Annotated in this window: 54 protein-coding genes; 31 read left to right on the forward strand and 23 right to left on the reverse strand. The window is 66.0% G+C overall.

Annotation, left to right across the window (positions count from 1 at the left end; genetic code table 11):
* The first annotated feature begins 50 nt into the window (after positions 1-50).
* On the forward strand, positions 51-296 hold the full coding sequence (locus KY49_RS25305; RefSeq protein WP_042587200.1) for a DUF3717 domain-containing protein: 246 nt from the start codon (positions 51-53) through the stop codon (positions 294-296).
* A 26-nt stretch (positions 297-322) separates the two neighbouring features.
* Here the strand turns inward: KY49_RS25305 and KY49_RS25310 are convergent, their stop codons facing one another.
* The 5 genes from KY49_RS25310 to catA form a co-directional block, all read right to left on the reverse strand.
* Positions 323-1,114 (reverse strand): 1,6-dihydroxycyclohexa-2,4-diene-1-carboxylate dehydrogenase, encoded by a 792-nt coding sequence (locus KY49_RS25310; protein WP_042587201.1) that lies wholly within the window; start codon positions 1,112-1,114, stop codon positions 323-325.
* Positions 1,111-2,145 (reverse strand): benzoate 1,2-dioxygenase electron transfer component BenC, encoded by a 1,035-nt coding sequence (benC, locus tag KY49_RS25315; RefSeq protein ID WP_042587202.1) that lies wholly within the window; start codon positions 2,143-2,145, stop codon positions 1,111-1,113. Before benC ends, KY49_RS25310 begins: the two co-directional genes overlap by 4 nt.
* Positions 2,146-2,171: 26 nt before the next feature.
* On the reverse strand, positions 2,172-2,663 hold the full coding sequence (benB, locus tag KY49_RS25320; RefSeq protein ID WP_042587203.1) for a benzoate 1,2-dioxygenase small subunit: 492 nt from the start codon (positions 2,661-2,663) through the stop codon (positions 2,172-2,174).
* Entirely contained in the window at positions 2,660-4,027 is a 1,368-nt protein-coding gene (benA, locus tag KY49_RS25325) for a benzoate 1,2-dioxygenase large subunit (RefSeq protein WP_042587204.1), read from the reverse strand. Before benA ends, benB begins: the two co-directional genes overlap by 4 nt.
* Before the next feature lie 101 nt (positions 4,028-4,128).
* Complete coding sequence (gene catA / locus KY49_RS25330; protein ID WP_042588722.1) at positions 4,129-5,049, reverse strand: catechol 1,2-dioxygenase; 921 nt, start codon at positions 5,047-5,049, stop codon at positions 4,129-4,131.
* A gap of 202 nt (positions 5,050-5,251) precedes the next feature.
* Between catA and KY49_RS25335 the strand changes: the two genes are divergently transcribed.
* From KY49_RS25335 to KY49_RS25345, 3 genes are all read left to right on the forward strand, one after another.
* Positions 5,252-6,169, forward strand: a complete 918-nt coding sequence (locus KY49_RS25335; RefSeq protein ID WP_042587205.1) for a LysR family transcriptional regulator — start codon at positions 5,252-5,254, stop codon at positions 6,167-6,169.
* A gap of 104 nt (positions 6,170-6,273) precedes the next feature.
* The gene (locus KY49_RS25340) at positions 6,274-7,074 is read left to right on the forward strand and encodes an alpha/beta fold hydrolase (protein WP_042588723.1); all 801 of its coding nucleotides are present in this window, start codon (positions 6,274-6,276) and stop codon (positions 7,072-7,074) included.
* A 19-nt stretch (positions 7,075-7,093) separates the two neighbouring features.
* Positions 7,094-7,996 (forward strand): hypothetical protein, encoded by a 903-nt coding sequence (locus tag KY49_RS25345; RefSeq protein ID WP_156162610.1) that lies wholly within the window; start codon positions 7,094-7,096, stop codon positions 7,994-7,996.
* Between the two features lie 108 nt (positions 7,997-8,104).
* Here KY49_RS25345 and KY49_RS25350 read toward each other — a convergent pair whose 3' ends face one another.
* Both KY49_RS25350 and KY49_RS25355 read right to left on the reverse strand, forming a co-directional pair.
* Entirely contained in the window at positions 8,105-8,452 is a 348-nt protein-coding gene (locus KY49_RS25350; protein ID WP_042587207.1) for a hypothetical protein, read from the reverse strand.
* Between the two features lie 195 nt (positions 8,453-8,647).
* Complete coding sequence (locus tag KY49_RS25355; protein WP_042587208.1) at positions 8,648-9,250, reverse strand: TetR/AcrR family transcriptional regulator; 603 nt, start codon at positions 9,248-9,250, stop codon at positions 8,648-8,650.
* A 96-nt stretch (positions 9,251-9,346) separates the two neighbouring features.
* Here KY49_RS25355 and KY49_RS25360 point away from each other — a divergent pair, with 96 nt between their 5' ends.
* Positions 9,347-10,612, forward strand: coding sequence for a glycosyltransferase (locus KY49_RS25360; RefSeq protein ID WP_042587209.1), 1,266 nt, complete (start codon positions 9,347-9,349; stop codon positions 10,610-10,612).
* On the opposite strand, the gene hutC is transcribed toward KY49_RS25360, so the two are convergent.
* From hutC to KY49_RS38770, 4 genes are all read right to left on the reverse strand, one after another.
* Entirely contained in the window at positions 10,596-11,291 is a 696-nt protein-coding gene (gene hutC / locus KY49_RS25365; protein WP_042588724.1) for a histidine utilization repressor, read from the reverse strand. The two genes, KY49_RS25360 and hutC, sit on opposite strands and share 17 nt — an antisense overlap.
* A 172-nt stretch (positions 11,292-11,463) precedes the next feature.
* Positions 11,464-12,588: a porin gene (locus KY49_RS25370; RefSeq protein WP_042587210.1), complete on the reverse strand. Its 1,125-nt coding sequence runs from the start codon at positions 12,586-12,588 to the stop codon at positions 11,464-11,466.
* Positions 12,589-12,701: 113 nt separating this feature from the next.
* The gene (locus KY49_RS25375) at positions 12,702-13,052 is read right to left on the reverse strand and encodes a hypothetical protein (protein ID WP_231636484.1); all 351 of its coding nucleotides are present in this window, start codon (positions 13,050-13,052) and stop codon (positions 12,702-12,704) included.
* Positions 13,053-13,285: 233 nt separating this feature from the next.
* Complete coding sequence (locus KY49_RS38770; RefSeq protein ID WP_231636485.1) at positions 13,286-13,645, reverse strand: hypothetical protein; 360 nt, start codon at positions 13,643-13,645, stop codon at positions 13,286-13,288.
* Here KY49_RS38770 and kdpA point away from each other — a divergent pair.
* The 9 genes from kdpA to KY49_RS25420 all read left to right on the forward strand — a co-directional run bounded on the left by kdpA (position 13,644) and on the right by KY49_RS25420 (position 23,954).
* Positions 13,644-15,347 carry a potassium-transporting ATPase subunit KdpA gene (kdpA, locus tag KY49_RS25380; RefSeq protein ID WP_042587212.1) on the forward strand — a complete coding sequence of 568 codons (1,704 nt, stop codon included), beginning with the start codon at positions 13,644-13,646 and terminating at the stop codon, positions 15,345-15,347. The genes KY49_RS38770 and kdpA overlap by 2 nt on opposite strands.
* A gap of 10 nt (positions 15,348-15,357) precedes the next feature.
* On the forward strand, positions 15,358-16,056 hold the full coding sequence (gene kdpC / locus KY49_RS25385; protein WP_082062442.1) for a potassium-transporting ATPase subunit KdpC: 699 nt from the start codon (positions 15,358-15,360) through the stop codon (positions 16,054-16,056).
* Positions 16,057-16,078: 22 nt separating this feature from the next.
* The gene (gene kdpB, locus KY49_RS25390; protein WP_442854647.1) at positions 16,079-18,163 is read left to right on the forward strand and encodes a potassium-transporting ATPase subunit KdpB; all 2,085 of its coding nucleotides are present in this window, start codon (positions 16,079-16,081) and stop codon (positions 18,161-18,163) included.
* Between the two features lie 42 nt (positions 18,164-18,205).
* A complete protein-coding gene (locus KY49_RS25395) occupies positions 18,206-19,909 on the forward strand; it encodes a DUF4118 domain-containing protein (RefSeq protein ID WP_042587213.1) in 1,704 nt (567 codons plus the stop codon).
* A complete protein-coding gene (locus tag KY49_RS25400) occupies positions 19,906-20,631 on the forward strand; it encodes a response regulator (RefSeq protein ID WP_042587214.1) in 726 nt (241 codons plus the stop codon). Before KY49_RS25395 ends, KY49_RS25400 begins: the two co-directional genes overlap by 4 nt.
* Before the next feature lie 293 nt (positions 20,632-20,924).
* Positions 20,925-21,698 (forward strand): ABC transporter substrate-binding protein, encoded by a 774-nt coding sequence (locus KY49_RS25405; protein ID WP_042587215.1) that lies wholly within the window; start codon positions 20,925-20,927, stop codon positions 21,696-21,698.
* A 57-nt stretch (positions 21,699-21,755) separates the two neighbouring features.
* On the forward strand, positions 21,756-22,445 hold the full coding sequence (locus tag KY49_RS25410; RefSeq protein WP_042587216.1) for an ABC transporter permease: 690 nt from the start codon (positions 21,756-21,758) through the stop codon (positions 22,443-22,445).
* Positions 22,442-23,155, forward strand: a complete 714-nt coding sequence (locus KY49_RS25415) for an ABC transporter permease (protein ID WP_042587217.1) — start codon at positions 22,442-22,444, stop codon at positions 23,153-23,155. Before KY49_RS25410 ends, KY49_RS25415 begins: the two co-directional genes overlap by 4 nt.
* A 31-nt stretch (positions 23,156-23,186) precedes the next feature.
* On the forward strand, positions 23,187-23,954 hold the full coding sequence (locus tag KY49_RS25420; RefSeq protein WP_042587218.1) for an ABC transporter ATP-binding protein: 768 nt from the start codon (positions 23,187-23,189) through the stop codon (positions 23,952-23,954).
* A gap of 70 nt (positions 23,955-24,024) precedes the next feature.
* Here the strand turns inward: KY49_RS25420 and KY49_RS25425 are convergent, their stop codons facing one another.
* The 3 genes from KY49_RS25425 to KY49_RS25435 form a co-directional block, all read right to left on the reverse strand.
* On the reverse strand, positions 24,025-25,284 hold the full coding sequence (locus KY49_RS25425; RefSeq protein WP_042587219.1) for a type II toxin-antitoxin system HipA family toxin: 1,260 nt from the start codon (positions 25,282-25,284) through the stop codon (positions 24,025-24,027).
* Positions 25,277-25,594 (reverse strand): helix-turn-helix domain-containing protein, encoded by a 318-nt coding sequence (locus KY49_RS25430; protein ID WP_042587220.1) that lies wholly within the window; start codon positions 25,592-25,594, stop codon positions 25,277-25,279. The genes KY49_RS25425 and KY49_RS25430 overlap by 8 nt, the downstream gene beginning before the upstream one ends.
* A gap of 384 nt (positions 25,595-25,978) precedes the next feature.
* Positions 25,979-27,328: a polyhydroxyalkanoate depolymerase gene (locus tag KY49_RS25435; RefSeq protein WP_042587221.1), complete on the reverse strand. Its 1,350-nt coding sequence runs from the start codon at positions 27,326-27,328 to the stop codon at positions 25,979-25,981.
* Between the two features lie 289 nt (positions 27,329-27,617).
* Here KY49_RS25435 and KY49_RS25440 point away from each other — a divergent pair, with 289 nt between their 5' ends.
* The 7 genes from KY49_RS25440 to KY49_RS25470 all read left to right on the forward strand — a co-directional run bounded on the left by KY49_RS25440 (position 27,618) and on the right by KY49_RS25470 (position 32,726).
* A complete protein-coding gene (locus KY49_RS25440) occupies positions 27,618-28,280 on the forward strand; it encodes a glutathione S-transferase family protein (RefSeq protein ID WP_042587222.1) in 663 nt (220 codons plus the stop codon).
* A gap of 177 nt (positions 28,281-28,457) precedes the next feature.
* A complete protein-coding gene (locus KY49_RS25445) occupies positions 28,458-28,844 on the forward strand; it encodes a hypothetical protein (protein WP_042587223.1) in 387 nt (128 codons plus the stop codon).
* 14 nt (positions 28,845-28,858) lie between these two features.
* Complete coding sequence (locus KY49_RS25450; RefSeq protein ID WP_042587224.1) at positions 28,859-29,242, forward strand: hypothetical protein; 384 nt, start codon at positions 28,859-28,861, stop codon at positions 29,240-29,242.
* 47 nt (positions 29,243-29,289) lie between these two features.
* Positions 29,290-29,718 carry a lytic transglycosylase domain-containing protein gene (locus tag KY49_RS25455; protein WP_231636648.1) on the forward strand — a complete coding sequence of 143 codons (429 nt, stop codon included), beginning with the start codon at positions 29,290-29,292 and terminating at the stop codon, positions 29,716-29,718.
* Positions 29,719-30,006: 288 nt separating this feature from the next.
* Positions 30,007-31,251 carry a cyclic nucleotide-binding domain-containing protein gene (locus KY49_RS25460; protein WP_042587226.1) on the forward strand — a complete coding sequence of 415 codons (1,245 nt, stop codon included), beginning with the start codon at positions 30,007-30,009 and terminating at the stop codon, positions 31,249-31,251.
* Positions 31,252-31,270: 19 nt separating this feature from the next.
* Entirely contained in the window at positions 31,271-32,035 is a 765-nt protein-coding gene (locus KY49_RS25465) for a flagellar motor protein (protein ID WP_042587227.1), read from the forward strand.
* Between the two features lie 19 nt (positions 32,036-32,054).
* Complete coding sequence (locus tag KY49_RS25470) at positions 32,055-32,726, forward strand: OmpA/MotB family protein (protein ID WP_042587228.1); 672 nt, start codon at positions 32,055-32,057, stop codon at positions 32,724-32,726.
* A gap of 52 nt (positions 32,727-32,778) precedes the next feature.
* Here KY49_RS25470 and KY49_RS25475 read toward each other — a convergent pair whose 3' ends face one another.
* The gene (locus KY49_RS25475) at positions 32,779-33,147 is read right to left on the reverse strand and encodes a DUF2784 domain-containing protein (RefSeq protein WP_042587229.1); all 369 of its coding nucleotides are present in this window, start codon (positions 33,145-33,147) and stop codon (positions 32,779-32,781) included.
* Positions 33,148-33,326: 179 nt separating this feature from the next.
* Between KY49_RS25475 and KY49_RS25480 the strand changes: the two genes are divergently transcribed.
* From KY49_RS25480 to KY49_RS25490, 3 genes are read left to right on the forward strand one after another with little or no spacing between them, the layout of a single operon-like run.
* A complete protein-coding gene (locus KY49_RS25480; RefSeq protein WP_042587230.1) occupies positions 33,327-34,124 on the forward strand; it encodes an alpha/beta hydrolase in 798 nt (265 codons plus the stop codon).
* A gap of 3 nt (positions 34,125-34,127) precedes the next feature.
* The gene (locus KY49_RS25485; RefSeq protein WP_042587231.1) at positions 34,128-34,472 is read left to right on the forward strand and encodes a hypothetical protein; all 345 of its coding nucleotides are present in this window, start codon (positions 34,128-34,130) and stop codon (positions 34,470-34,472) included.
* A gap of 56 nt (positions 34,473-34,528) precedes the next feature.
* Complete coding sequence (locus KY49_RS25490; protein ID WP_042587232.1) at positions 34,529-34,843, forward strand: hypothetical protein; 315 nt, start codon at positions 34,529-34,531, stop codon at positions 34,841-34,843.
* Positions 34,844-34,985: 142 nt separating this feature from the next.
* Here KY49_RS25490 and KY49_RS25495 read toward each other — a convergent pair whose 3' ends face one another.
* Together KY49_RS25495 and KY49_RS25500 are read right to left on the reverse strand one after the other, a co-directional pair.
* On the reverse strand, positions 34,986-36,029 hold the full coding sequence (locus tag KY49_RS25495; RefSeq protein ID WP_042588727.1) for a Vgb family protein: 1,044 nt from the start codon (positions 36,027-36,029) through the stop codon (positions 34,986-34,988).
* Positions 36,030-36,131: 102 nt separating this feature from the next.
* Positions 36,132-36,908: a crotonase/enoyl-CoA hydratase family protein gene (locus KY49_RS25500; protein ID WP_042587233.1), complete on the reverse strand. Its 777-nt coding sequence runs from the start codon at positions 36,906-36,908 to the stop codon at positions 36,132-36,134.
* Between the two features lie 333 nt (positions 36,909-37,241).
* Between KY49_RS25500 and KY49_RS25505 the strand changes: the two genes are divergently transcribed.
* Positions 37,242-38,390: a branched-chain amino acid ABC transporter substrate-binding protein gene (locus KY49_RS25505; protein ID WP_042587234.1), complete on the forward strand. Its 1,149-nt coding sequence runs from the start codon at positions 37,242-37,244 to the stop codon at positions 38,388-38,390.
* Positions 38,391-38,465: 75 nt separating this feature from the next.
* Positions 38,466-41,942 carry an adenylate/guanylate cyclase domain-containing protein gene (locus KY49_RS25510; RefSeq protein ID WP_042587235.1) on the forward strand — a complete coding sequence of 1,159 codons (3,477 nt, stop codon included), beginning with the start codon at positions 38,466-38,468 and terminating at the stop codon, positions 41,940-41,942.
* Between the two features lie 34 nt (positions 41,943-41,976).
* Here the strand turns inward: KY49_RS25510 and fusA are convergent, their stop codons facing one another.
* On the reverse strand, positions 41,977-44,028 hold the full coding sequence (gene fusA, locus KY49_RS25515; RefSeq protein WP_042587236.1) for an elongation factor G: 2,052 nt from the start codon (positions 44,026-44,028) through the stop codon (positions 41,977-41,979).
* Between the two features lie 291 nt (positions 44,029-44,319).
* Between fusA and KY49_RS25520 the strand changes: the two genes are divergently transcribed.
* Positions 44,320-44,568 (forward strand): hypothetical protein, encoded by a 249-nt coding sequence (locus tag KY49_RS25520; RefSeq protein WP_042587237.1) that lies wholly within the window; start codon positions 44,320-44,322, stop codon positions 44,566-44,568.
* Between the two features lie 161 nt (positions 44,569-44,729).
* Here KY49_RS25520 and KY49_RS36270 read toward each other — a convergent pair whose 3' ends face one another.
* Genes KY49_RS36270 through tssC form a run of 5 tightly spaced genes read right to left on the reverse strand, consistent with a single transcriptional unit; the run spans position 44,730 to position 48,938 of the window.
* Positions 44,730-44,999, reverse strand: a complete 270-nt coding sequence (locus tag KY49_RS36270; protein ID WP_331456565.1) for a PAAR domain-containing protein — start codon at positions 44,997-44,999, stop codon at positions 44,730-44,732.
* Positions 45,000-45,042: 43 nt separating this feature from the next.
* Positions 45,043-45,474, reverse strand: a complete 432-nt coding sequence (tssE, locus tag KY49_RS25525) for a type VI secretion system baseplate subunit TssE (protein ID WP_042587238.1) — start codon at positions 45,472-45,474, stop codon at positions 45,043-45,045.
* 12 nt (positions 45,475-45,486) lie between these two features.
* A complete protein-coding gene (locus KY49_RS25530; RefSeq protein WP_042587239.1) occupies positions 45,487-46,149 on the reverse strand; it encodes a DotU/TssL family secretion system protein in 663 nt (220 codons plus the stop codon).
* The gene (gene tssK / locus KY49_RS25535; protein WP_042587240.1) at positions 46,146-47,492 is read right to left on the reverse strand and encodes a type VI secretion system baseplate subunit TssK; all 1,347 of its coding nucleotides are present in this window, start codon (positions 47,490-47,492) and stop codon (positions 46,146-46,148) included. The genes KY49_RS25530 and tssK overlap by 4 nt, the downstream gene beginning before the upstream one ends.
* 57 nt (positions 47,493-47,549) lie before the next feature.
* On the reverse strand, positions 47,550-48,938 hold the full coding sequence (gene tssC / locus KY49_RS25540) for a type VI secretion system contractile sheath large subunit (RefSeq protein ID WP_042587241.1): 1,389 nt from the start codon (positions 48,936-48,938) through the stop codon (positions 47,550-47,552).
* Between the two features lie 261 nt (positions 48,939-49,199).
* Between tssC and KY49_RS25545 the strand changes: the two genes are divergently transcribed.
* From KY49_RS25545 to KY49_RS38775, 4 genes are read left to right on the forward strand one after another with little or no spacing between them, the layout of a single operon-like run.
* Entirely contained in the window at positions 49,200-51,551 is a 2,352-nt protein-coding gene (locus KY49_RS25545) for a type VI secretion system Vgr family protein (protein ID WP_042587242.1), read from the forward strand.
* Positions 51,552-51,555: 4 nt separating this feature from the next.
* The gene (locus KY49_RS25550; protein WP_157644880.1) at positions 51,556-52,401 is read left to right on the forward strand and encodes a DUF4123 domain-containing protein; all 846 of its coding nucleotides are present in this window, start codon (positions 51,556-51,558) and stop codon (positions 52,399-52,401) included.
* A gap of 23 nt (positions 52,402-52,424) precedes the next feature.
* A complete protein-coding gene (locus KY49_RS25555; RefSeq protein WP_331456568.1) occupies positions 52,425-55,118 on the forward strand; it encodes a T6SS effector BTH_I2691 family protein in 2,694 nt (897 codons plus the stop codon).
* Between the two features lie 8 nt (positions 55,119-55,126).
* Entirely contained in the window at positions 55,127-56,167 is a 1,041-nt protein-coding gene (locus tag KY49_RS38775; RefSeq protein ID WP_231636486.1) for a DUF6708 domain-containing protein, read from the forward strand.
* Positions 56,168-56,202 lie beyond the last annotated feature (35 nt).

The raw sequence follows: 56,202 nt of genomic DNA on the forward strand, positions 1-56,202 counted from the left end.
ATATTTCCCGACCCATCACGGCGCGCGGGGCGCGCAACCAAGAGGAATTCATGAGCGCATCACCTGCCGGGCAGACGGCCGACGCCGTGTCCATCGTGCGAATCGAAGCCGCGATCAATGCGTGGCGCGCAGTGTACCCGCCGGCCCCGGACGGCGAGGACGGCTACGCGCTCGATGCCGGCAGCGACTGTCTCGCGGAAGTCTACGGCGCGATGATCTGCCATCAGCAGACGAGCGTGCCGCTCGATGCGCTGAATGCAGAGCAGCGCGATGCGCTGTTCGCGACGGAAGTCTAGCCCGCCGACGATGCCGCCAGCCGGCATCACCCCTGATCCCCACCCCCCACCGGCAGCACCGACCCGGTGATGTACGACGCCTCGTCGGATGCGAGGAACAGGATCGCGCCGACCTGCTCGTCGATCGTGCCGTAGCGATGCATCGGGCTCGACGCGACCGTCTGGTCGACGATCGCCTGATACCAGCGCGTTTCCTGTTCGCTCTGCGGCTCGGTGTTGCGCGGCACGATGCGCGGCGGCGCTTCGGTGCCGCCGGTCGCGACCGCGTTCACGCGGATGCCGTTGTGCGCCTGCTCGAACGCGAGGCTCGCGGTCAGCGCATTGACGCCGCCTTTCGCGGCCGCGTACGGAATCCGGTGGATGCTGCGCGTTGCGATCGACGACACGTTGACGATCGTGCCGCGCTTGCGCGCGATCATCGCCGGCAGCACCGCGTGGCAGCACCACAGCGTCGGGAACAGCGAGCGGCGGATCTCCGCGTCGATCTGGCGCGGCTCGTACGCGTCGAACGGCTTCGCCCAGATCGTGCCGCCGACGTTGTTGACCAGCGCGTCGATCCGGCCGAACGCGTCGAGCGCAGCCTGCGCCATCTGCGCGGCGCCTTCGGCCGTTTCCAGGTCGGCGAGCACGGCGATCGCGCGGCCGCCTTCCCGTTCGATGTCGGCGGCGACGTCGCGCACGGTCGGCGCGCGGTCGACGAGCACGAGCGTCGCGCCTTCCCGGGCGGCACGCAGCGCGACGCCGCGGCCGATTCCCTGGCCGGCGCCGGTGACGACGACGACCTTGTCCGCGAAGCGGTTCGGATGGGGCGTGTTCATGCGGCGTTGCTCGACGAGAATTTTTCGAAATACAGGTTGGCCGGCGTCACGCCGCATTCGCGCAGCCACGCCTGCACCGCGTCGACCATCGGCACCGGGCCGCACAGGTAGATGTCGACGTCGCCGTCGTTGAGCCACGCGGGATCGACGTGCGCGGTCACGTAGCCCTTGCGCGGATGCGCGCTGCCGGCGTCGGCGACGCAGGTGCGGTATTCGAAGCCGGGCAGGCGGCGCGTGACGTCGTCGAGCTGGTCGAGCGCGACGAGGTCGGCGTCGTGCGTCACGCCGTACACCATGCGCACCGGTGGTGCGCCATCGCGATCGCCGTTCGTGCGCGCCGCGCACACGTCGAGCATCGACAGGAACGGCGCGATGCCGGTGCCGCCCGCGAGGAACAGCGCGGGCCGCGCCGCGTCGCGCAGGTAGAAGCTGCCGTGCGGGCCCGAGAATGCGATCCGCTGGCCGGGCGCGGCGTCCTGCGCGAGGTAGCCGCTCATCCGGCCGCCCGGCACGTTGCGCACGATGAACGACACGCGCGACGCGCCCGGCTGCGAGCTGAACGAATACGAGCGCGACGACGTCGTGCCGGGAATCTCGACGTTCACGTATTGTCCGGCGAGGAAGCCGAGCTGGTCGGGCGCGTCGAGGTCGATCGCGAAATGGATCGTCGAGTCCGACAGCCGGTCGACGGCCGCGAGCGTGCCTTCATGGCGCGCGGCGCCCGTCTTGCAGGCGGTCGACGACGCCGGCACGCGAATCACGCAGTCGCCGCGCGGGCGCGTCTGGCATGCGAGCACGTAGCGTTGCGACGCTTCGTCGGCAGTCAGCGCGTCTTCGATGTAGCTCGATTCGGGCAGCTCGTAGTTGCCCGATTCGCAATGGCAGCGGCAGGTGCCGCATGCGCCGTCGCGGCAGTCGAGCGGGATGTTGATCTGCTGGCGGTACGCGGCGTCGGACAGCTTTTCGCCGTCGCGGCACGCGATGAAGCGGGTCACGCCGTCTTCGAATTGAAGCGCGATGGTGTGTTCCATGATCGTCTCCCCGATCTCCGGATGGACTAGATGTGATAGACGTCGATCACCTGATTGATGTAGTCGTTCTTCAGCACGACGTACTTGTTCAGGATCTGCGGCGCATTGCCGTTGAAATCGATCACGTAGCGCGACATGCCGAAATAGGTCGACACGGTCTTGTAGCGAAAGCTCAGCGTGTGCCAGTTGAAGCGCACCGTGCAGACGCCGTCTTCGTGCTTTTCCAGCTCGACGTTCGCGATGTTGTGGCTCGTGCGCGTGTCGGGCATCGTCGCGCTCGAGCGCTCGGTCTTGATGCGGAACACGCGATCCTCGAGGCCTTGCCGGTTCGGGTAGAAGATCAGCGAGATCTCGCGCTGCGGATCGGTGACGAGCGCGTCGTCGTCGTCCCACGACGGCATCCAGAACTGCGCGTCCGGGTGGTAGCACGCGAGCCAGTCGTCCCACTGCTCGTCGTCGAGCAGGCGGCTTTCGCGGTACAGGAACGCCTGGACGTCGGCGATCGAGATCGGGTTCATGCGTGGCTCCTTTCGGCTTCGATAGCCTTCCTCATCGTGTCGGCCCAGTAGCGGTGCTGCACCGTATAAAGCCCTTCGTCCTCCGTCTTCACGCCGCTCATCACCGGGTTCAGGCCGATCCTGCGCGCGGCGTCGTCCGGGCCGTCGATCCAGTGCGTCGAGCCGCGGCACATGTCGTTCCACGCGACCGCGATGCCCGCATAGCCTTGCTGGCATGCGCGGAATTCCTCGAGGTCGTCGGGCGTCGCCATGCCGCTGACGTTGAAGAAGTCCTCGTACTGGCGGATGCGGCGCGCGCGCGCGTCGGCGTCCTCGCCCTTCGGCGCGATGCAGTAGATCGTCACTTCGGTGCGGTTCACCGACAGCGGGCGCAGCACGCGGATCTGCGAGCCGAACTGGTCCATCAGGTACACGTTCGGGTACAGGCACAGGTTGCGCGAGTGCTGGATCATCCAGTCGGCGCGCTCGCTGCCGCAGCGCGCGGCGAATTCGTCGCGGCGGTTGAAGTTCGGGCGGTCCTCGGGATTCGACCAGCGCGTCCACAGCAGCATGTGGCCGCGTTCGAACGCATAGAAGCCGCCGCCCTGGCGCCCCCAGCTGCCGGCATCCATCGCGCGGATCTTGTCCTCGCGCGCGTTCTGCTCCTTGCGATGGTTCGTCGTCGCCGCGTAGTTCCAGTGCACGGCCGACACGTGGTAGCCGTCCGCGCCGTTCTCGGCGGTCAGCTTCCAGTTGCCTTCGTACGTGTAGGTCGACGCGCCGCGCAGCACTTCGAGTCCTTCGGATGACTGATCGACGATCATGTCGATGATCCGCGCCGCTTCGCCGAGGTGGTCCTGCAACGGCGGCACGTCGGGGTTCAGGCTGCCGAACAGGAAGCCGCGATAGCTCTCGAAGCGCGCGACCTTCTTCAGGTCGTGCGAGCCTTCCTTGTTGAAGCACTCGGGATAGCCGGCGTCTTCCGGGTCCTTCACCTTCAGCAGCTTGCCGCTGTTGTTGAAGGTCCAGCCGTGGAACGGGCACGTATAGGTCGCCTTGTTGCCGCGCTTGTGGCGGCACAGCATCGCGCCGCGGTGCGTGCAGGCGTTGACGAACGCGTTCAGCTCGCCCTGGCGGTTGCGCGCGATGAAGATCGGCTGGCGGCCGATGTGCGTCGTGTAGTAATCGTTGACGCTCGGAATCTGGCTCTCGTGCGCGAGGTAGATCCAGTTGCCTTCGAAGATGTGCTTCATTTCCAGCTCGAACAGCGCTTCGTCGGTGAAGGCGCTGCGATGCAGGCGATAGTCGCCGCGCGCCTTGTCCTCGATGAGGAAGTCGTCGAGCGTGCGCACGGCGGGTGCGCGTTTCAGGTAGATCGGGATCATCGGGTGTCTCCAGTTTCGTCGGCCGGGGCGCGTGTCGGGTCCGGTCCCACGTAAGGCGCTCACGGGCGGCGCGCGCTCCCGGCGCGCACCGCCGAAGCGGTTCAGGCGGCGGCGCGGATGCGCGTCACTTCCGCGTCCGGCGCCGCGGCGTGCTCGCCGTGCAGCCGGAAATCGAAATCGATCGACGCGAACGGCCGGTCGACGCCGTGGCCGTCGAGCACCGCGGGCGCGCTCACGCGCTGGATCGCGGGCACGAGGCCCTCGCGGCTCGCGAACGCGAAGTCGTCCCACAGGTACGCGTCGCCGTCGATGTTGATCTGCGTGGTCAGCTTGCGGTGGCCCGGCGCGGACACGAAGAAATGGATGTGCGCGGGGCGGCGGCCATGGCGGCCGAGCTTGTCGAGCAGGCGCTGCGTGGTGCCGTCCGGCGGGCAGCCGTAGCCGACCGGCACGATGCTGCGAAACTGGTAGCGGCCACGCGCGTCGGTGACGATCGTGCGGCGCAGGTTGAACGCGCTTTGCGTCTTGTCGAAGAACGAGTAGTTGCCCTGCAGGTTCGCGTGCCAGACCTCGACCTTCGCGCCCGCGAGCGGCGCGCCGTCGTCGCCGTACACGGTGCCCTGCATGAACAGGACGTCGCCGTGCGCATCGTCCGCGCCGTCGTCGAGGCGCGCGAAGCCGATGCTCGCCGGCGCGCCGGCCACGTACAGCGGGCCTTCGATCGTGCGCGGCGTGCCGCCCGTCAGGCCGGCCTGCGCTTCGGCCTCGTCCATGCGGATGTCGAGGAAGCGCTCGAGGCCGAGGCCCGCGGCGAGCAGGCCGAGCTCCTGCGTCGCGCCGGCTTCGGACAGGTATTCGATGCCTTTCCACACCTCGGACGGGGTCAGGTCGAGATCCTCGATCGCCTTGAACAGGTCGGCCGTCAGGCGGACCACGACCTGCCGGATGCGGGGATCGGCTTCGCCGTGCGCGGCGCCGACGATGAACCCTTCGACGAGGGCTTCGATGTCACTGTGGGTCACTGTCTTCTCCTGACTCTGATGGGCCGCGATCCGGCGGGATGCGCGCATTTCCTCTGATCTTCGCCGGCACGGACCGATTGGAGCGTTGATGCCCTGGGGGTATAGTTGTGGGGTTCCGAGCAGGCAGTTGAAGGATAGTTGCGCGCGAAATGCGTCGTCCAACACTGATTTAGTATCAGTTTCATATCCAAGAGGTATTGAAATGGAGTTGCGACACCTTCGTTATTTCGTCGCGGTGGCCGAGGAGCGGAATTTCACGCGCGCGGCGGAGCGGCTGCACATCGCGCAGCCGCCGCTGAGCCGCCAGATCCAGCAGCTCGAGGAACTGCTCGGCGTGCCGCTGTTCGAGCGCAACGCGCGGCCGCTGAAGCTGACCGACGCGGGGCGCTTCTTCCATTCGCATGCGGTGCAGCTGCTTGCGCAGACGGCCGAGCTGGAATCGATGACCAAGCGCGTCGGCAAGATCGAGCGCAGCCTGTCGATCGGCTTCGTCGGCTCGACGCTGTACGGGATGCTGCCGAAGATCATCCGGCGCTATCGCGACGAATTCCCGGCGGTCGAGCTGAGCCTGCAGGAGCTGTCGACGATGGACCAGATCAAGGCGCTGAAGGAAGGGCGCATCGACGTCGGGTTCGGGCGCATCCGCCACGAGGACCCGAGCGTGCGGCGCGTCGTGCTGCGCGAGGAGCGGATGATCGTCGCGCTGCCGGTCGGCCATGCGCTCGACGGCGCGAAGGAGGTGCTGTCGCTGCACGACCTCGTCAACGACACGCTGATCATTTTTCCGAAGGCGCCGCGGCCGAGCTACGCCGACCAGGTGCTCGCCGCGTTCCACGACCGCGCGCTGAAGCCGCGCAGGATCTACGAGACCCGCGAGCTGCAGATCGCGCTCGGGCTCGTCGCGGCGGGCGAGGGCGTGTCGGTCGTGCCGCACAGCGTGTACGGGCTGAAGCGCGACGACATCAGCTACAAGCCGCTCGACGATCCGAACCTCGTGTCGCCGATCATCATGAGCATGCGGATGCTCGACGAATCGGAGGACATCCGCGCGATGCAGGCGCTGATCTACCGGCTGTACGACGAGGCGAAGATGGCGTACCTGCCGCCGCAGCAGGCGTGAGCGCCGGCGCGCAGGCTTGACGCGATGCGCAGCGCCGCGCCAACATGGCCGGCGTTCGGCGCGGCCGGAAGGTGCCGGCCGCTTTCACGCAAACGACAATCGACATGACGCATACCGCACACGACGAGACCTGGATCGAGACGCCTCAAGGGCGCCTCTTCGCGAAACGCTGGCGCGGCGCGCCGGTGGCCGATGCGGCCGCCGGCCCGATCGTGCTGCTGCACGATTCGCTCGGCAGCGTCGGGTTGTGGCGGGACTTTCCGGAGCGGCTTGCGCAGGCGACGCAGCGCGACGTGATCGCGTACGACCGGCTCGGCTTCGGCCGCTCCGATCCGCATCCGGCGCGTTTGACCGCGACGTTCGTGCGCGACGAGGCGGACCACGCATTTCGCGCGCTGCGCGAGCAGCTCGGCTTCGCGTCGTTCGTCGCGTTCGGCCACAGCGTCGGCGGCGGGATGGCGGTGGGATGCGCGGCGGCTTATCCCGATCGATGCCGCGCGCTCGTGACCGTCGCGGCGCAGGCGTTCGTCGAGGAGCGCACGCTGGCGGGCATTCGCGAGAGCGAACGCCAGTTCGCCGAGCCCGGCCAGCTCGACCGTCTCGCGCGCCATCACGGCGACAAGGCTGAATGGGTGTTGCGCGCGTGGGTCGATACGTGGCTGTCGGCGGCGTTTCGCGACTGGAGCCTGGACGACGTGCTGCCGCAGGTGCGCTGCCCGACGCTGGCGATCCATGGTTCGCAGGACGAATACGGCTCGTCCGCGCACCCGAACCGCATCGCGTCGCGCGTGGCCGGACCGTCGTCCGTCATGATGCTGAAGGAATGCGGGCACGTGCCGCACCGCGAGCGCACGGCCGACGTGCTCGACGCGGTGAAGGATTTCCTGACGCGGCATGGGGTGTGAGCGCTGGATGGCGTGCCAAATGATGAAGAACGCGAAACGAACGCTCATCGGGGCGGTTGCGATGATGGCGGCCGCTTGTGCACATGCATTCGAGTTTGAGGATGCGGTGCCGCTGACGATCGGCGCGATGCAACGCAATGCCCGGCCATCCGATATCGATGTGTCGCTGGACGGAAAAACGGTCACGGTTGCCGCACGCTTGCGCAATGAAACGCATGCCTGGGTGAAGAGCGGGTACTACGCGTACACGCCTTTGTTTCACCGCCTCGGCGCCGGCGAGGAGCATGACGACAAGCGCTTTTCCGGTCTGACGGTGGCCTTTGGCGGAACGGCGATTCCGCTTGTCGCCGAGCGGCGCGCGTTCTTTCTCGGCAAGGACGTGACTGGCGAGGTCAGGGCGGCTGGCCTGGATACGCTGCCGAGCGAAGAGCGCGATTCCGCGCAGGTTGCCCGAATCAAGCCGCAACTCGGCATGAAGCTGGAGGATGGCCGCGATTGGGAAGGGTTCGTGTCGTACTCCTGGGTCGTTCCGGCGTCGCCTGATTCGACGGGCGTAATGACGATCCGCTATCAGGCGCTGCCGCAGTTCAGCCTGGAAGAGGTGACGAGTGCGCGCTTTGCCCGTCTGGTCGAACAGCACTGCGGCGACGCAGCGCGCGTGAAGCAAAGGCTGCGCGCGATGGAGACGGGTTCCGGACAGATCCTGGTGCAGCGATACGTCGTGCCGGTTTCCTTCATGAACCGATCGCCGGTCAAGGTGAGCCTGTCGCAGCCGAGCCCCGACTGGATGGGCGGACAACCGTTGCTGTCGCTGGTGTGCGGCCTGACCTCGCGTGACGGTGCGGCGCTTCCCGCAACCGGCACGATCGACGATGCGGATGCAGTGCTGTCGATCCTGGTGATTTCGCGCCCGGCCCGTTAGCGACGACCCGTGGCCCAACCGTCAACCATCACGACGCTGAAGGAACGCGGGCGCGTGCCGCACCGCTCGGGCGCTTGAACGCCCGAGCCGGCGGCGGGCAGCGGACGTTCAGAATGCGAGCTGAATCGCGAGGTCGATCGCGAGCAGCGCGATCGAACAGCCGATGCCGAGGACCACGTTCGGCAGCCGGTGCTCGAAATCCCGGTCCTTGCGCATCGCCGCGCCGAGCAGGTACAGCGCTTCGATGACGATCTGCAGGCCGACGAACAGCAGCATCAGCAGGTATTCGTAGCCCATCCCCTTGAAGCCGGCGAAGTGCATCCCGTGATCGCGGATCCACTGGCCGACGCGCAGCAGCTCGTAGACGAACAGCAGCGCGGGGAACAGGTAGCTGACGAAATAGGTCGGCACGCTGGCGTGCCGCAGTTCGAGGTGGAAATGATGCGTGGCGGCCATCACGAATTCCTCCTTGCAAACAGGTTTGCGATCGCGACGGCGACGCGCAACACGCGCATGCAGGGTTTGCCCGGGGCACCTTGCGCAGCCGTACGTCATCAGCATACTGCTGCGCGGTGAATTTGGCATGGCCGGTGTGTCGCAACGGCTACGCGGGCTTACGGTTGGCATACATCGGCGGCGATGCCGCGCCGCTTACGCCTTCGCCCCTTCGACGAACAGCCGGGCGACCGCCTGGAACTCGCGCTTCAGCGACAGCCCCGGCACATTCAGCCAGCGCAGCATCGCCGCGAGATACAGGTGGTGGAACCACGTCGCGAGCTGATCGGCGCAGAGCGCGCCGTTCAGTTCGCCGGCTTGCTGGCCGGCGACGATCAGCTGTTTCCAGACGAGCGCGATGTCGCTGCCGCTTTCCGCTTCCGCTACGCCGATGCTCAGGAAGCGATGCCGCAGGTACGCGAGCAGATAGACCGGATGCTGCTCGCACCATGCGGCCGACGCGTCGAGCACGCACGCGATTCGGGATGCGAAGGTCTTGCGTCGCGCGACGTCGCGTTGCAGATGCGCGAGATCGCGTTCCAGTTCGCGTTCGAGCCAGTGCGCGAGCACGGCTTCCTTCGTCGGAAAGTGGTTGTACAGCGTGCGCTTCGCGACGTCGGCCTCCGCAGCGATCTGCTCCATCGTGACCGCTTCGTAGCCGTGTGCGTCGAACAGGCGCGCGGCGGTCTCCGCGAGATGCGCGAGCATCTGGATGCGCTTGCGCGCGCGGCGGCCCGGATCGTCGGCGATGGAGGTCATGGCGAAGGTCTTCACGGAAAGTGTACGAATTGCATTAGTATACGACGTGTATTTTTATGGCGCCATTCCGGCGCGTCGCGCACAAGGGGTTCTCGCATGAAGCTCGTCATCGTCACCTACGGCACCGAAGGCGATACGCGCCCGCTCGCGGCGCTCGGCCGTGCGCTGCTCGACGCCGGCCACGAGGTGCGGCTGCTGGCCGATGCCGCGACGCTCGGCTCGGCCGCCGCGCTCGGCGTGCCGTCGGCCGCGCTGTCGGGCGACATCCGCCGCGCGCTCGCACCGGGCGAAGCGCTGTCGGACGCGGTGAGCGGGCGGGGCGGCTTCAACGACACGTCGAAGGCGCTCGCGGCGATCGCGAATGCGAACACCGCCGCGTGGATGCGCGAAGTCGCCGATGCGTCGGCGGGCTGCGACGCGATCGTCGTGTCGGGGCTCGCGGCGTTCGTCGGCCTGTCGGTCGCCGAGTATCGTGGCGTTCCCGCGATCGGCGCGGGGCTGATCCCGATCACGCCCACCGCCGGCTTTCCGTCGCCGTTCCTGCCGCCGGACAAGCTGCCGCGCTGGCTCAACCGCGCGAGCCACCGGCTCGTGAATGCGCTGCTGTGGCAGGCGTTCCGGCGCGCGACCAACGCGGCGCGCGCGAGCGTCTGCGGGTTGCCGCCGCGCAAGCGCGTCTGGACCGGGCATCCGATGCTGTACGGCGTGTCGCCGGCGCTGCTGTCAGGCCCCGCCGACTGGCCGGACAACGCGTGCGCGTGCGGGCAATGGAGCGTCGACGATCCGGCGTGGACGCCGCCGGCGGCGCTCGACGCGTTTCTCGCCGCGGGCGAGCCGCCGGTCTATGTCGGCTTCGGCAGCATGGCGGGTTTCGATCGCGCGTCGCTGACGGATGCGCTGGTGACGGCGCTCGACGGCCGCCGCGCGCTGTTCTATCCGGGATGGAGCGGGATCGACACGTCCGCGCTGCCGAAGCACGTGTTCGTCGTCGGCGACACGCCGCATCGCTGGCTGTTTCCGCGCACGTCGATGGTGATTCATCACGGCGGATCGGGCACCACGCACTCGGCGGCGCGCGCGGGCGTGCCGTCGGTGGTGGCGCCGTTCGCGGGCGACCAGTTCTTCTGGGCGAACCGGCTTCAGCGGCTCGGCGTGGCCGGCGCGCCGGTGGCGGGCAGGCGGCTGCGGGCCGCCGAGCTTGCGCGCGGCATCGCGTTTGCGCAGCGCGGCGACGTGCAGGCGCGCGCCGCCGAACTGGGGCGGCGCATCGCGCAAGAGCACGGGTTGCGGCGGGCGGTCGCCGCGATCGAGCGATGGGGCGCGAGCGGGCGGGCGCAGGCCCGCGTCAGAAATGCCCGGTGAAGCGGTACCGGCTGCCCGGATGCCACAGATTGACCGTCGACGCGACGACGCCTTGCGACCACGTGCGCCGGTGCAGCATCAGGCACGGCTCGCGCTCGTCCATCGTCAGCAGGCGGCGCGTTTCCGCATCGGGCATCGCGGCCTCGATCCGGTATTCGACGCGCTGCAGCGGCGCGACGCGCGTCAGGTACTGGTTCGGCGTCGTCGTCGTGAAGTCCTGCAGCGCGTAGTCGGGCGCGCAGGCCGGATTGACCCAGCGCTCCTCGAGCTGCACGGGCGTGTCGTTCTCGAAGTGCAGCACGCGCGAATGGAAGATCGGCTTGCCGGCGTCGAGCTGCATCTCGTCGGCGAGCTTCGCGTCGGCGACCGTCGCGCCGACCTGCAGCACCTGCGCGCGATAGCCGTGGCCGCGCGCGCCGACTTCGTCCGAGATGCTGCGGATCGCGACGAGCGTCGACTCGTACTTCGGCGTCGCGACGAACGTGCCGGAGCCGCGGGTGCGCGTCAGCACCTGCTCGGCCGTCAGCTCGCGCAGCGCGCGGTTGACGGTCATCCGCGCGACGTTGAATTCGCGCGCGAGTTCGTTCTCCGACGGCACCTGGTCGCCTTCCGCCCATTCGCCGGCGTGGATCCGCGCCAGGATGAAATCCTTGATTTCCTGATAGATCGGTGTGGTCATGGGATCGCAGTTCAAGAAGCGGTGGCCGCCCGCCGCCGAATGCCGGCCCGGCGCGCGCCCGGCGCCGAGTGTACCGGTTTCGCGGACGCACCGGTCCGATTTCCTTGGATGATCCCCGTTTGTGCGACGCGCGTCCATGCGGGATTGCACAGAGCCGCGCGTCGGTGGCCCGTCAGAACCGGTGCCGGATGCCGACGGTCGCCGCGACCTGCGTGTTCGTCGACGACGCGCCCAGTCCGTTGATGCTCGCGAAGCCGAGCGTCGTGCCCGATGCCACGCCGGACTGGTGCTGGTACACGGTTTCCGCATACACGTCGGTGCGCTTGCTCAGCGCGTAGTCGGCCATCAGCGTGACCTGATGCCATTTCGGGCGCCGGCTGCCGGCGGCGTCGTCGAAGCGGCCGTCGGTAAACGTATAGGCGCCGGCGAACGACACCGCAGAGTTCAGCGCATACCGGGCGTTGACTTCGTAGTTGTCGAAGCGCAGCGAATTCGGCGCGCCCGGCAGCGACGAGGCGGCCGTCCGGTCGAACATCGAATGCGTCCACAGCGCGCCGACCGTCAGCCGCTCGAACGTGTAGCTGCCGCCCGCGCCCATCACGCGCTGGCGGGCCGACGGAAAGCTCGCGTTGTCGTTGGTCGACAGCGCGCCGCCCGTGGTCAGGCCGCCGCGATTGAGCTGCAGGTACGCGGCGCCGAAGTTGACCGGACCGTTCGCATACGACACGCCGGCGCTGTAAGCGCGGTTGTTCGCGAAGCCGGGCTGGTTGCTGAAGCCGTACAGGCCGGCGAACTGAAACCCGGCGATCGTCGGGCTCGCGTACTTGACCGCATTGTCGATGTAGAACGAATCGTCGACGTTGTCGTTGTCGAACGGGTGCGCGGCAAGGTTGTTGCCGTCGCCGTTGTTCGACATCGCGATCGGGCCGAGATAATCGACGACGGCGTCGTATTGCCGGCCGAGGGTCAGCGTGCCGTAGCGGTCGTCCTGCAGGCCGACGTACGCGCGACGGCCGAACATCGAATCCTTGTAGGACTGCGTGCCGTTGTTCAGGTTGAATCCGCTCTCGAGCCGGAAGATCGCGTGCAGGCCGCCGCCGAGATCTTCCGCGCCGTTCAGGCCGAACACCGTGTTCGACAGCAGCCCGCTGCCTTGCTGCCAGACGCTCTTGCCCGACTGGTTGTTCACGTACGCGATGCCGGCATCCAGCATCCCGTAGAGGGTGACGCTGCTTTGTGCGTGTGCGGTGACGCTGAGCACGGCGACCGCGAGGGCGCCGACGATTTCTTTTTTCATCGTTTGACTTCCTGGAAAGACCCGTTTCGACGGGCGTGCTGCGAATGACGCGCGCGATCGGCGTCGATGGCGCGCGTCTGAACCGGTAAAAGAGGGGAGGCGGCGCGTGCCGTTCAGCGCCGCGACGGGCGGATCGCGCCCAGCTCGGCCTCGGGCAGCAGCCGGATGATCGACGACATCACCTGCGACACGAGCGACTTCGCAAGCTCGATTTGCAGGCACGCGCGGCCGGTCTGGCGATTGATCTCCGCCGTGTAGATGTTCAGCGCGGGGTCGAGCGCATCGTGCAGCATGCGGCGCGCGGCGGCCAGGTTGCCGGTATCGACCCGGATCGACAGCAGCACCGGATAGTCCGAGATGTGCCTGCGCGGCCGTGGCGTGATGCGCGGGCCGGATACGGCCGGCCGCGCTGGGAGACCGTGCGCAAACGTGATCGAAACGGCTTCGGATCTGGGCGATTTCATGCATGTATCCCCGCGCCGCATCACTGCCTGCGTTACGGAGATCCCGTCTGGAACATGGTGCTCATTTTAGGAATGGCGCTGAAGATACGGTGTATAGACTGACGGCGCGCTCGAAAAAATCACATAAAAGCGCCGCGCATTGCCCCGTTACGCATATGAAATGCACGCTTCGCGTCTTTACAGGTTTTTTACTTCACGAAAGGAAATTGAACACCGCTTTGATACGCGGATTCCTACACTGTCGCATCCCATTCTCCCGTCGAGCGTGGGGTGGCCGTCGTCCGGCCTGATGCGCCGCCGCAGCGGCGCGGGCCGGCGATATCGACAAGTGCCGCGGGTTTTCCGGGCAAGCAAAACAAAAGGGGAAAGCGATGTTGTGGATTTCGGGGGGCATTTCGGTCGCGCTCTTCATCTATCTGTTCCATGCGTTGATCAAGCCGGAACGGTATTGATTCGTGCATTGCAACGGAAATAGGAAAAATATCGGTGAACCTTATGAGCGATCTGCTTTTCGTGCTGTTCACGCTCGTGTTCTTCGTGTTGACGGCCGGTTTCATCAACGGCCTGGACAGGATTTGAGCGAGCGTCGACATGTTCAATAACCTCATTCAATTCGTGATCGTGCTGGCGATCATGCTGGCGCTCGCGCCCGTCGTCGGGAAATGGCTGGCGCACGCGTTCACCAGCCCGCGCCACGCGTGGGCCGAGCAGCGCACTTACGCGCTGCTGGGCGTCGACCCGGCCGAGACGATGTCGTGGAAGCGTTACGGGATGGTGCTGCTGCTCAGCAACGCGGGCATGATGCTGCTCGGGTATCTGCTGCTGCGCGTGCAGGACATGCTGCCGTTCGATTCGCTGCAGCGTGCGTCGCAGAGCCCCGATCTCGCATTCAACACGGCCGCGTCGTTCATCACGAACACCAACTGGCAGGCCTACGCCGGCGAAAGCAGCCTGTCGAACTTCTCGCAGATGGCGGTCATCACGTTCCTGATGACGGTCAGCGCGGCGACCGGCGTCGCCGCCGCGGGCGGCTTCATCCGCGGCCTGAGCCGCAGGAACGCGGCGGACATCGGCAACTACTGGGTGGACTTCACGCGTGTGATCTATCGCGTGCTGCTGCCGCTGTGCTTCGTGATGGCGCTGGTGTACGTGTGGCAGGGCATGCCGCAGACGCTCGCGTCGGACGCGTGGGCGACCACGCTCGAAGGGGCGCGCCAGCAGATCGTGACGGGCCCGGTCGCGAGCCTCGAGTCGATCAAGCACATCGGCACCAACGGCGGCGGCTTCTTCAGCATGAACGCCGCGCATCCGTTCGAGAACCCGACGCCGCTCACCAACACGCTGCACATGCTCAGCATGCTGCTGATTCCGTCGGCGCTGACCTATGCGCTCGGCAGCATGATCGGCCGGCGCCGCCAGGGCTGGGTGATCCTCGGCGCGTTCGTCGTGATGTTCGTGGGCTTCCTGGCGGTGATCTACCAGGCCGAGCAGCACGGCAATCCGCTGCTCGCCGGGCTGGGCGTCGATCAGGCCATGAGCGCCGAGCAGCCGGGCGGCAACATGGAAGGCAAGGAGATGCGCTTCGGCATCGCGCAGACGAGCCTGTTCGCGACCGTCACGACGGCCGCGACCACGGGTTCGGTCGATGCGATGCACGACTCGCTGACGCCGCTCGGCGCTCTCGTGCCGCTCGCGCAGATGATGCTGAACAACGTGTTCGGCGGCGACGGCGTCGGGCTGATCAACCTGTTCACGTTCGCAATCCTGACGGTGTTCCTCGTCGGCATGATGATCGGGCGCACGCCGGAATTTCTCGGCAAGAAGATCGAGGCCCGCGAAATGAAGCTCGTGATGCTCGCGGTGCTCGCGCATCCGTTCAGCATCCTCGGCTTCACCGCTGTCGCCGCGACGATGCACGCGACGATGGCCAGTCTCGCCAACCTCGGGCCGCACGGCTTCAGCGAGGTGCTGTACGCGTACACGTCGGGCACCGCCAACAACGGCTCCGCGTTCGCGGGCCTGAACGCGAACACGCCGTTCTTCAACACGACGATCGGCTTCGCGATGCTGATCGGCCGCTATCTGACGCTGCTGCCGATGCTGGCCGTCGCCGGCTGCCTCGCCGCCAAGAAAAGCATTCCGGAAAGCGCCGGCACGCTGTCCACGTCGACGGGCCTGTTCGCCGGCCTGCTGGTCTTCGTGATCCTCGTCGTCGGCGGCCTCACGTTCCTGCCGGCGCTCGCGCTGGGCCCGATCGTCGAGCATCTGCTGATGACGAGCGGCCAACTGTTCTGAGGAAATCATCATGTCTCGAAGCAATCGCCACGCGGCGCCGGCCGCCGCGCCGGTCTCCGGATCGTCGTTCATGGCCGCCGCCGGCGGCCTCGTCAGGCCGGTGATCGCATCGTCGGTGCTGTTCATGCTCGTCACGGGCCTCGCTTACCCGCTGGTCACGACCGGCGTCGCGAACGTGCTGTTTCCGTCGCAGGCGTGCGGCAGCCTGGTCGTGCGCGACGGCGTCACCGTCGGCTCGGCGGTGATCGGGCAGTCGTTCGCGCGCCCGGAGTACTTCCATCCGCGCCCGAGCGCCACGGTCGGCACGGACCCCGCCGATCCGGCGAAGACCGTCGACCAGCCGTACAACGCGGCCGGCAGCGGCGCGAGCAACCAGGGCGCGGCCAGCAAGAAGCTGCTCGCGGACATCGCGGCGCGCGTGCGCGCGTACCGGCAGGAGAACGGGCTCGCGCCCGACGCGCCGGTGCCGGTCGATGCGGTGACGGCGTCCGCGTCCGGGCTCGATCCGGAAATCTCGATCGCGAATGCGCGGCTGCAGGCGGCGCGGGTCGCGAAAGCGCGCGGCGTCGCGCCCGACCAGGTGACGGCGCTCGTCGAGCGGGTCGCCGCGCCGCGCCAGCTCGCGGTGCTCGGCGAGCCGCGCGTCCGCGTGCTCGAGCTGAACATGGCGCTCGACCGCGCGCTCGGCAAAGCGGCCGGCGCGCGCTAAGGGAAGGCAAAGGAGTCAACTCATGTCTCATATCGAAACCTCGATCAACCAGGCGGCCGCCCCGATCGGCGGCATTGCGCCGATGCGCTGGACCTTGGTGCTGCGCGAGGCGTTCAGGAAGCTCGCGCCGCAGGTGCAGTGGAAGAACCCCGTGATGTTCGTCGTCTACCTGGGCAGCATCGTCACGACGCTGCTGTGGCTGCAGGCGCTGACGGGTTCCGGCGACGCGCCGGCCGGCTTCATTTTCGGCGTCGCGTGCTGGCTGTGGTTCACGGTGCTGTTCGCGAACGCGGCCGAGGCGCTGGCCGAAGGGCGCGGCAAGGCGCAGGCCGAGGCGCTGCGCGCGGCGCGCAAGCGCGTCCATGCGAAGGTGCTCGACGAGCCGAAGCGCTACGGCGCAACGACTCATCGCGTGCCGAGCGATGAGCTGGCCGCGGGCAGCATCGTGCTCGTCGAGGCCGGCGACACGATTCCGGCCGACGGCGAAGTGATCGACGGCGTCGCGTCGGTCGACGAATCGGCGATCACCGGCGAATCGGCGCCGGTGATCCGCGAGTCGGGCGGCGATTTCTCGTCGGTGACGGGCGGCACCCGCGTGCTGTCCGACTGGATCGTCGTGAAGATCACCGCGAATCCGGGCGAGGCGTTCCTCGACCGCATGATCGCGATGGTCGAGGGCGCGAAGCGCGGCAAGACGCCGAACGAGATCGCGCTGTCGATCCTGCTGGTCGCGCTGACGATCATCTTCCTGCTCGCGTGCGTGACGCTGCTGCCGTTCTCGCAGTTCAGCGTGCTGCTCAATGCGTCCGGCTCGGCCGTGAGCCTGACCGTGCTGATCGCGCTGCTGGTCTGCCTGATTCCGACGACGATCGGCGCGCTGCTGTCGGCGATCGGCATCGCGGGGATGAGCCGCATGATGCGCGCGAACGTGCTCGCCACGTCGGGCCGCGCGATCGAGGCGGCGGGCGACGTCGACGTGCTGCTGCTCGACAAGACCGGCACGATCACGCTCGGCAACCGCGAGGCGGTGCAGTTCCGCCCGGCGTCCGGCGTGGACGAGCGCACGCTCGCGCAAGCCGCGCAGTTGTCGTCGCTCGCGGACGAGACGCCGGAAGGGCGCTCGATCGTCGCGCTCGCGAAGCAGCGGTTCGGCCTGCACGTGCGCGGGGTCGACGGCGGCATCACGGTGCCGTTCAGCGCGCGCACCCGGATGAGCGGGCTCGACATCGGCGAGCGCCAGGTGCGCAAGGGCGCGGCGTCCGCGATCCGCGCGCACGTCGCCGCGCTCGGCGGCGTGTTTCCGGGCGAGGTCGAGGCGTCGGTCAGCGACATCGCGCGCCGCGGCGGCACGCCGCTCGTGGTCGCCGACGGCAGCCGGGTGCTGGGCACGATCGAGCTGAAGGACATCGTCAAGCACGGCATCAAGGCGCGCTTCGCGGAGCTGCGCAAGGTCGGCGTGAAGACCGTGATGATCACCGGCGACAACCGGCTGACGGCGGCGGCGATCGCGGCGGAGGCGGGCGTCGACGACTATCTCGCGGAAGCGACGCCGGAGGACAAGCTGCGCCTCATTCGCGAGCATCAGGCGAAGGGCCACCTGGTCGCGATGACGGGCGACGGCACCAACGACGCGCCGGCGCTGGCCCAGGCCGACGTGGCGGTGGCGATGCACAGCGGCACGCAGGCGGCCAAGGAAGCGGCCAACATGGTCGACCTGGACAGCAGCCCGACGAAGCTGATGCAGGTGGTCGAGGTCGGCAAGCAGATGATCATGACGCGCGGCGCGCTGACGACGTTCAGCGTCGCGAACGATCTCGCGAAGTACTTCGCGATCATTCCGGCGGCGTTCGTCGCCACCTATCCGGCGCTCGGCGCGCTGAACGTGATGCGGCTGCACAGCCCGACGTCGGCGATCCTGTCGGCGGTGATCTTCAATGCGCTGATCATCGTCGCGCTGATCCCGCTCGCGCTGAAGGGCGTGAAGTACCGCGCCGAGCCGGCGGAGAAGCTGCTGTGGCGCAACCTGATGATCTATGGCGTGGGGGGCGTCGTCGCACCCTTCATCGGCATCAAGCTCATCGACATGCTGCTGACGCCGTTCGTCTGACCGGCGCGGGGCCGGACGGCATTCGACTTGTGGGGACTGCGCATGAACGTGAACGAAACGCAACGACACACGAACCGCCTGCGTGAGATCGCCGCCCGGGAGCCGGCGCGACAGGGCCCCGGCCGATGGCGGACCATCCTCGACGCCTGCGCGGGCGGCGCGGCCCGGCTCGCGTGGGCCGACCCGGGCGGCGGGCCGGCCCGGCCCGACAGCGGCACGCGTGCGCACGTGCGAACGCGCCTGCACGATCGCGCGTCGCCTTATTACGCGCCACTCGCGTGGGCCACCGTCATCTGCGGGTCGGCGACCGTCGCGGCGAGCGCGCTGCTGCGCGTGTTCGACCTGTCGAACGTCGTGATGCTGTTCCTGATGACGGTCGTGTTCGTCTCGCTGCGGCTGGGCCGCGTGGCGGGCGCGTGGGCGGCGTTCCTGTGCGTCGGCTGCTTCGACTTCTTCTTCGTCGAGCCGAGATGGTCGTTCGCGGTGTCCGATACGCAATACGTGTTCACGTTCGCGCTGATGCTCGCGGTGGCGCTGGCGATCGGCCAGCTCGCGGCGCGCCTGCGCGCGCAGGCGCGCGCCGCGCGGGCGAACGAGAAGCGCTCGGCGACGCTCGCGCGCGTGGCGCGCGACCTTTCCGCGGCGATCGAGACCGAGCAGATCGTGTCGGTGTGCACCGGCACGATCGCGCCGCTGCTCGGCGTGCACGTCGCGCTCGTGCTGCCCGACGCGGACGACAGGCTGCGGATCGCGCGCGACGCGTGGTTCGTCGATCCGTCGGCGGCCCGCTGGACCTATGACCGCGCGCAGGCCGCCGGACGCGGCACGCCGACGTTCGACGGCGCGGTGGCGCTCTACCTGCCGCTGAAGGCGCCGATGCGGGTGCGCGGCGTGCTCGCGCTGCTCGCCGATACGCAGCCGATACCGACGTCCCCGGACGACCGGCGCCTGCTCGATGCGCTGTGCTCGTCGATCGCGATGGCGCTGGAGCGCGTGCATTACGTCGGCGTCGCGCAGCACACGATGGTCAGGATGGAGGGCGAGCGGCTGCGCAACGCGCTGCTGGCCGCCGTATCGCACGACCTGAAGACGCCGCTGACCGCGATCCGCGGGCTGGCCGAGACGCTCGAGCAGCCGGAGCGGCTCGCGCCGGGGCAGCCGGCCGGGCTCGCGCGGGCCATCCGCGATCAGGCCGAGGCGTTGCGCGGCCTCGTCGTGAACCTGCTCGATCTCGCGCGCATGCAGAGCGAAGGCGTGCGGCTGAACCGCGAATGGCACATGCTCGACGAGATCGTCGGCAGCGCGCTCGCGCATTCGGCCTGCGTGCTCGCCGGCCGCGACGTGAAGGCGGACCTGCCGGCCGACCTGCCGCTGATCGACGTCGATGCGCTGCTGGTCGAGCGCGTGCTGATGAACCTGCTCGACAACGCCGCGAAGCACGCGGGCGCCGACGCGTCGGTGGCGGTGCGCGCGCGCGTGTCCGGCGATGCGATGGTCGTGTGCGTCGACGACGACGGCCACGGCTTCGCCGCACGCGACGCCGAGCGGCTGTTCGAGCCGTTCGAGCGCGGCCGCGCGGCGTCGCCGGTCGCCGGCGTGGGCCTCGGGCTCGCGCTGTGCCGGAGCATCGTCAATGCGCACGGCGGGTCGATCCGCGCGGTGCCGCTCGAACCGCACGGCGCGCGGTTCGAGATTCGCCTGCCGTTGGGCGTGCCGCCCGATATCGAACACGAGAGTCGAACATGATCCGATCACGCGTGCTCGTCGTCGAGGACGAAGCCGATATCCGCCGCTTCGTCAGGATGGCGCTGGAACAGGAGGGCATGGACGCCTGCGAGGCGTCGACGGCCAGGGAGGCGCGCATGTATGCGGCGAGCAGCAAGCCCGACCTCGTGATCGTCGACCTCGGGCTGCCCGACGACGACGGCAAGGCGTTCATTCGCGAACTGCGCGGCTGGTCGACGGTGCCGGTGATCGTGCTGTCCGCGCGGCAGCAGGAAGTGGAGAAGGTCGCCGCGCTCGATGCGGGCGCGGACGATTACCTCGCGAAGCCGTTCGGCGTGCCCGAGCTGCTGGCGCGCGCCCGCGCGCAGCTGCGCCGCGCGGCGGTCGTGTCGACCGACGGGCAAGCGTCGTCGATCGTGCGATTCGGCGGCGTGGTCGTCGACCTCGGCAAGCACGAAGTCGCGCGCGACGGCGAGCCGGTGCACCTGACCCGCCTCGAGTTCCGGCTGCTCGCCGCGCTGATTCGCGGACGCGGCGGCGTGATCGCCGCGCGGCAACTGCTCGCGGAGGTCTGGGGCGTTCACGACGCGGACCGCGCGCACTACGTGCGGGTCTACATGACGAACCTGCGGCAGAAGCTCGAGGAGACGCCGGCGACGCCCCGTTACCTGATCACCGAATTGCAGTTCGGCTACCGGCTGGTCGGGCTGGAGGCCGTCGGCGCCGCGCCGCATGCGGTATAGACAAGTGCGCTGCCGGGCGACGCCATTCCAGAGCGCGTTCATTCAGCCGTCCGTAATGTGTAGTTAATTGAAATACAAGGAAATTCCGCCAGCGAAAAACAATCCCCAGACAATTAGAGATAAACACGGATTGCTGACGGAACGGGGTAAACGGCAAAGTTGTATGTACAACTTGGGCGACCATTCGAGGCGCCGGTTGGATCGGGTTCGCGGCGGCAGCGCCGCGCCGGCAGGGCGGGCGTCGCCCGCCCGGCTGCGGGCCCGTCGTTCAGTTCGTCATTCACAGGAACGCCATGAAGAAACTCGCGCTCAGTGTTGCCCTTGCGTGCATCACGGTCGGGGCCCATGCCAAGGATTGGTCGACGATCCGCTTCGGCGTCGACGCCAGCTACCCGCCTTTCGAATCGAAAGGCGTCGACGGCAAGGTGGTCGGCTTCGACGTCGATCTCGGCAACGAAATCTGCGCGCGCCTGAAGGCGAAGTGCGTGTGGATCGAGAATGATTTCGACGGGATGATTCCCGCGCTGAAGGCGAAGAAGTTCGACGGCGTGCTGTCGTCGATGTCGATGACGCCGGCGCGCGCCGAGCAGATCGCGTTCTCCGACAAGCTGTTCAACACGCCGACCCGTCTGGTCGCGAAGAAGGGCTCGGCGGTGCAGCCGAGCGCCGAAGCGCTGAAGGGCAAGTCGGTCGGCGTCGAGCAGGGCACGATCCAGGAAACCTACGCGAAGACGTACTGGGCGCCGAAGGGCGTGCAGGTCGTGCCGTACCAGAACCAGGACGGCGTGTACCAGGACCTGATCTCCGGCCGCCTCGACGCCGCGCTGCAGGATGCGGTGCAGGCCGACATCGGCTTCCTGAAGACGCCGCGCGGCGCGGGCTTCCAGTTCGCCGGCGGCGCCATCGACGATCCGAAGACGCTCGGCAACGGCGCCGGCATCGGCCTGCGCAAGGAAGACGCCGACCTGAAGGCGAAGATCGACCACGCGATCGCCGACATGCTGAAGGACGGCACGTACAGGAAGCTCGAGAAGAAGTACTTCGCATTCGACGTCTACGGCGGCTGATCGCCTTGCGGCGCGGCTCGCGAGAGCCGCGCCGCGCACCTTTCCGGATACGCTCACATGATTTTCCAAGGATTTGGCCCGCTGCTGTGGGCCGGCACGGTCGAGACCGTGAAGCTCGCCGTGCTGTCGCTCGCCGCGTCGCTGGTGCTGGGGCTCGCCGGCGCGGCCGCGAAACTGTCGACGAACCGCGCGTGCGCGGCGGTCGGCACCTTCTACACGACGCTGATCCGCGCGGTGCCCGACCTCGTGCTGATGCTGCTGCTGTTCTACGGGATGCAGATCCTGCTGAACGACGTCACCGACCTGATCGGCTGGGACCAGATCGACATCGACCCGTTCGCGGCCGGCATCGTGACCCTCGGCTTCATCTACGGCGCGTACTTTACCGAGACGTTCCGCGGCGCGTTCCTCGCGGTGCCGCGCGGCCAGCTCGAAGCGGGCTTCGCGTACGGGATGAGCGGCTGGCGCGTGTTTCGCCGCATCCTGTTCCCGCAGATGATGCGCTTCGCGCTGCCGGGCATCGGCAACAACTGGCAGGTGCTCGTGAAGGCGACCGCGCTGGTGTCGATCATCGGGCTCGCCGACGTCGTGAAGGCGTCGCAGGATGCGGGCAAGAGCACGCTGAACTTCTTTTTCTTCACGCTTGCGGCGGGCGCGATCTACCTCGCGATCACGACGGTGTCGAACGTCGTGCTGCACCACCTCGAGAAACGTTATTCGGCCGGCGTCCGGAGGCTCGCACTGTGATCGCGCTCATCAGCCAGTACTGGCAAAACTATCTGTATACCGACGGCTACCGCTTCAGCGGGCTCGCGATCACGCTGTGGCTGCTCGTCGTGTCGATCGTGCTCGGCTTCCTGCTCGCGGTGCCGCTCGCGATCGCGCGCGCGTCGAGCAACCGCTGGGTGTCGGGGCCCGTGTGGCTCTACACGTACGTGTTCCGCGGCACGCCGCTCTACGTGCAGCTGCTGATGTGCTACACGGGCATCTACAGCCTGCAGGTCGTGCACGACAACGTGCTGCTCGACGCGTTCTTTCGCAATGCGATGAACTGCACGCTGCTCGCGTTCGTGCTGAACGAATGCGCGTATGCGACGGAAATCTTCGCCGGCGCGATCAAGGCGACGTCGGCGGGCGAGATCGAGGCCGGCCTCGCATACGGGATGTCGCGCTTCAAGCTCTACACGCGCATCATCCTGCCGTCCGCGCTGCGCCGCTCGCTGCCGAGCTACAGCAACGAGGTGATCCTGATGCTGCACGCGACGACGCTCGCGTTCACCGCGACCGTGCCGGACATCCTGAAGGTCACGCGCGACGTCAACTCGGCGACGTACATGTCGTTCCACGCATACGGCATCGCGGCGGCGCTGTACGCGGTGGTGGTCTTCGCGCTCATCTGGGCGTTCCGCAAGCTCGAGGCGCGCTGGCTCGCGTTCCTGTCGCCCCGTGGCCATTGACGCATTCAAGCATTCGAAAGGAAACACACGCATGTACAAGCTCATCGTTGAGGACCTGCACAAGAAGTTCGGCGACAACGAGGTGTTGAAGGGCGTCTCGATGAAGGCGAAGGCCGGCGACGTGATCAGCATCATCGGGTCGAGCGGCTCGGGCAAGAGCACGTTTCTCCGCTGCATCAATTTTCTCGAGCAGCCGTGCTCGGGGCAGATCACGATCGGCAGCGAGCCGATCCAGACCGCGCGCGACAAGGCCGGCTCGCTGCGCGTCGCCGACCAGAAGCAGCTGCAGCGGATGCGCACGAAGCTCGCGATGGTGTTCCAGCATTTCAACCTGTGGGCGCACATGACGGTGCTGGAGAACGTGATCGAGGCGCCGATGGCCGTGCTCGGGGTCGGCCGGGACGAGGCCGTCGCGCGGGCGCGCAAGTACCTGGAGAAGGTCGGGCTGCCGGCGCGGGTCGAGGGCATGTATCCGTCGCATCTGTCGGGCGGCCAGCAGCAGCGCGTGGCGATTGCGCGGGCGCTCGCGATGGAGCCGGAAGTGATGCTGTTCGACGAGCCGACGTCGGCGCTCGATCCGGAACTCGTCGGCGAAGTGCTGAAGGTGATGCAGGCGCTCGCCGAGGAAGGGCGGACGATGGTCGTCGTCACGCACGAGATGGGATTTGCGCGGAACGTGTCGAATCACGTGATCTTCCTGCATCAGGGGAAGATCGAGGAAGAAGGGCATCCGCAGGAGATCCTCGTCAATCCGAAGAGCGAGCGGCTGGGGCAGTTTCTGTCGGGGCGGTTGAAGTAGGGGAGGCGCTCGCGGCGACATCTATTAGCAATGCAGAAAGCCACTGCCCGTTGGGCGTGGCTTCGCGGCCTCAGCGAAGTAGTTCGATGTTGTCGTCGATTCGAGCTTGAATGACGTGCAAGGTGTCTTGCGTCACGCCTCCTGGGAACAGGTTCTCGGTCATGGCCGCAAACTGGCTGGCCACGTCGCAGAATCTGTCGACGATCCCGCCAGCAACGTCGGCCGAAATTTCCGCTTCATCAGCAAGGCTCAGCATGGCCTTTCGGTCGATCGCCAGCGCTTCGCCCATCACGTCCATCTGGTGGTACCCGCCTGGTCCCTCGCAGAACGTCACGTCGTAGGCTGGCGCCAATTTCCATTCACCGGATGGAGACATGATGTAGGCGAAATTCTTGGGATGGTCGTCTCGATTGTTGAACGTGACATTGAAGACCGCACGCTCGTATGCAAGCGCTTTCTCCCGTAAATCGTTGGTGCACATCTGGGTCGCGCGCAAGAAGTTGACGTAGTCCAGGGTCCCCGCTGTCTTGTAGTCGGCTCCGGTGAAGGCGGCCAGGCTTTGCATGGGCACGCGCAAACCGTCGTGTCGATCAAAGCGTCGGGTGGCAAAGGCCGCGAGACCGTTGGGCAAGCTGAAATGCAGCGTGTCCGGGGTCTGTATGCCGCACATGCGCAAGCACTCGGCATAGACCATTTCGATAGCGCAGACTTCGGCATGTTCTTCTTTGGCCGGGAACTTGATCAACCAGGCCTCGAAACCCGGCATGGCGGCGGTAGTAAAGGCGCCGGTTCGAGGATCGCGATAAACCAGGACCTTGGGCCTGGCGCCTTGCGGAGATCCCCCCACCCGCAGCAATGTCTGCAGGAACTCCCCGCCTTCGCCCTGGAGCACCTCCCGCACCTCTGCCGCGAGTCGGTCAAGGGGGATGTCCTCTTCCGGCGCTTGCCCCTCTGGTGCGACAGGCTCGAACGACAAGGCTCCCATGGCATTGTTGCCGATGTAGGCCAGCCTCTCCAGCGGGCCGATACGCGCAGGGTTGAGACCGCGGCGCTTGAACAAGCGGTCCATCAGCAGCATGCCCCAACCGTCGGGCAGCGAGTCATAGACGGGCCCGGGTAGTGCCAGCTGATGGGGCGGGAAGTTCCTGCGCAACTTGGGGCCATTCAGAGGTAGCGTATAGGACGACAGTTCCAGTCCTCTATCTCTCGCCTCGTCGCTGTACTCGAACACGATCAGTGGACGACCCGTGATGGCCGTCGTCGAGACCAGCGTGCCCCAGCGCCAATGTTCACCCCAGCCGTTGTAGTAGACATCAACCTGCTCAAGCATGACTGGACTTCCTCTTGGCACGTTGGCGCCTGGCGCTGTTTTCGTAGCGGCGAACGTCTTCCAGACTGTCCAGCCTGGGCAAGAACAACCCTTCGAGTTCCTTGCCCCGCCCAAGCACCATGGCCACGCGGACCACGTTCTCGAAACCCACATTGCGTCCAGCCTCCAGGTTGGACACCGTATTGATTCCGATGCCGGCGCGTCCGGCCACGTCGGCTTGCGTCATCTGCAGGGCCAAGCGCTCCGTGCGCAGGCGCTCGCAAAGCCGCTTGACGATCTCACTCGGCTTGCTCAGGCTTAAATCCAACATATGGCCACTTAAGTCGCAATAGGCACCGTTAACACACAAAATTATAGAGTTATCGAAAATCACCAGTCAAGAAATGTAATTCCCTTATCCGGGGTCTTATGTCTATGTGACGCACATAGCACACCATTTGATGGATTTAGCGTGTTGAGACGCGGATCGCAAGGCGCCGCCCGGGCGTCTGAGCCTCGTGACTGATGGGTTCTCGCGCAAGATCGTCGGGTATCGTGTTCACGACAGCCTGCAGACCCAGGACTCGGCAGCGTCATCCAGTGAATTGATTTGATTTTCCGCGGAGGGGGAACCGCGGCCTGGATAGACGTGACTTCCTGATCCATCGCGCGTGTCGCCGGGCGCGGCAAGCAATAGCAGGCCCGGCGCGCGACCTCAGTTCGGCGACAGTTCTCCCGTCGCCCGATAGTCACCCGTCATCCGCGCCGCGAGCAGCGCGTGCAGCGTCACATAGCGTGTGCCCGTGGCCGCGTCCGTCTTGCCCGCCGTGCGATCGTACGGCTCGTTGTCGTGAATCGTCGCGCGCACGATCGGGTAGATCTGCGATTCCCAGCGGCTGCCGTTGAACACGCCGTAGTGTCCGACGCCCGTCTGTACGTGATGCGTCTTCAGGTATGGCGGCAGCCCCGAACACAGCTCCTGCGCGGCGACCGTCTGCCCGACCGCGCAGATGTCGTCCTTCTCCCCTTCGATCGTCAGCAACGCGGTGCGGTGGATCGCGGCCGGCTCGACGAGCTGCCCGCCGACCGTCAGCTCGCCGCGCGCGAGCGCGTATTGCTGGAACACCTTCTCGACGGTTTCCAGATAGAACTCCGCGGTGAGATCGGCCGTCGCGAAATACTCGTCGTAAAAATACCGCAACGCATCGGCCTTCGCGGGGTCGCCCTTCGCGCGTTCGTAATACAGATCGGAGAACGACGATGCGTGGCGATCCGGATTCATCGACATGAACGCGCCGACCTGCACGAACCCCGGATACACGCGTCGCTGCGCGCCCGGAAAGCCCGACGGCACGACGCTGATCAGATGACGCGCGAACCAGTCGATCGGGCGGCTCGTTGCAAGCGCGTTGACCTTCGTCGGATTCACGCGGCAATCGATCGGGCCCGCCATCAGCGTCAGGCTCGCGGGCTGGGCCGGATCGCCGCCGGCCGCCATCAGCGCGACGGCCGCGAGCGCGGCGACGGTCGGCTGGCAGATCGCCAGCACGTGCGCGTCCGGGCCGATGTGGCGGATGAAATCGATCACGTGCCGGACGTATTCGTCGAAGCCGAAGCGTCCGGCCCGCAGCGGGATATCGCGCGGGTTGTGCCAGTCGGTGATGTACACGTCGTGATCGGCGAGCATCGTGCGCACCGTGCCGCGCAGCAGTGTCGCGAAATGCCCGGACATCGGCGCGACGATCAGCACGCGCGGCTGCCGCGCGACCGGCAACGCCTTGCGAAAGTGCAGCAGCGTGCCGAACGGCGTGCCGGCCGCCGCGTGCTCGACGATCGGCACCGTTGCGCCGTCGACGTCCACCGCGTCGATGCCGAACGGCGGGCGCCGGTGCGAGAACGCGCAGCATTCGAACAGCTCGCACCACGCGTCCAGCGTGCGGCCGGGCGATGTCGATGTCGACAGAGGCCACATCGACATCGACACGCGCATGCACGCGGCCCAGGCGCGCGCGGGCCGCGTGCATTCGGCGAACCACTGATAGCAAGGGTAGGCAAGCAAGTTCATGGCCGTCGCGCCTCGTGCCGCTGTGCGTCGAACGAGGCAAGCTATGTGCCAGTCGGCGGCTGGCACGCACGTTGCACGTCCTGACAGCGCACAGCGGCGTGCAGGCGGGCGCTCGCCCCGAAGGTCGCATGCGACGCAATGCAAAACGTTTCATCGATGCAACGCGCGGCAGCGTTGGCGCGACGTTGCGCCAGACCGGCGAATCCGGTGCACGGCGATGGTGCGGCACAGGCGCGGCGCCAGTCGTTTTCGGTGCACGCGCACGACAGGCATTCACAGGGGACGCGACATGAAATCCGCAGGAGAAACGACGCTGACCGTCAGCAGTCGGAACTATTCGTCGTGGTCGATGCGCGGCTGGCTGCTCGCGAAGCTGAGCGGCCTGCCGTTCGAGACCGTGACGGTGCCGATCGATGCCGCGTCGCGCGCCGAACTGCTGTTGCTGTCGCCGTCGATACGGGTGCCGTGCCTGACGCATGAAGGCGCCAAGGTGTGGGACACGCTCGCGATCGCGGAATACCTGAACGAGATCTGTCCCGACGCGCGGCTGCTGCCGCAGGAGCGGCAGGCGCGCGCCCATTGCCGCTCGATCTGCGGCGAGATGCATTCGGGGTTCAACGCGTTGCGTTCCGCGCTGCCGATGAACCTGCGCGCGCATTTTCCGGATTTCCGCATCTGGTCGCGCGCGCAGCACGACATCGAACGGATCGTGACCATCTGGCGCGAATGCCTCGCGCAGTATCACGGGCCCTGGCTGTTCGGCGGCGAGATCGGCGTGGCCGACGCGATGTACGCGCCCGTCGTCACGCGTTTCCTGACCTACGACGTGAAGCTCGAACCCGACATCGCCGACTACTGCATGCGCGTGCTCGCGCAGCCGTTCGTCGCGGAATGGATCGACGCGGCGAAGGCGGAGCAGGACGATATCGACGAGCTGGACATGGAGTTCTGAGTATCGCAGCGCGCGGCGCTCAAATATCGGACGAATGGCGTCTGACCAGAGTGCGCTTAAATCGGGAGAATCGACGAGCAGCGCGTTCCCCCGTCAAGGCGGGCCTCGCGCGCGACAGGGGTAAACATCGCGGGCGCGTTGCCGATAACGCAGGTCCAGTGACCGCCTGAGAAACACGTGAAGCCGTTCGTCATTCTTGCCTTTGCCGCTGCCGCCGCTGCGCTCACCGGCTGCGCCCAGTTCCAACCCGGACGTCAGGACGCGAATGCGCACAACGACGCGCCCGCTTCGGCGACGCCGCTCGTCGATTTCATCATCCCCGCCGATGCGCTCGGCGCACGCGATCCGCAACTGACCGCCGTGCTCGCGAAAGTCGGCGCGCTGGCGTCGAAGCAGCCGCAACCGATGACGATTCGCGTGGCCGCGCTGCCGCAGGATTTCGGCTATCTGAACCAGTCGATCCGGCGCGGCATCGCAACGCAGCGCGCAGGGTCGGTGCGCGTCGAGAACGTGGCGGCCGGCAGTTGCCGGCCGTACAGCGTTCAGGTCGGTCCTACGCAATGACAGGAGATCTCGCGATGCTACGACTGTCGATCTGCGCGGCCACGCTCGTGTGCGGCGCCGCGTTTGCCGCGCCACCCACTGACGGCGCGCCGCCTGCGCCCGCCGCGTCCAACCAGGTGTTTCCGCCGCTGCCGCCATTCGCGTCGCTGCCGCCGGGGGCGGGCGGCGACGACGAGGTGCCGGCGTTAGCGCCGGCGGGCGGGCGTCATGCGAAGAAACCGCGCCACGCGCCGCCCGTGAAGCGAGCACCGGAATTTCAGGCGCATCTCGTCGTGACCGAGGCGTCGCGCGCGGCGCTTGCCGCCGTGGACAAGAAGCTCGACGACGCGATGGCGAAGAGCGTGCGCGATCGGCGCACGACGGGAGCCGGCGCGGCTGCGCTGGCGATGGCGCAATGAAGCGGCTGAATCGGGTCGGCCGGCACGTCATGATCGGCGCGTTCGCGATGTCGGCGAGCGTGCTCTTCATCGCGCCGGCGCGCGCGGCCGATGCCGCGTCCGCCGACGCGTGCTTCGAGCGCGCGGCCGGCTACCAGGGCGTCAACCCGCAGATCCTGCGCGCGATTGCGTGGTACGAATCGAAGGGCAACCCGGGCGCGGTGCATCGCAACGCGGATGGCAGCATCGACGTCGGCCAGACCCAGATCAACTCGGTGCACTTCGGCGAGCTGCGCAGCTACGGCGTGCCGCCGGGCGCGCTGAAGGACGCGTGCGTGAACGTCTACGTCGCGGCGTGGATGCTGAAGCGCAAGATGGTCCGCTACGGGAACACATGGCAGGCGATCGGCGCGTATCACTCGGAAACGCCGCACTTGCGTGACGAATACGCGCGAAACATCCACGCGGTGCTCGTGTCCTGGGGATTGCACGAGTGAGCGGCGCGCGACGGCGCGCAATCGCGTGCGTTGAAGGCCAAGAGTAAGGATCGGCGCAGGCGCGGCCGATTCGCGCGACGCGCGGCGACCTGTCGTTTTCCCGGATGAAGCCCCCCGTATCCGCGGCGCAAACGATTCGTATCAGATCCCGCCCCCTGAAACCCCGGCGAGGACGTTAAAGAACCGTGCATCCCGTGTCGTAAACGGGAGCACGGGGAACGGCAGCCACGATCACGCATGAAGCGCGACGCGCGGCCGAAAACAAAGTAAGCGCAGCAGGGGAACATCGTGAATCGTCAACAGTCGTGGACACGCACAGCGGCGCCCGGCGAAGTCATCTATTCGGAAGGTTTCGGGGGAGAGGCGGTCATCTATCTGATCGCGGAGGGCAAGGTCGAACTGTCGACTCGTTGTGACGAGAAGAAGGTCGTCGTCGCGACGCTCGGAAGGGGCGAGTTCTTCGGCGAGAGCGCGTTGCTCGCCGCCGAGCCGCGCGGCAATACCGCGAAGGCGCTCACGTTCTGTCAGCTCACCGTCGTGCCGGCGGAGGTGCTGGACGACGAAATCGGGCGCGTGTCGGCGCTGCTTCGCCATATCGTGCGCACGATGATCCGCCGCGTGAAGCGCAAGGACGACCAGCTCGCGACCTACACGCACGCGGATTTCCTGCCCGGCGTGCTGTCCTATGCGCACGTGCTCTCGCTGATGGCGGGCGGGGAGCGCCGCGGCGGCGACGACGCGTGGGCGCGCCGGCCGATGCAGACGTATGCCGAGCAGGCGTCGGTGCCGCTCGCCGACGTGATCAGGAAATGCCGCGCGGTCGCCGGGCATTCGCGCCCGCACGTGATGGCGATGCTCAAGCGCATGGAGAAGCTCAATCTCGTCACGATCGAGGCCGCGCAGGCGGATCAACTGAGCGGCGGGACCGCCGATTATGCGGCGTCCGCCGACGCGCGCCAGGTCGTGACCTTCGACGCCGCCCGCATTACCGACCGCGCGCAGCAGGTCGCGGATCACGAGCTCGACCTGTCGATCAGCAGCGAACTGGAGCTGATCGAGCTCGCCGATCTCGAATCGCTGATCGGCGTCGAGAAGAAGCTGCTGCTCAACAAGCTGTCTCAAGGCGAGATCGCGGACGAAGTGTTCGCGTTCCGCAAGTCGAAGGTGCTCAACTACGTCGAGCAGAAGGGCGTCGCGTACTTTACGCGGCGCAACGTCCGGCGCGGCGGCGAGATCAACGCGCTGGAGGACCTGGCCTGGGTCGATCAGCGCACGCTGTTCGAGGTCGTCAGCGCGTTCGATACATACGACCTCGCGAAGCTGCTCGCGAGCGCGGACGATCAGGCGGTCGTCGACCGGCTGTTCTCGGTGATGACCGAGACGCGCCGCAACGAAGTGTCGTGGGTCATGCGTCGCGACATCAAGATCGATCCGGTCGAGGTTGGCGACATCGAGCAGCGCCTGCTGGATGCCGTGCGCGCGCTCAAGGCGCCGGCCGCCGTCGCGGCGAACCTTCCCGATCAGGCGGCGTGAGCGCCGGCCGGAGAGAGACATGGATCTGTTGACGCTGTTCGGCGTGGTGTTCGGTGGCGCGGCCATCGTGTTCGGTTTTTCGCTCGAAGGCGGGCATTTCGCGACGCTGTTCCAGTTCGAGGCGTTCGTGATCGTGCTCGGCGGCACGCTCGGCGCGGTGATGATCCAGAACACGTGGGCGCGTTTTTTCGATGCGGTGAAGCAGCTGCGGCTCGCGTTCGTGCAGGCGCGGCAGGTCGATCGGCAGAGCCTGACGGATCTGCTGGAGTGGGGCGACCGCGCGAAGCTGAACGGCCTGCTCGCGTTCGAATCGATGGACGTCAGCGGGATTCATCCGTTCGCACGGCGCGGGCTCGAACTGCTGGCGAACGGGGTGTCGACCGCGGTGCTCGAAGACGCGCTGCAGCGCGAGCTCGATGCCTACGAGCGCAGCCACATGGCGGCGGCGCGCGTGTGGCAGCAGGCGGGCGGCTATGCGCCGACGTTCGGCATCCTCGGCTCGGTGATGGGACTGATCCAGGTGACGAGCCATATTCTCGAACCCGCGCAGCTCGGGCCGGGGATCGCGGTGGCGTTCGTCGCGACGCTGTACGGGCTGGCGCTCGCGAACCTCGTGTTCCTGCCGCTGTACGGCAAGCTGCGCGCGCAGGTGGACAGCGAGCTGCGGTTTCGCAAGCTCTATCTCGACGGGCTGCTGGCGATCTCGCGCAAGGAGTCGCCGCATACGATCGAGACGCGCCTGACCGGCGACATTCGCGGCCGGGCGGCCGAATCGCTCGCGTGACGAACACGGATTCCAGCCTATGTACACGCAATCCGGCAGCAAGCGCCTCGCGGCCGACGCCGCCGATCACGACGCGGACGGCGAAGGCGCGCAGTCCGGCCGCTGGCTGGTCTCCTATGCGGATCTCGTCACCACGCTGATGGTGCTGTTTCTCGCGCTGTACGTGCTGCAGCTCGCGAAGTACAACGCGCTCGACGTGCGGTTTCAGGCGCTGGCGCAGCAGGCGGCCGGGAAGACGAATGCGCCGGCGCACGCCGATGCCGCGCAGGCGTGGTCCGCGCTGCTGAAGTCGCTGAAGGAGCAGGGGCAGGTGACGGTCGTGAATGCCGCGCACGGCGTTGAAATCGGCATCAACGCGAAGATCCTGTTCAACGTCGGCGATGCGCGGCTGCTGCCGGATGCGTCCGGCGTGCTGGCGCGCATCGCGGGCGTGCTGAAGACCCATCCGGCGACCAGCATCCTCGTCGAAGGCCATACGGACAGCGTGCCGATCTCGACCGCGAAGTATGAATCCAACTGGGAGTTGTCGTCGGCGCGGGCGGGGGCCGTCGTGCGGTATCTGGTCGAGCGGGGCGTCGAGCCGCATCGGCTCGCCGCGATCGGCCGCGCGGACAACCTGCCGCTGGTGGCCGGAGACGACGCGGCGGCGCGGGCGATGAATCGGCGGGTGACGATACTCGTGCAGTATTGAGACAGCGCCACGGGCTTGGCGGCATGGGCGCATCGGTCGGGCCGTCGCAGGATTACGACCGCGGCGGAATGCGCCGCCACGTGACCACGACGACCACCAGAAACGCGACATAGGCGAGCGCGAACATCCAGCCCGGCAGGTCGTAATAAATCAGCGCGCTTACCCAGCGCTGCAGGAAGCCCTGCTGGCCGGCCTGCCCGGTGCGCAGCCAGTCCTCGATGATGGTGAGCGGGCAGCGCACATCGAGCGCCGCCAGCGCCGCGACGATGCCGATGGCCGCGAGATGCGCGATCCGGAACGTGCGGTTGCGCACCCACGCGCGCTTGAACTCGGCGCCCACCCAGATCGCGACCAGCCCGCCGACGATGAACAGCACGAGCATCGCGTGCAACACCAGAACCGCATTGGCCAGCCAGATCATGATGTCCTTGTCGGGGAGAGGCGACGCCAGCCGCCCACGCCGCGCGCCAACCGGCCGGCTGGCGTATGCTTGATCGGCGGCGCAACGGCATCCATGACGAAATTTCGCACAGGGTAGCGGAAAAGCGTGGAGCGGATTGCGAATTCGCCGGCGGGCGACGGGAGATTGGGCTCGATGCGATGAAACTCACCGGAACCGTGCTGCGTGTCGCCGTCGCGTGTCTGATCGTCTTCGCGGGAGTCGTGCTGATGCAGGATCGCCTGATCTATTTCCCGGAAAAAGCCGCCATCGATGACGTCGTATCCGACGGACTGCGCGCATGGCCGTCGGCGGAGGAATTTCGCGGACTGGTGGCCGAGCCGGCGGGAGTCGCGCGCGGCACGGTCGTCGTCTTTCATGGCAACGCCGGGCATGCCGGGCACCGTTCGTACTACGCCGCTGCGCTCACCCGAATGGGATGGCGCGTGATCCTCGCCGAATATCCGGGCTACGGGCCGCGCGGCGGCACGCCAGGCGAAGAAACGCTGGTCGCCGACGCGCAGCAGACGATCGTGCTTGCGCATCGCCTGTACGGTTCGCCGCTGCTGGCCGTCGGCGAATCGCTGGGGGCCGGCGTGGCCGCCGCGGCGGGCTCGCGCGAGCGCGACAGCATCGCCGGCCTGATGCTCATCACGCCATGGGATACGCTCGAGCATGTGGCGGCGCATCATTATCCGTGGGCGCCCGTGAAGTGGCTGCTGCGCGACCGGTATGACAGCGTCGCCCATCTGGCGTCGTTCGGCCGTCCCGTGCTGGTCGTGGTGGCGGAGCGCGACAGCATCGTTCCCGCGCGTTTCGGCGAGGCGCTCTACGACGCGCTCGCCGATCCGAAGCAGCTGATCGTCGTGAAGTCGGCCGAGCATAACGACTGGATCGGCCGGGTCGACGATACGTGGTGGCGAGACGCGATGGGCTTGCTGATCGCGCCGTCGCATTGAACGATGACGTCCCGATCCAGTTCGCCCAACGGGCGACGCCTCTACATCCTCGATGCGAAGGACACGCCGGTCGAAGTGTTCGACCATGACGCGTGGTCGCGCTGGATGGCCGAGAACGAGCTGGTGTTCCGTCGCACCGTGCTGGACGAATCCGGGGTGACGATCACGACCCGCTTCCGAGGGATGTCGGATGCAAAGAGCGGGGAGGCGCTGCTGTTCGTCACGCGCGTCGCCGGCATGGCAGACGCGAACGACAATCAGGGCTATGCGGCGAGTACGCTCGACGATGCGCTGGAGCAGCACGAGCGCCTGTTGCAGGATATTTTCCGGAAACTGATCGGGCGGTGAGCGGCGATAGTCGCTCATCCATCGCTAGACTGTTCCTTTTTCAACGCAATAAGCTGATGACCAAAGATGCACAGATGCACCTCGAGCGTATGAGCTCGGTGATACGAAAACTCAATGACAGGGCGTTTTTGCCGCTCCGCCTGTATCGCCGGGATGCACGCATGTACCCACTGTCGAGTTCGGTCAATCACATCGTTGGATGCTGGCTGAGTGAAAATCCTGATCCGATCTGGATATTGGCTGGCCGATGCAGGCAGTTCATGGAGGACACACCGGCCTCTGATCCTGGCGCCTTGGCGTATTACGCGGCCGTAAATGAACTCATTGACGCACTCGATTCGATCGGGATGACTGAAGTACGCGAACCGTAATGCTCAATGGCGGTCGATGTCGATGCGTCGCTCGGCATCGTGTGCTTGCTGACATGCGGTCAAGCCTTCTTGTCACGGGTTGTTAGCGGAACCAACCGATGCTTGACGACGCATGCCGGCGATCATGCGCCACTGCCCGCCGTCAGTTGCCACCGTCATCGACCTCACGCGACCGATACCGCAGCAGATGATCGGTGCCCGACTCCGACAGCCAGACCTCGCCCGGACGCCCCATCATCTGCCGCACGTTCGCATGCGCGCGCGGCAGCGTCAGGACGTCGAACCGTTCGGCGCGCGGGTCGAAGCGCACGAGCGCGTTGGCGCTCCATTCGCTGAGCCAGACGATGTCCCGGTCGTCGACGAAGATCGCGTACGCATGCGGATCGTGGCCGGGCAGCCTCCATTCGCGCCAGCGATGCGTTGCCGGGTCGAACCTGCCGACCTTGCCGGCATGCCACTCGCTGACCCACACGCGCCCCTTCGAATCCGACCAGACGCGGCGTGCGCCCTGATTCGGCGTCGGCGGCTCGATGACCTGCGCCTTGCCGCTTGCGGGATCGATGCGGCCGAGATAGTTGCCGGCCAGCGACGCGAAATACAGGCTGCCGTCGGGCGTCACGCAGATGCCGTAGGGGCCGCGCCCGCGCGGCGCATCGAAGACGCGCATGCTGGCGCTCGCCGGGTCGAGCTCGCCGTACACGCCGCTCTGCCCGGTAAACCACAGATGCCCGCGCTTGTCGAAGACCGCAGTGTTCAGATTGGCGTCCGCCCGGTCCTTCGGCAACGGAAAGCGCGTGACGGCAAGCGTCTTCGGATCGACGCGCACGATCGCGTTCAGGCCGCCGTCGGTGATCCATGCGGCCCGATCGGGGCCGACGATCACGCCGTGCGGCGCCGAGCCGTCGCCGAGCGGCACCCAGTCGGTCTTGCCGCCGCGCGGGTCCAGCCGTCCGACCGAGCCTTGCGCCTGCGCGGTGAACCAGACGCTGCCGTCGGGCGCCGGGGCGACGTCGTGCGGTGCGCTGCCGGCGGGAACGGCGAACGAGTCGAACGACGTCGGCTGCGCGTGCGAGTAACCCGTGGCGAGCACGGCGCTTGCCAACGCGGCGACGCAACACGACGCGAGCCGCGATGCGGAAATGCGATTCACCGCAGCCGTTAGGTTTTCCTTTGCGATTTCCAGCATGTCCGCCTCCATGTGCTGCGACGCGTTTCGACGCGCGCAGACGGTTTCATTGCGGAATTTGCTACGGTTTCCGAATGAATGCGCGATAACGATCGACGCGCTTCAGCCGGAAAACGTTCCGTGACGCCCGTCACCGGCGCTGAAGCGCGCGGCGCCGGCCACGCCCTCGGCAAACACGATCGGCGCGCCGCGGGCACCCTCGCGACGCAGCGCGTCCGCCAGCGGCAAATCCCATTGATCGTATGCGGAGCGCCGGTCCGCGAGCAGGCACCGGCGCGGGAATTGCGCGATCTGCCGCGCGAGGCGCGTCGCGTGCGCCAGCCCTTCGCCCTTCGGCGCGACATAGTTGGCGAGCCCCATGCGCATGGCTTCCGGCGCGTCGACGGGGCGTCCGGTCAGGATCATGTCCATCGCATGCCCCATGCCGACGATGCGCGGCAACCTGACCGTCCCGCCGTCGATCAGCGGCACGCCCCAGCGCCGGCAGAACACGCCGAACACGGCGTCCTCCTCGACGACGCGGATATCGGCCAGCAGCGCAAGCTCCAGCCCGCCCGCGACCGCGTAGCCGGATACGGCCGCGATCAGCGGCTTCGACAAGACCATGCGGGTCGGGCCCATCGGGCCGGGGCCGTCTCCCGCGTCGTCGACCCGGTTGCGCAGCGCGGGATCGCCGGCCGCCTTCAGGTCGGCGCCGGCACAAAAGTGGCCCCCGGCGCCCGTCAGGATCGCCACCCCGAGTGCGTCGTCGGCCTCGAACCGTTCAAACGCATCGCCGAGTTGCCGGGCGGTCGGGCCGTCGACGGCGTTGCGCCGCTCCGGCCGGTTGAGGGTGATCGTGCAGACTGCGCCATCCGTTGCGTAAATAACGTCGTCCATTGCTTCCCCCTGGAAAGCAGGCTTGCGCGCATCACGGTGGCGGCGTGCCTGCTGACATCGAGCGAGATCCATGCGCGCTTCATTGTGACGTAACGGCGGGCGCGATGCTTGACACGGCCTGTTGATCGAGCCTTTTGCGTCAGCGTCGCTGCCGAGGGTAAACACCGGCTGCGCTGCACGAGGCGAGATTGTTCGATGAAGTGTAGTGATGCGCGCCGCATCGGGGCGTCACGGATGCGTCCGGAAATCGGCTGTGAACGACAGCGGCGCAGGTTGGCGCCGGACGCCGTTTCCGGTTCGTGGGCGCCTCGCTTGGTCATCGGGAGTGCCACCATGCGCGGATTTCGTCGAAGCTGGCTCGCCATGGGCCTGAGTGCCGTTGCGCTGTGTTTCGCTTGCGGCCCGTCATATGGGCAGCAGGTCGTCAGGATCGGCGCGTCCAGCCCGCTCACCGGGATCAGCGCGTCCAACGGCAAGGACCTCGAGAACGGCGTCCGGCTGGCTGTCGAGGAAGCGAACGCGCGGCACATCAAGCTTGGCGGACAGGACGTGCGTTTCGAGCTCGATTCGGTCGACGACCAGGGCGACCCGCGCATCGGCGTCCAGGTCGCGCAGAAGCTGGTTGACGACGGCGTCGCCGCGGTCGTCGGGTACTACAACTCCGGGGTCGCGCTGCCGTCCGCGCCGATCTTCGCGAAGGCCGGCATCCCGCTGATCGACCCGGCGGCGACCAATCCGGCTATCACCCGCCAGGGCCTGAAGACGGTGTTCCGCATCATCGCGACCGACGCGCAGAATTCCGGCGTTGCCGGCACCTACGCGGTAAACGTCACGAAGGCGCAGCGCATTGCCGTGATGGACGACCGGACCGCGTTCGGCCAGGGGGCCGTCGAAGAGTTCAAGAAGGCCGTTGCGGCCGCCGGCGGGAAGATCGTCGCGGCCGAATTCACGAACGACAAGGCCGTCGAGTTCAATGCGCAGCTCACCAACATCAAGGCGGCGAACGCGGACCTGCTGTACTTCGGCGGCCTGGACAACCAGGCGGCGCTCATCACGAAGCGGATGCGGCAGCTCGGGATGCGCGTCCAGTTCGTCGGCAGCGGCGGCATCGCGGACAGCATCTTCATCAACGTGGCCGGCTCGGCTGCCGAAGGCGCGATGGCGTGGGAATACGGGCGGCCGATCGACACGCTGCCGCAAGGCAAGGCGTTCGCGCGCAAGTTCAAGAAGCGCTTCGGCGTCGACATGCTCACGTACGCTCCGTTCGCCTACGACTGCGTAGGGGTGGTCGTCCATGCGATGCAGCAGGCGAATTCGGCGAAGCCGGACGAATACCTGCCGGCGCTGCGCGCGACGCGCTACGAAGGCATCACGGGGAAAATCGCGTTCGACGCCAACGGCGATCTCGAGCATCCGACGTCGACGCTCTATCAGGTGAAGGGCGGACGCTGGGTGCCGGTGACGACGATCGGCGCCGAGTGACGCCGCCCCGGTTTTTATGCAAGTAGACCCGGCGCATAATGACCACATGCCGGCGCTCGGCAGGAGAAGGGTGGCATGCACTGCGCAAACTGCGGATTCGAGAACCTCGCCGGGGCCAGATTCTGCGAAGCGTGCGGCGCCGGGCTGTCGCGCGCGTGCCCGCGCTGCGGCCACGACGCGAGCCCTTCCGCCCGCTTCTGCAATGCGTGCGGCGCGTCGCTGGACGATGCGCCCGACGTGCGCGACGCGCCGTCGCCGCCACGCCCGGGGCCGGAAGCCGTGCCGTCCCCGGCGCCGATCCACTACACACCGCACCATCTTGCCGAGCGCATCCGCGCCGAACAGGCGGCGATGGAAGCGCGCGGCGAAACCGCCGGCGAGCGCAAGACCGTCACCGCGCTGTTCGCGGACATGGCCGGCTCCACCGCGCTGATCCACGACCTCGATCCGGAAGAAGCGCATCGGCTGATCGAGCCGGTCGTCGCGCTGATGATGGAAGCCGTCCACTACTACGAAGGCTACGTCGCGAAATCGCTCGGCGACGGCATCCTCGCGCTGTTCGGCGCACCGATCGCCCACGAGGATCATCCGCAGCGCGCGCTGTTCGCTGCGCTGCGCATGCAGCAGGCGATGCGCAGCCACGGCGACCGGATTCGTCTGGAGAGCGGCATTCCACTGCAGATTCGCGTCGGCGTGCATACCGGCGAAGTCGTCGTGCGTTCGATCCGCACCGACGATTTGCACACCGACTACGATCCGGTCGGGCACACGATCCACATCGCATCGCGGATGGAAGGCATCGCGACGCCGTCGTCGATCCTCGTCAGCGAGTCGACCCACAAGCTGGCCGAAGGCTATTTCGAGTTCAAGGCGCTCGGTGCCACCCGGGTCAAGGGCGTGCCGGAGCCGCTGCCGGTGTACGAGGTGCTGGGGCTCGGCGCGCTGCGCACGCGGCTGCAACTGGCCGCGCACCGGGGCCTCGCCAGGTTCGTCGGCCGCGACGCCGAACTGGCGCACCTGAACCGGTCGCTGGACGAGGTCAGGGCGGGCCGCGGGCAGATCGTCGGCGTGCGCGGCGAGGCCGGCGTCGGCAAATCGCGGCTGTTCCACGAGTTCAAGGAACGCACGCGGCGCGGCTGCCTGCTGCTCGAGACTTTCTCGGTGTCGCACGGCAAGGCTTTCGCGTATCTGCCGCTGATCGAGCTGCTGAAGAACTATTTTCAGATCACCGCGCAGGACGACGAGCGCCGCTGCCGGGAAAAGGTGATGGGCAAGGTGCTGACGCTCGAGCGCAGCTTCGAGGATCTCGTGCCCTATCTGCTCTACCTGCTCGGCATCGGCGAGCCCGGCGCGGCGCTCGCGGAGATGGACCCGCGCATCCGCCGCGAGCGCACCTTCGACGCGATCACGCAGCTGCTGGCGCGCGAGAGCCGCGACCAGCCGGTCGAGCTGCTGTTCGAGGACCTGCAATGGCTGGATCGCGAGACGGAAGCGTTCCTCGCGCACCTGAGCGAACGCGTGCCGGCGACCCGCATCCTGCTGCTCGTGAACTACCGGCCGGAGTACCAGCCGGCCTGGACGCACACGGGCCACGGCAGCCAGCTCCGGCTGGAGCCCTTGGGCTCGACCGAGGCCCGGGGGCTGCTCGCGGCGCTGCTCGGCGACGATCCAACCCTTGCGCCGCTGGAGCAACTGATCCTGGAGAAGACGGAGGGCAATCCGTTCTTCATGGAAGAGGTCGTGCAGACGCTCGCCGAGGAGCAATCGCTGCTCGGCGACCCAGGCCGCTACCGGCTCGGACGGACCCCGGCCGCGCTGCACATTCCGACCACCGTGCAGGGCGTGCTGGCCGCCCGCATCGACCGGCTCCCGGTCGCGGAGAAGGAGTTGCTGCAGATGCTCGCGGTGATCGGCAAGGAGTTTCCGTACAGCCTGATCCGGCGCATTTGCGACGGCCGGGTCGCCTATGCCGACGACGCGCTGCGCGAACTGCTCGCCCATCTCGCAGCGGCGGAATTCATCTACGAGCGGCCGGCGTTTCCTGAAGTCGAGTATTCGTTCAAGCACGCGCTGACGCAGGAAGTCGCCGGCCATTCGCTGCTCACGCAGCGGCGCAGCGCGCTGCACGAGCGCACCGCGCAGGCGATCGAGGCGCTGTTCCCGACCCGCATCGCGGACTATTGCAGCGAACTCGCGCATCACTACAGCCTGAGCGGCAACATCCCGAAGGCCGTCGAGTATCTGTACCAGGCCGCGCAACAGGCGCTGCGCCATGCTGCCCATCCGGATGCGATGCATCACCTCGGCGCGGCGCTGGAACTGCTCGAGCGCCTGCCCGATACGCCCGAGCGCGCGCATCGGGAACTGACCTTGCTGCTCGCGCTGGGGCCGGCCCTGATGGACGTGCGCGGCTACGGCGCGCCGGAGGTGGCCGCGACCTATACGCGCGCGCTGGCGTTGTGCGAGCAGACCGGCGACACGTCGCAGCGCTTCGCGGCGCAGCTCGGACTGCGGATTCACCACCTGACGCGCGCGGAGTACGCGACGGCGCGCGAGCTGGGCAAGCAGATGCTCGACGTGGCGCGGCAGGCGGCGGACCCGGGCCTGCTGATGGAGGCGCATGGCGCGCTGGGCGCGTGCCTGTTCCTGCAGGGGAACCTGGACACTGCTCGCAACCATCAGGAACAGGCGCTGGCGATCTACGATCCCGAGCAGCATCAGGCCCACGTCTTCGCGCACGGCGTGGACCCCGGCATCCGCGCGCTGAACTTCCTGACGCTGACCTTGTGGCTGCAGGGCTACCCGGACAAGGCGCTCAAGCGCAGCCTGGAGGCGCTTGCCCTCGCGCAGAAGCTCGCCTACGGCCCGACCCTCGCGTTCACGCTGGCTTACGCGGCGGAGCTGCATCAGTTGCGGCGCGAGTCGTCGCTGGCCCGCGAGCATGCGGACGCGCTCATCGCGCTCGCGAACGAGCACGGCTTGCCGTACTGGCTCGCATGGGGAACGATTTTCCGGGGCTGGTCGCTGACCGAGCAGGGCAGCCTGCAGGCGGGGATCGCGCAGATGAGCGAGGGCCTCGCCGCCGACCGCGCCGCGGGAGGCGAGGATCAGCGCTCGTACTTTCTGGCGCTGCTTGCCGACAGCCACCGGCGCGCCGGCGACCGCGAAACCGGCCTGCGGCTGCTCGACGACGCGCTGGCGATCGTGGATCGCGCCGGGGAGCGCTGCTTCGAGGCGGAGCTGCATCGGCTCAAGGCGATCATGCTGCTCGGCGAGCCGAACGGCGACGACGGCGCTGCGGCGTCCAACGACGCAGCCGAAGCCTGTTTCCGCCACGCGATCGCCGTGGCGCGCGAGCAGGGCGCCCGCTCGCTGGCATTGCGCGCCGCGTCGAGCCTGGCCCGTCTGTGGCAGCGCGAGGGCCGGATCGACGAGGCCCGACAAGTGCTGTCCGAAGTCTACGGCGGATTTACGGAAGGGCTCGACACCGCCGACTTGCGAGAGGCGAAGGCATTGCTGGAGGCGCTCGCACCCGCTCAGGCGAACCGGTGACGCCGCGCGCCGGCTTCTTACGCTGCCGCGGGATTCATTCGGCGCTGCTGTCCCCCCGGTTCCGGTGCTGCGCCGCCAGCCGCTCCTGCTGGGCGGACGGCACGGGATCGTAGTGGCTCAGCTCGATGCTGTAGCTGCCGTGCCCGCCCGCCAGCGCATTCAGGCGCGACTGGTAGTCGTTGAGCTCGGCAAGCGGCACCTTCCCGGCGACGACCATCGCGTGGCCGCCGACGGTGCGTGTGCCGTGCACCTGCCCGCGCCGCGCGGACAGGTCGCCGATGATGTCGCCCATCGCCGCTTCCGGCGTCATCACCTCGATGTCGACGATCGGCTCCAGCACCATCGGCTGCGCTTTCAGCACCGCGTCGATGAAGGCCTTGCGTCCGGCGGTGACGAACGCCACTTCCTTCGAGTCGACCGGATGGCTCTTGCCGTCGAACACGGTGACGCGCACGTCCTGCATCGGGAAGCCGGCCAGCGGCCCGCTGTCGATCACCTGCAGGATGCCTTTCTCCACTGCCGGAATGAACTGCGAAGGAATGGCGCCGCCCTTGACGACGTCGACGAACTCGAACCCGGCGCCGCGCGGCAACGGCTCCACGCGCAGCATGACTTCGCCGAACTGGCCGGCGCCGCCGGTCTGCTTCTTGTGCCGGTAGTGGCCTTCCGCCTTGCCGCCGATGGTTTCCCGCCACGCGATGGTCGGCGGCCGCGTCACGACGTCCAGCTTGTACTGGTCGGTGAGGCGCTCCAGCATGAAGCGCAGGTGCAGCTCGCCGAGCCCGCGCACGACGGTCTCGTTGGCGCCGACCGGATGCCCGATCAGCAGGCACGGGTCCTCGGCCGCGAGCTTCTGCAGCACCTCCCACAGACGCTGTTCGTTGCCGCGGCGCGCCGGCTCGATCGCGAGGCCGTAGATCGGCGTGGGGAAATCGAGCGGCGTGAGGTGCACGTTGCCGTCTTCGGGGGCGTCGTGCAGCACGTCGTCGAAGCTGATGTCGTCGGCTTTCGTCACTGCGCAGATGTTGCCGGGGCCCGCCCGCAACACGTCCGTGTGCTCCTTGCCGTGCAGCATCAGCAGCCGCGCGACCTTGAACGGCTGGCGCCCGTTGCCGATGTAGAGCTGGCTGTCGCGCGCGACCGTGCCCTGGTGGATGCGGAACACGGCCATCTTGCCGATGTAGGGATCCATCACGATCTTGAACACGTGTGCGAGCACGTGCTTGTCGGCGTCGGGCTCCGCATGCACGGTTTTCATCTGTCCGTCGACTTCGCGATAGAACAGCGGCGGATTGCCTTCGGTGACGTTGGGCAGCAGGCGCACGAACACGTCGAGCAACTGTGCGATGCCCGCGCCGGTGGCCGCCGACGTGAAGCAGACCGGCACCAGATGGCCTTCGCGCAACGCGCGCTCGAACGGCTCGTGCAACTGTTCCGGGCGGATCGCTTCGCCCTGTTCCAGATACAGCTCCATCAACGCGGGATCCAGTTCGATCACCTGATCGACGAGCGCGTCGTGCGCGGCTTCCACCGAATGGAAGTCGGCCTTGCCCGCGGGGTTGAAGAAGCAGTCCACCACTTCGCTGCCGCCCTGCGCAGGCAGGTTGATCGGCAGGCAGGTCTTGCCGAACAGTTCCTGGATCTCCGCCAGCAGCGCCGGCAGGTCGACCTTCTCCCCATCGATGCCGTTTACGACGATCATCCGGCAGAGCTTGCGCTGCTGCGCATACGCCATCATTCGGCGGGTGGTCATTTCGATGCCGGTGCGGGCGTTGATCACGATCGCCGCCGTCTCGACGGCCGGCAGCGCGCTGATCGACAGGCCGGCGAAGTCGGGGTAGCCCGGCGTATCGAGCAGGTAGATACGGGTGTCCTGATAGTGGAGCTGGGCGACGGCGGAGCTGAGCGAGTGGTGGTACTTGCGTTCGAGCGGGTCGAAATCGCACAGGGCGGTGCCGTTGTTCACGTTGCCGGGCGCATGAAGCGCGCCGCCCTGGTGCAGCAGCGCCTCGGCAAGCGATGTCTTTCCGCATCCGGCATGCCCGACCAGAGCGACGGTGCGGATGGCTTCGGGAGAGTAGTCCATGACCGCAATCGTCCAGTAGTGGATGTGCGGCCATTATTCGCGAAAATCAGGTGGTCTGCCAGTTGCGGCAAGCGAGCAGGCGGGCGGCGCGACGTCGGGTTGGCGTTCGTTGCGGCGCAATATTCCGATGAATTCCGGACATGATTCGGATAACGGATCAGTCTTCCGGCGGCCATGCGATTGTGCGTCTCGGCGCTGATCGCGCGTGTTGCCGCACCGCAGCGCGGATGGACGTGTGCTAGCTTGAAAGCGTTGATCGTGCTTCGATCGTTCCGCAAGGAGGGACGCAAAATGTCAGTCATTGCTCCAGACGAAAGGGCCGATTTCGTCGCCGTCTTGCATCGCCATCACCTCGCCGAGTCCGATTTCACGATTCAGGAAGCCGGCGCGCCGGAGATCGTGGACGAGGTCTATCCGCTGCAGGGTTACGTTACCGTCGTTTGCTGCTCGACGCACAAGGAAAAGGGATACACGGTCGGGCACGGCACGGCGTGGATAGCGGAATTCGACAGGGATCTGACGCGGGGGGCGTTTGGGTGAGGGGATGGTGGCGGGGCGTGATTCGGCACGCTCACGACCGCTTCACGTCGGGAAGAACCGCTGACGGACTGTCGGGTCGGCAGTCCGTTCGAAGCCGAATCGGGACGGAACGCGTTGCGCGACGCGTCCCTCAAACCCGATCACGGCAATGCGGCGTTCGACTATTCGCTGTAGTACGTCGTGGAACGCGCGACAACACGATTATTTCCGTGGGGACATGCGCACATGACGATATCGCCGTCGAGTACGCCGTGCGTATTGCCTACGCTCCACGTATTGGCTGTACCCAAGATCGATCCGGTCTGACCGCAACGCCCACAGGATGCCAATCCCATGTGGTAAGTGTACGGCTGCCCATTGTCCAGATCCGAATGATCGCCATCCAACACCTGACCGCCGGTCGTCGTGAGATTTCCTTTCAGTGCCATCATTTTCGGCATTCGTGCATCCCCCCCCCCTTTCTCGATAAGGCATCTAGTACCGATCGTGCGCAGCCTGCAGCATGCGCAGCCGCGTCTTCCCGTCCGGCATGAAATTCGTGCCGAAGCGCACGAGCCCTTCCCGGTGCAAATGACAGGCCATCGTGAAGCTGATCAGCATGCCCGGTTCAGGCGGATGGATCTCGATTTCCACCTTCTTCAGCCGCGACTCGTAGGTCAGCAGTGTTGCCTCGATCGCACGCTGCAGCTTGTGTGCCGAAGATGGCAGATGCCGATAGATCTCCGACAGGTCGTCGAGCCCATAGTCCGGGAGATGGACGAGTGAGCCACGCCGGCTGTTCAGGATGCGCTCGATGTTGTCGCGGACCGAGAGGAATACCTGCACCTCCGCGGCAAAATCGTCCACTGCCGAACCGTCCGCGAAGTGTCCGGTGATCCGCTCGAATAACCCGGGTCCCACCCACATCGTCCTTCTCCTTTATCGCGTGAGCTGGGCAATCGAGGCGATGAACCATCGATCAACCGCAAACCAGATGAGCCCGACCGCGACGCACGAGACCGCCACCCAGGTCAGCGGGGAAATGCGCAGCGGACGCGCGTTGGCGTGATTTACCACGATCGGAGCGAGAAAAGCGCGATTGCTTTCGTCCACGCTTGTGCGTCCCAGGCGCTCGTCGATCGCGCGGACGAGCGCTTCGCGCGCCGCCCCGCCGTTGACCGCAAACCGGCCGACGAACCCGAGCGACAGCACCGCTGCGAATATCGCGAGCAGCACCCGAGCCGGTCGAGGTTCACGCAAGCGTTGCTCGATGCGCCGCACCAGTTCGTCGCCCGCATCGTTGCTCGAAAAATGCACCACCTGTAGCGGTTCGTGCTCCCAGTCGTCGCGCACCTCCCCCGTCAGGTGTTTCAGCGCAGCCTCGTCAAGCAGTGCGCACTGCGCATAGATCGCATCGCTGATCGCGTCATCCGGGAGGCCGCGCGCATTCAACTCGGTTCGCAACTGCGCGATCTGCGCGTTGCACTGATCGCGCAGCGCCTGATACGACAGTGGCTCCTTTTCCAATGCAGTGACCGTGCGCGCCGTGTCACGCAGCGCGACGGGGAGCAGAGGGGAATCCGCGACGGGCATCGTGCTCATGACGGCAGCACCGCATACAGTTCGAGCGACGCCTCGGGAATCGATGCCGGCACATAAATCTGGCAGGCGTGCGCGTCGATCATCCGCTTGAACGCGGCGTCATTGCTGTCCAGCGCGAAGTACTGGTTTTCGATCCGCACGGGAATCGCGGCCGGCAGCCGCGACATCGGCCGCAAGGCGATGCCCGGCAGCGCGGAATTGACGATCTGCTCGACCTCGTCCGGTGCGCCCACTTTGCACAGACGCGGCAGATGGTCGATGAGGGCGTGCGCCGGCATCGCCGCTTGCACCGAAAGATAGTATTCCGCGCCCTCGGTCAGCCTTTCGTCGTTGATCCGGCCGAGCCATGTGGTCGTGCGTACGCGTTCCAGTGCAATCGGTACGACGCGGGACGGAATGACCGCATCGAGCAGCGTGCGAATCAGCGATTCGAGCTCGGCAAACGTCGGCTCGGGTGCGCGGTGATCGTACGGTGGAATCGCCTGGAGCGATTCGGTCGTGGAGAACGTCAGCAACGAGCCCGCCAGCCGGGCGAGCACAGCGTACAGTCGCTCGGGATGTTGATCCGGCGCCTGTACGAGGCGTGCGAGCTCGGGCCAGGCGCTATTGACGCTGTGGAGCAGCCAGAACAGCGCCACGTCGGACACGGCGAAGTCGGCGATCTGGTCCGAGCGCTCTTTGCGGCGCACCGCAAGGCTGGCGCTCTTGGCGGACAGAATCTCCGACAGGCGCTGCGCGCGATGCATGAGGCGATCGCTCGCGGACAGAAACAGGCACGGCGGGACAAACGCCGTGTCGGGCTCGAAGCGTCCTTGCGGGGTGCGCACGAGTCGCGCAACCGGACACGTCACGTAGTCGCCGCCCTGCTCGAAGTCGAACAGCAACGCCACCACGTTACGTTCGACACTGATTTCTTCCTGCCCGTCGCCGTTCAGATCGGCAACATGCTTGTACTCGCGGGTCACGCGGCGAGGGCGGGCCGGCTTTTCGCCGGGTTCGACGCAGTTGCCGCCCTGAGCGTCCATCAGCGCCACGCCGGCCAGCACGGTCACGGTGTCCACCGTTGCAGGCACGTCGTCGAGACTGCGCGCCGCAGGAAGCCAGTCGGCGGTTTCGCTGTCGATCAGCGTACCGTCGGGCAGGCGCAGCGCGAGCGCCGTGCATTGCACGCGATCGACGCTCAGCGCCTGGTCGTCGAGTGCCACATGCACCGCACCCCAGGCGTCGGGGCTCGCGATGCGTGCAACTTGGTCGTGGACGTACTGTTCCCATATCGCCTGCTGCTGGAAGTGCTGCGGCGTCATGAAAATCCCCTTGGCCCACAGCGGTCTGGTTATCTTCATCTTATTGGTTGGTCTTGAATAAAAGGCGCAATGCGAAAGTGTGCACCGGTGCGCATGTCATTGTTTCGCCTTCGGCATCTGCGAAACGAGGGAAAGGTTGATGTCGACGCCTTCGATCTGAAAATGCGGGACGATGAACAACTTGATGCGGAAGAAGCCTGGGTTGTCTTCGATGTCCTCGACCGTCACCTTCGCCTCGCGCAGCGGATGTGCAGCCTGAAGATCGTCGCCCGGATCGGTCATTTCCGTGACGAGCGATTTGATCCAGTTGTTCAGCTCGAGCTCGAGCAATCGGCGATCCCGCGTCGTGCCGATGTTTTCGCGCTGGATCAGCTTCAGATAATGTGCGATGCGTGACAGCAGGAAAATGTACGGCAGGCGCGCATTGATTCGGCTATTGGCCGAAGCGTCGCGCGCATCGTAGGTTCGCGGCCGCTGTGTTGAATGCGCGGAGAAAAAACATGTCTGGTCGTGATTGCTGGTGTACGAAAGCGGAATCAGGCCAATATCGGCAAATTCATTCTCGCGTGTTTCGGAGATCAGGGCTTCGGTGCGGATCTTGCCGAGTTGTCCTGCACCAAGGTCGTACTGATGCACGGGGATATCCTCGATCAGACCGCCTGCATGTGGACCGCGAATCTGCACGCACCAGCCGTTGCGTATAAAGCTGCGTACGATGTTGACCGCGAAGGCGAATGCCGCGCTCGTCCACAGATATGCGCTTCGCCCGGCATCCCGCGCGTTCTCGGTGTAATTGAACGTGCGCACGGACAGCGTATCGGGTCCGTAGGGCAAGCGGGCGAGGAAGCGCGGCATCGTCAGCGCGACGTAGCGCGCATCGTCGGTTTCACGGAAGCTCTTCCATTTCAGGTATTCGGCCCGCTCGAACCAGATCGGCAGGTCACGGATGCCTGCGACCGCCTCCATAGTGGGTTTGTCGAAGAAGGCCGGCGAGGCCGCGCCGATAAACGGCATGTGAGCGGCCGCGGCGACTTTCGAGATATTGCGCAACAGAGCGATGTCCTGCGCGCGATGGTCGAATTCAAACGCCGAAATTATCGCGGCGATGGGCTGTCCGCCCGGCATGTCGTACTCGCCGACATAAGTCAGTCTGAACAAGCCGCTCTGGATGATATCGGGCGTATCTTCGAAGTCTTGATGGAGTGCTTCCTTCGAAACGTCGAGTACTTCGATTTTGACGTTTTGACGGAAATCGGTGCGATCGACCAGGAATTGCAGGCCGCGCCAAGTCGATTCGAGTGCCTGAAATGCTGGGTGGTGCAGGATGGCATCGAGCTGTCGGCCGAGTTGCTCGTCCAGGTCTGCCAGACACCAATCGAGCAAATCCGGATCCACGCAAGTCATCGCATTCGAATTTGCTCTTGCATGCGTATCGGAAACTACAGCGGTTTGGGTGTACTGATCGCTCTGAAATCCTGCGCTCATTGGACGTCGTATCGGGTATGGCCGGACATCAGCGGAGAGCGACGTATAACATGGCAATCATCTCAAAAACAGGGCATACGTGAACAACTGTTACGTTTCGACCAAATACAACAATCCGCTCGAATAATAGGAGTCCACGCTTCCCGAGTCAGGGTGCGTGCGGCTATCGTTTGTCGCTCAATCCATGCATCGCACGCAAGCAACGATTCTGCCCATGACGGCAGTGCGTCGCAGTGCTATCTGGACACGGGGTGAACAAAATTGGCCAGCCTGTTTGATGATGCGAAGCGGTACGTGTCGAACCTGAGAGATGTAGCGGGGCGTCAGACGTATTTCCTTGACGTGCCCGGCACCGATACCGCGACTGCGCTGTCGGTCGTGTCGATCGAGGCGACCGAGCGGATGGGCGCGCCCACCGAGGTGCGCGTCGTGCTCACGCACCCGCTGCGGCTCGCGCGCACCGAGTACCTGAATCGCGACGCGGCTTGCACGATCGTCCCCGACTACGGCGCGCCCCGCCGGTTCTCCGGCTTCATCGCTCGCTTCTCGACGTTGCAGACCACGCGCGATTTCACCAAGTACGAGGTCGTCCTGAAGTCGCACTTCGCGCGTCTCGAGGCCGTCACCACCAGCCGCATCTACCAGCACCAGAGCACCCCGCAGATCATCGAAGCGGTGCTGCGTAGCCACGGCCTCGAAGGGCACCAGTTCGCGTTTCGCCTGCGCCGCGCGTATCCGCAGCACCTGTTCCGCTTCCAGTACAAGACCGACGACCTGTCGTACGTGCAGATGCTGATGCAGAAGGCCGGCATCTACAGCTATATCGTCGAGACCGAGCACGGCGATCAGGTCGTGTTCGCCGACGACGTCGACCACTACCTGTGGGATCCGCACCTGTCGGTCCCGTATCGCGAGGTGGCCGGGCTGGAGGCGGCCGGTGCCGAGGCCGTGACGGCGCTCCGGACGCACACCGTGACGGTGCCGCAGTCGTTCCTGGTTGCCGACTACAACCCCGAGCAGGCGTGGGAGCGCTTCAAGGACGAGGCGAACGTCGCGCCGCAGGATTCGACCACCTACGGCCAGCCGTATGTCTACGGCACGCACCATCTGGACCAGGCCGGCGCGAAGTGGGAAGCGCAGTTGCGCCACGAGGCGGCGCTCGCCGAGCAGGTCGTCTACGAAGGCGAGAGCAACGTGCTGGCGCTGCAGGCCGGCCGCGTGCTGGACCTGGACACCGCGCTGCCCGACGCGCCCGACGGGCAAGTCGTGATCGAAGTGACGCACAGCGGCGCGCGCGATCGGGCCTACACGAACCACTACAAGGCGATCCCGGCCAACCGGCGCTTCCGGCTCCGGCTCGAACCGGAGAAATGGGCGAAGATCGCCGGCACGCTGAGCGCGCGGGTGACGTCGCCGGACAAGTACAAATACGCGTACCTGACGGCGGCCGGCTACTACACGGTGCGGTTCGACGTCGACTTCGCGGACTGGCCGTCGGGCGGGGAGAGCGTGCCGCTGCGGCTGGCCAAGCCGTTCGCGGGCAAGCTGCAGACCGGTTTGCATTTCCCGGCGCTGGACAACGACGAAGCGGTCGTTTCGTTCCGGGATGCGGACCCGGACAAGCCGGAGATCATCGGTTTCCATCACCACAGTCAGGCGCGGGATCTGGTGACGAACGATCGCCGCTGGCTGTCGCGCAACGTGATTCGCACGCAGAGCAACAACAAGCTGCGGATGGAGGACTGGGCCGGGCAGGAGGGGATCAAGCTCAGCACCGAGCACTCGGGCAAGTCGCAGTTGAATCTCGGTTATCTGGTGAACCAGAAGCTCGAATGCAGGGGCGAGGGCTTTGAGTTGCGCACGTCCGCCTACGGAGCAATACGTGCGGGTCGAGGCCTGTTCTTCTCTTCGATCGATCGTCCGAACGCGACGGGCCAGCAGCTCGACATGAAGGAGGCGTTGCAGCAGCTTGGGGCCGCGCAATCGCAAATGCAGCAGCTGACCCAGGCCGCCCTGGCCGCTCAGGCTGACGCTGCCGATGCCCGGGCCATGAACGATGTGCTGCAGAACCAGATCAAGGATCTCCAGCAGGCGGTCATGCTGTTGTCCGCCAGAGCCTCGATTGCCGTCACGTCGCCCGAGACGATCCAGCACAGCGCCGGAGCGAACCTCACCCTGACTGCCGGCGAAAACGCCGATATCGGCGTCATGCGGAAGTTCACGGTAGCGGCTGGTGAACTGATCAGTCTCTTTGCAAGGAGGATGGGTATCAAACTGTTCGCGGGCAAGGGAAAGGTCGATATCCGGGCTCTGGAGGACGAAGTCGCGCTCAGCGCTTTGAAGGATGTCACCGTGACCAGCACCAACGGCAAGCTGGTCCTGACGGCGAAGGACGAAGTCTGGATCGGTGCGGGAGGCTCCTATATCAAGATCAACGGTAGCCGTATCGAGAATGGTACTGCCGGCGACATTATCGAGAAGTGTATGTCGTGGGACATCGATTCCTCCGGCAGTTCCACGCGCACCGCGGCGCTGAATGCCGTGCAGGACTGCGATGTATCCCGTCATGGCGCGGCTTTGCGCCACGAGGCACTTGTACCGCTGGATGGGTAGCGCCATGGAACGCATCCAGTTCGATCGACGTGCGTTTGAACGTTGCGGCTACGCTGTCATTGATCCGCTGCAGGTGGATCTGGAACTCCTGAAACGCTTTCCCCTGGAGTCGTTGGCGCCGGCGGCCCATGCCGAACGGGCGTCTCAACTGCCATACGTTCTGCCCCTGAATGCGCTCGGCGTTGCCGACCGGGATGATCTGTTTGCCGAGATCGTCGATCGAGAATCGGCGGGAGAGGAACCGCTGTTCAGCCTCCTGATCGAGAGTTCGCATACACCGGGCAGCGTTATCCGTCATTTGCGACGCGTGACGACTGTCCATTCACCCGCGGAGCGCAAGGCATACCACCTTCGCTATCACGACGCCAACACATTGATGCAGCTCTTCTGGATATTGGGCATGGATCAGCAGAAGGTGCTGATGGGACCGTCGTCCGCCTGGTTGTTTCCGCTCGAACGTTGGTGGCGCCTGCGGCCAGATGCTGGCGCGTTGGTCACACCGGGCCTTCGACTACGCGACGATCAATGGCAGCAATTGCAGCGCGTAGGCAGGATCAACGTGGCGCTGGCGCGGCAGGGTACCTCGGCCGGCCAGCGCACTGCGTTTGGAAAGCAGCTCGATCCGTGGCTTGCGTCCGCCGAGTCGTTCGGTCTGACCGATGAGGAAGACGCGATCGCTTTTGCGATGCAAGGCATTACGCATCACCCCGAATTCCATCGCCATCGCATCATCGCGCGAATCCTCGCGCAATGCGAGGGGCACCCACGACGCTACAGTCACCTGACATCGGGGCTCAGCGAGGCTGACTGGCAACGTATCGCTACGGATCTGTCCTCGCCGTCCGTCTGATTCAATTACCCCATCGCGCACCCATGACTCTTCCACCCTGTCCGTATTGTGAAAAAGAAGGCTTGCCGATCCTGCTGACGCGCTACGGCATCGCACCGGAGAAGGCGTTCATGGCCCGGCCCGGAAAGCCACCCGTCACCCGGCCCGCACCGAAGGCGGCGTCTTCCGTCGGCGACCCGACGCCCGCCATTGCGCTGGGCAAGACCACCGACGCGCATTACACCGTTCGAAGTTTGCGAGGCGGCTATGTGTACGTCTACTACGAGGTCGGCAAATCGTGGGAGGCCTACGCGGTCGATCAGGAGGGGCGGCTGGCGCAGGTGCCGGTAGAGAGTTACATGCCCCCGGAGGCAAGGCCTTTCCATCAAGGCTGCGTACAGAACATGCAGAAGGTGGCGAGCGCCTCGCTGATCACCATTCGCGACCCGAAGACTGCCGGAAAGGTATGGTTCGGCTTTTCCGACGCATGGTGGACGCCTGCGGTTCGCAAGGACAACGAGTCTGAAGGGATTCGCCGGCTGCATATGCGGTGCGTCGATGTTCAGCGCTGGTACAACGACGGTCAGCCCGCGAAGGCGCCCCCGCATGCCAGTGCCGTCGCCAACGTCGATGCGGTCGTCGCCGATTACGCGATGTCCGACGAGGATAGCCGGCGTCTGTTTTTCTGGAGTCCGTTTCCGGCCCCGAGGCAGGGTTCGCTCCAGTTGCCCCGCGCGACCATTCTGAAGGCTGAATCGCAGCGATTGCTGAAGGACAAGGGGCTGATCGTCGTGCTGGACGATCCCGTTGCGATCCTGCAGGAAATTTCGGCGTATATCGACAAGCGCTGGTTCAGCTTCGTTTCGCAAAACGATGCGGAAGATCCGGTCCACCCCGATCAAACCTGGCATCGCAAGTCCGCGCTCAGTTCGTCCCTGGAGACGCTCAGGCTGCGTGTCGAGCGGGAAGCGGAGGTCAGTGTCTATGGCGAAGCAAGACAGGCGCGTCGAAACGTCGAATGGATCGACGGCGGCGATGGCAAACGCGTGTACAACACGGGGCTGCTTGTGCCGGAGTACCGCAAGGCGGCTCAACCGATCCTCGACGAGAAGGTGACCCAGGCCCAGCTGGAGGCGGCTCGGGCCGAGCGCTGGGGGGCGTATGAGAAGCTGTTCGATCGTACGCAGCGGGAAGCCTTCGAAGCGCGCTTTGAAAAGGCGTCCGCGCGGCACGATGCGGCGTACACCACGCCGCTGGCCATCGCGCATGCCGCATGGCTTCGCAGTGCGAAGCTGCGTGCCGTTCTCGACCATCATTTCGACATGCGCGATATCAACAGCGGCGCCGCCTTCGCGGGCATGACGTTGTCGTGCATCCGCGGGACGGGCGGGTTGGGCGCCTGCATGAACGTTTATAGCGATTGGTTCGACGAATCGATCGAGAAAAGTCCGCTCTGGCGAGCGCTGAACCTGAATCATCGACCGCTGCTGCAGGCGGTGGACGAGGTGTCGAGCGGCTCCGGCGAGCCGTTCGGCAATCCGGATGACTGGATCAACCTGTTCGTCGTCTATTCGGCTGCCGCCAGCAAGATCAGGGAACTCGGCGCGGCCATTGGTGCGCTCGGCGTGAAACGCAACACGGTCATGAGTTCCGATGTGTTGCCCGCGCTGCTGCAGGAACTGGGGGTGCTGCCAACGAACATCCTGCGCAAAGGCGGAAAGTCGGGGACGGCCCTGCGCGCGACGCTCGGCATGCGCAGTGGCCATTCGATTCGCGTAGTGGAGGTGGCGGCGACGCGACGCGATCTGTACAAGACCATCCTCGAGGTGATCCTCAAGTCGCAAGTGGGGCGGGGTATCTCGCTGGGGCATTTGCAGTACTCGCTTGCCGATCAACTGCGCACGTTCGAGATCGAAGGCGTGCCGCTGGACGAGAAGGTGCGGTTCTGGAGCCTGGTATTCGACGAGGAAGCGCAAACCAGTCTGGCGAACGGTCGTGTCACGCCCGCGCAGCGTGGCGACGCGCTGGGCAAGTCCGTCAAGGTGATCGGCGTCGAGAAGTTCGCGGAAGGTACGGTCGGCAAGGTCATCGAATCGGCTGCGCATCCGGGGGTGCTGGCGGGCGTCGGGCTGACGCTGGCGGTGGTGGGGCTCACGCAGGCGGCGAGTGCGGATGCGTCGATGAAGCATCTTGGGAGGCGGGCGACGCTGAAGATCGCAGCGCTGTATAGCGCGGGGGCGGGGAGCTTGCTCGATCTGGTGCGGGTGGGGGCGCGGGCGGTGGCGGGGAGACGGGTTCCGATGCTCAGTCCGTGGCTGGGTACGCGATTGGGGCAGAAGGGGTTTCTGATCTGGGAAGGATTGGGTGGGGTGGCGGGTGGGGTTGGGACGATCCTGCTCGGGGTAATTGATGCAGGTAACGCACGGGAAGCCTATGACCGAGATCAAAAGGGCTTGATGGCGCTATACATAATCAATGCAGGTGCAGAATTTTATGTCGGTTTCCGTACCGCTATTGCTGGTGGCAGATTTATTTTTCGACTGGGTACGCTCGTCGCAGGATTTAATCCGGCTGTTTTTGGGCTCACAGTCGTCATTCTCGTCGCCAGTGTCGTCATCGAGATTGAGAAGGATCCGCCGACCATGGACTGGGTGCGCCAATGCCTCTGGGGTGAGGAAAGCAATTACAGAGATGCGGCTGAAGAAATGGACAACTTTAATAAGGCATTGAAAGGATGAAACCCTGGATGGCTTGGCTGCTGGTACGGAACAACGGCATCGTGATGTCGGGCCGATATTTGCGTGAACCAGCGTGGACACCGAGTGAGCAATTCAATCAGTCCCTGCTTGAGAAAAAAGGACGTTCTGGCGCCGTTCCGTGCACACTTGGTAGTGTTATTGCCTTCAACGAAAATTATATGGAAATAGTCGACTGGGCCTATCAAAAAGTTGGTCTGGTTGAGGGTATTTCGATATTTATGATGTTTGGTCCAATGGCATATTTATTTTCATTTTATGTGGATACTTTTTCTGGTCGTAACCCAGATCCACTATTTTACAACTCAATAGCAACTATTTTTTGCCTTCCTTTCGTCATCTGGTTCAGTCGGATCGTATTCAAGACATTCACCGGGTGCACGCACTATCCCGTTCGCCTGGACCGAAAAAACCAGATGGTCCACGTGTTCCGCCACAACGGGGAGGATGGGGTGAGCAGCTACCGCTGGCGCGACATTACGTTCGGGATGATCGGTGGCGGGGCCTTGCAGCGAGACTTCGTCCAAGGGGTAATGGCCGGATACGTACGGCGTCCGGACGGAAGCTACGACTACTTTCGGCTGGGCGTGATGTGGCCCACGGAAGAGGGCATGCGTGGGCAATGGGAATACTTCCGGCGCTATATGGAAGAAGGTCCCGATTCGTTGCCCGAGCCGGAAATCCTGCTGCCGATCGAAGGCAAACGGGAATCGTTCCGCATGGGCGCGCAACTGTGCTGGTTCCTGGCCGGCCCGATGCTCGGTCCGGCGATCTTCCTTGCACCGCTCACCGTGCCCGGCAGCCTGCTGCGCTGGTTCATCATGCACGTCACGCGCCGCCTGCCGCGCTGGCCGCAACACATCATGGATATCTGCCCGATTTCCGCTGACGACAAATACGCACACAAGCCGCCCAAGTCGCTGGACGTGTCGCTGGACCTGGCGTTCTTCGTGACCGCGGGTGTGCTCGCGCTCGATGCCGCGCTGATTTGGTGGTTCGTCGATTGGCTGTCGCAGCCGGGCTATCACTGATTTGTTTGCAGGGCGTGCGAATTGCCGTTCGCCCA

It is taken from the genome of Burkholderia sp. MSHR3999 (genome assembly GCF_000833595.1).
Taxonomy (GTDB): Bacteria; Pseudomonadota; Gammaproteobacteria; order Burkholderiales; family Burkholderiaceae; genus Burkholderia; species Burkholderia ubonensis.

What these genes read in the sequence shown, in the direction of transcription:
- KY49_RS25510 (WP_042587235.1), top strand. Translation starts at nt 38,466, where the DNA reads ATGCACTGCGCAAACTGCGGATTCGAGAACCTCGCCGGGGCCAGATTC.
- KY49_RS25450 (WP_042587224.1), top strand. Translation starts at nt 28,859, where the DNA reads ATGCTACGACTGTCGATCTGCGCGGCCACGCTCGTGTGCGGCGCCGCG.
- KY49_RS25505 (WP_042587234.1), top strand. Translation starts at nt 37,242, where the DNA reads ATGCGCGGATTTCGTCGAAGCTGGCTCGCCATGGGCCTGAGTGCCGTT.
- tssC (WP_042587241.1), bottom strand. Translation starts at nt 48,938, where the DNA reads ATGAGCGCAGGATTTCAGAGCGATCAGTACACCCAAACCGCTGTAGTT.
- KY49_RS25305 (WP_042587200.1), top strand. Translation starts at nt 51, where the DNA reads ATGAGCGCATCACCTGCCGGGCAGACGGCCGACGCCGTGTCCATCGTG.
- KY49_RS25520 (WP_042587237.1), top strand. Translation starts at nt 44,320, where the DNA reads ATGTCAGTCATTGCTCCAGACGAAAGGGCCGATTTCGTCGCCGTCTTG.
- KY49_RS25375 (WP_231636484.1), bottom strand. Translation starts at nt 13,052, where the DNA reads ATGAAATCGCCCAGATCCGAAGCCGTTTCGATCACGTTTGCGCACGGT.
- kdpA (WP_042587212.1), top strand. Translation starts at nt 13,644, where the DNA reads ATGTTCAATAACCTCATTCAATTCGTGATCGTGCTGGCGATCATGCTG.
- KY49_RS25340 (WP_042588723.1), top strand. Translation starts at nt 6,274, where the DNA reads ATGACGCATACCGCACACGACGAGACCTGGATCGAGACGCCTCAAGGG.
- KY49_RS38775 (WP_231636486.1), top strand. Translation starts at nt 55,127, where the DNA reads ATGGCTTGGCTGCTGGTACGGAACAACGGCATCGTGATGTCGGGCCGA.
- KY49_RS25410 (WP_042587216.1), top strand. Translation starts at nt 21,756, where the DNA reads ATGATTTTCCAAGGATTTGGCCCGCTGCTGTGGGCCGGCACGGTCGAG.
- benA (WP_042587204.1), bottom strand. Translation starts at nt 4,027, where the DNA reads ATGATCCCGATCTACCTGAAACGCGCACCCGCCGTGCGCACGCTCGAC.
- KY49_RS25405 (WP_042587215.1), top strand. Translation starts at nt 20,925, where the DNA reads ATGAAGAAACTCGCGCTCAGTGTTGCCCTTGCGTGCATCACGGTCGGG.
- KY49_RS25480 (WP_042587230.1), top strand. Translation starts at nt 33,327, where the DNA reads ATGAAACTCACCGGAACCGTGCTGCGTGTCGCCGTCGCGTGTCTGATC.
- KY49_RS36270 (WP_331456565.1), bottom strand. Translation starts at nt 44,999, where the DNA reads ATGATGGCACTGAAAGGAAATCTCACGACGACCGGCGGTCAGGTGTTG.
- benC (WP_042587202.1), bottom strand. Translation starts at nt 2,145, where the DNA reads ATGGAACACACCATCGCGCTTCAATTCGAAGACGGCGTGACCCGCTTC.
- KY49_RS25485 (WP_042587231.1), top strand. Translation starts at nt 34,128, where the DNA reads ATGACGTCCCGATCCAGTTCGCCCAACGGGCGACGCCTCTACATCCTC.
- KY49_RS25425 (WP_042587219.1), bottom strand. Translation starts at nt 25,284, where the DNA reads ATGCTTGAGCAGGTTGATGTCTACTACAACGGCTGGGGTGAACATTGG.
- KY49_RS25530 (WP_042587239.1), bottom strand. Translation starts at nt 46,149, where the DNA reads ATGAGCACGATGCCCGTCGCGGATTCCCCTCTGCTCCCCGTCGCGCTG.
- hutC (WP_042588724.1), bottom strand. Translation starts at nt 11,291, where the DNA reads ATGACCACACCGATCTATCAGGAAATCAAGGATTTCATCCTGGCGCGG.
- KY49_RS25550 (WP_157644880.1), top strand. Translation starts at nt 51,556, where the DNA reads ATGGAACGCATCCAGTTCGATCGACGTGCGTTTGAACGTTGCGGCTAC.
- KY49_RS25430 (WP_042587220.1), bottom strand. Translation starts at nt 25,594, where the DNA reads ATGTTGGATTTAAGCCTGAGCAAGCCGAGTGAGATCGTCAAGCGGCTT.
- KY49_RS25345 (WP_156162610.1), top strand. Translation starts at nt 7,094, where the DNA reads ATGATGAAGAACGCGAAACGAACGCTCATCGGGGCGGTTGCGATGATG.
- KY49_RS25495 (WP_042588727.1), bottom strand. Translation starts at nt 36,029, where the DNA reads ATGCTGGAAATCGCAAAGGAAAACCTAACGGCTGCGGTGAATCGCATT.
- KY49_RS25455 (WP_231636648.1), top strand. Translation starts at nt 29,290, where the DNA reads ATGTCGGCGAGCGTGCTCTTCATCGCGCCGGCGCGCGCGGCCGATGCC.
- KY49_RS25310 (WP_042587201.1), bottom strand. Translation starts at nt 1,114, where the DNA reads ATGAACACGCCCCATCCGAACCGCTTCGCGGACAAGGTCGTCGTCGTC.
- KY49_RS25465 (WP_042587227.1), top strand. Translation starts at nt 31,271, where the DNA reads ATGGATCTGTTGACGCTGTTCGGCGTGGTGTTCGGTGGCGCGGCCATC.
- kdpC (WP_082062442.1), top strand. Translation starts at nt 15,358, where the DNA reads ATGTCTCGAAGCAATCGCCACGCGGCGCCGGCCGCCGCGCCGGTCTCC.
- KY49_RS25490 (WP_042587232.1), top strand. Translation starts at nt 34,529, where the DNA reads ATGACCAAAGATGCACAGATGCACCTCGAGCGTATGAGCTCGGTGATA.
- kdpB (WP_442854647.1), top strand. Translation starts at nt 16,079, where the DNA reads ATGTCTCATATCGAAACCTCGATCAACCAGGCGGCCGCCCCGATCGGC.
- KY49_RS25350 (WP_042587207.1), bottom strand. Translation starts at nt 8,452, where the DNA reads ATGGCCGCCACGCATCATTTCCACCTCGAACTGCGGCACGCCAGCGTG.
- KY49_RS25475 (WP_042587229.1), bottom strand. Translation starts at nt 33,147, where the DNA reads ATGATCTGGCTGGCCAATGCGGTTCTGGTGTTGCACGCGATGCTCGTG.
- KY49_RS25420 (WP_042587218.1), top strand. Translation starts at nt 23,187, where the DNA reads ATGTACAAGCTCATCGTTGAGGACCTGCACAAGAAGTTCGGCGACAAC.
- tssE (WP_042587238.1), bottom strand. Translation starts at nt 45,474, where the DNA reads ATGTGGGTGGGACCCGGGTTATTCGAGCGGATCACCGGACACTTCGCG.
- KY49_RS25440 (WP_042587222.1), top strand. Translation starts at nt 27,618, where the DNA reads ATGAAATCCGCAGGAGAAACGACGCTGACCGTCAGCAGTCGGAACTAT.
- tssK (WP_042587240.1), bottom strand. Translation starts at nt 47,492, where the DNA reads ATGAAGATAACCAGACCGCTGTGGGCCAAGGGGATTTTCATGACGCCG.
- KY49_RS25360 (WP_042587209.1), top strand. Translation starts at nt 9,347, where the DNA reads ATGAAGCTCGTCATCGTCACCTACGGCACCGAAGGCGATACGCGCCCG.
- KY49_RS25400 (WP_042587214.1), top strand. Translation starts at nt 19,906, where the DNA reads ATGATCCGATCACGCGTGCTCGTCGTCGAGGACGAAGCCGATATCCGC.
- KY49_RS25355 (WP_042587208.1), bottom strand. Translation starts at nt 9,250, where the DNA reads ATGACCTCCATCGCCGACGATCCGGGCCGCCGCGCGCGCAAGCGCATC.
- KY49_RS25370 (WP_042587210.1), bottom strand. Translation starts at nt 12,588, where the DNA reads ATGAAAAAAGAAATCGTCGGCGCCCTCGCGGTCGCCGTGCTCAGCGTC.
- KY49_RS25470 (WP_042587228.1), top strand. Translation starts at nt 32,055, where the DNA reads ATGTACACGCAATCCGGCAGCAAGCGCCTCGCGGCCGACGCCGCCGAT.
- KY49_RS25435 (WP_042587221.1), bottom strand. Translation starts at nt 27,328, where the DNA reads ATGAACTTGCTTGCCTACCCTTGCTATCAGTGGTTCGCCGAATGCACG.
- fusA (WP_042587236.1), bottom strand. Translation starts at nt 44,028, where the DNA reads ATGGACTACTCTCCCGAAGCCATCCGCACCGTCGCTCTGGTCGGGCAT.
- KY49_RS25335 (WP_042587205.1), top strand. Translation starts at nt 5,252, where the DNA reads ATGGAGTTGCGACACCTTCGTTATTTCGTCGCGGTGGCCGAGGAGCGG.
- KY49_RS25395 (WP_042587213.1), top strand. Translation starts at nt 18,206, where the DNA reads ATGAACGTGAACGAAACGCAACGACACACGAACCGCCTGCGTGAGATC.
- KY49_RS25500 (WP_042587233.1), bottom strand. Translation starts at nt 36,908, where the DNA reads ATGGACGACGTTATTTACGCAACGGATGGCGCAGTCTGCACGATCACC.
- benB (WP_042587203.1), bottom strand. Translation starts at nt 2,663, where the DNA reads ATGAACCCGATCTCGATCGCCGACGTCCAGGCGTTCCTGTACCGCGAA.
- KY49_RS38770 (WP_231636485.1), bottom strand. Translation starts at nt 13,645, where the DNA reads ATGTCGACGCTCGCTCAAATCCTGTCCAGGCCGTTGATGAAACCGGCC.
- KY49_RS25555 (WP_331456568.1), top strand. Translation starts at nt 52,425, where the DNA reads ATGACTCTTCCACCCTGTCCGTATTGTGAAAAAGAAGGCTTGCCGATC.